41 protein-coding genes and 2 pseudogenes are annotated in these 50,665 nt (G+C 64.7%); 17 read left to right on the top strand and 26 right to left on the bottom strand.

Annotation, left to right across the window (positions count from 1 at the left end; all coding sequences use genetic code 11):
• Positions 1-984: 984 nt before the first annotated feature.
• Both scpB and P9273_RS30405 read right to left on the bottom strand, forming a co-directional pair.
• The gene (scpB, locus tag P9273_RS30400) at positions 985-1,647 is read right to left on the bottom strand and encodes an SMC-Scp complex subunit ScpB (RefSeq protein ID WP_063169436.1); all 663 of its coding nucleotides are present in this window, start codon (positions 1,645-1,647) and stop codon (positions 985-987) included.
• Between the two features lie 2 nt (positions 1,648-1,649).
• Positions 1,650-2,606 carry a DUF1403 family protein gene (locus tag P9273_RS30405; protein WP_063169437.1) on the bottom strand — a complete coding sequence of 319 codons (957 nt, stop codon included), beginning with the start codon at positions 2,604-2,606 and terminating at the stop codon, positions 1,650-1,652.
• Between the two features lie 962 nt (positions 2,607-3,568).
• Here P9273_RS30405 and P9273_RS30410 point away from each other — a divergent pair.
• On the top strand, positions 3,569-3,970 hold the full coding sequence (locus P9273_RS30410) for a hypothetical protein (protein ID WP_278052188.1): 402 nt from the start codon (positions 3,569-3,571) through the stop codon (positions 3,968-3,970).
• A gap of 181 nt (positions 3,971-4,151) precedes the next feature.
• Here P9273_RS30410 and P9273_RS30415 read toward each other — a convergent pair whose 3' ends face one another.
• Positions 4,152-4,907, bottom strand: coding sequence for an MBL fold metallo-hydrolase (locus P9273_RS30415; RefSeq protein WP_278052189.1), 756 nt, complete (start codon positions 4,905-4,907; stop codon positions 4,152-4,154).
• Between the two features lie 146 nt (positions 4,908-5,053).
• Between P9273_RS30415 and P9273_RS30420 the strand changes: the two genes are divergently transcribed.
• Positions 5,054-5,626, top strand: coding sequence for a TetR/AcrR family transcriptional regulator (locus P9273_RS30420; RefSeq protein WP_278052190.1), 573 nt, complete (start codon positions 5,054-5,056; stop codon positions 5,624-5,626).
• A 40-nt stretch (positions 5,627-5,666) separates the two neighbouring features.
• On the opposite strand, the gene recQ is transcribed toward P9273_RS30420, so the two are convergent.
• A complete protein-coding gene (gene recQ / locus P9273_RS30425; protein WP_278052192.1) occupies positions 5,667-7,502 on the bottom strand; it encodes a DNA helicase RecQ in 1,836 nt (611 codons plus the stop codon).
• A complete protein-coding gene (locus P9273_RS30430) occupies positions 7,502-9,145 on the bottom strand; it encodes a sulfotransferase (protein WP_278052194.1) in 1,644 nt (547 codons plus the stop codon). The genes recQ and P9273_RS30430 overlap by 1 nt, the downstream gene beginning before the upstream one ends.
• Before the next feature lie 442 nt (positions 9,146-9,587).
• Between P9273_RS30430 and P9273_RS30435 the strand changes: the two genes are divergently transcribed.
• The gene (locus P9273_RS30435; RefSeq protein ID WP_278052195.1) at positions 9,588-10,214 is read left to right on the top strand and encodes a LysE family translocator; all 627 of its coding nucleotides are present in this window, start codon (positions 9,588-9,590) and stop codon (positions 10,212-10,214) included.
• 145 nt (positions 10,215-10,359) lie between these two features.
• Here the strand turns inward: P9273_RS30435 and P9273_RS30440 are convergent.
• The 3 genes and pseudogenes from P9273_RS30440 to uxaC form a co-directional block, all read right to left on the bottom strand.
• A pseudogene (locus tag P9273_RS30440) lies at positions 10,360-10,691 on the bottom strand (cupin domain-containing protein).
• A 70-nt stretch (positions 10,692-10,761) separates the two neighbouring features.
• Entirely contained in the window at positions 10,762-11,529 is a 768-nt protein-coding gene (gene kduD, locus P9273_RS30445; protein ID WP_278052230.1) for a 2-dehydro-3-deoxy-D-gluconate 5-dehydrogenase KduD, read from the bottom strand.
• Positions 11,530-11,590: 61 nt separating this feature from the next.
• A complete protein-coding gene (uxaC, locus tag P9273_RS30450; protein WP_278052196.1) occupies positions 11,591-13,000 on the bottom strand; it encodes a glucuronate isomerase in 1,410 nt (469 codons plus the stop codon).
• A 181-nt stretch (positions 13,001-13,181) separates the two neighbouring features.
• Here uxaC and P9273_RS30455 point away from each other — a divergent pair, with 181 nt between their 5' ends.
• Positions 13,182-14,669, top strand: a complete 1,488-nt coding sequence (locus tag P9273_RS30455) for a mannitol dehydrogenase family protein (protein WP_278052197.1) — start codon at positions 13,182-13,184, stop codon at positions 14,667-14,669.
• A 382-nt stretch (positions 14,670-15,051) separates the two neighbouring features.
• On the opposite strand, the gene lepB is transcribed toward P9273_RS30455, so the two are convergent.
• The 9 genes and pseudogenes from lepB to P9273_RS30500 all read right to left on the bottom strand — a co-directional run bounded on the left by lepB (position 15,052) and on the right by P9273_RS30500 (position 24,431).
• The gene (gene lepB, locus P9273_RS30460) at positions 15,052-15,828 is read right to left on the bottom strand and encodes a signal peptidase I (RefSeq protein ID WP_278052199.1); all 777 of its coding nucleotides are present in this window, start codon (positions 15,826-15,828) and stop codon (positions 15,052-15,054) included.
• A 286-nt stretch (positions 15,829-16,114) separates the two neighbouring features.
• Positions 16,115-16,522 (bottom strand): F0F1 ATP synthase subunit epsilon, encoded by a 408-nt coding sequence (locus P9273_RS30465; RefSeq protein WP_041004489.1) that lies wholly within the window; start codon positions 16,520-16,522, stop codon positions 16,115-16,117.
• Between the two features lie 90 nt (positions 16,523-16,612).
• Positions 16,613-18,190: a F0F1 ATP synthase subunit beta gene (atpD, locus tag P9273_RS30470; RefSeq protein WP_278052201.1), complete on the bottom strand. Its 1,578-nt coding sequence runs from the start codon at positions 18,188-18,190 to the stop codon at positions 16,613-16,615.
• A gap of 69 nt (positions 18,191-18,259) precedes the next feature.
• The gene (locus P9273_RS30475) at positions 18,260-19,141 is read right to left on the bottom strand and encodes a F0F1 ATP synthase subunit gamma (RefSeq protein WP_278052202.1); all 882 of its coding nucleotides are present in this window, start codon (positions 19,139-19,141) and stop codon (positions 18,260-18,262) included.
• Positions 19,142-19,170: 29 nt separating this feature from the next.
• Positions 19,171-20,700 carry a F0F1 ATP synthase subunit alpha gene (atpA, locus tag P9273_RS30480; RefSeq protein ID WP_278052203.1) on the bottom strand — a complete coding sequence of 510 codons (1,530 nt, stop codon included), beginning with the start codon at positions 20,698-20,700 and terminating at the stop codon, positions 19,171-19,173.
• Positions 20,700-21,260: a F0F1 ATP synthase subunit delta gene (locus P9273_RS30485; RefSeq protein ID WP_278052204.1), complete on the bottom strand. Its 561-nt coding sequence runs from the start codon at positions 21,258-21,260 to the stop codon at positions 20,700-20,702. The genes atpA and P9273_RS30485 overlap by 1 nt, the downstream gene beginning before the upstream one ends.
• A gap of 236 nt (positions 21,261-21,496) precedes the next feature.
• The gene (locus tag P9273_RS30490; RefSeq protein ID WP_041004478.1) at positions 21,497-21,892 is read right to left on the bottom strand and encodes an AGROH133_08824 family phage infection protein; all 396 of its coding nucleotides are present in this window, start codon (positions 21,890-21,892) and stop codon (positions 21,497-21,499) included.
• Between the two features lie 95 nt (positions 21,893-21,987).
• Positions 21,988-22,179, bottom strand: a pseudogene (locus tag P9273_RS32470) (aspartate/glutamate racemase); the annotation flags it as partial.
• Positions 22,180-22,247: 68 nt separating this feature from the next.
• The gene (locus tag P9273_RS30500) at positions 22,248-24,431 is read right to left on the bottom strand and encodes a primosomal protein N' (protein WP_278052205.1); all 2,184 of its coding nucleotides are present in this window, start codon (positions 24,429-24,431) and stop codon (positions 22,248-22,250) included.
• Between the two features lie 90 nt (positions 24,432-24,521).
• Between P9273_RS30500 and fsa the strand changes: the two genes are divergently transcribed.
• Positions 24,522-25,178 carry a fructose-6-phosphate aldolase gene (fsa, locus tag P9273_RS30505; RefSeq protein ID WP_041004472.1) on the top strand — a complete coding sequence of 219 codons (657 nt, stop codon included), beginning with the start codon at positions 24,522-24,524 and terminating at the stop codon, positions 25,176-25,178.
• A gap of 207 nt (positions 25,179-25,385) precedes the next feature.
• Here the strand turns inward: fsa and lptE are convergent, their stop codons facing one another.
• A complete protein-coding gene (lptE, locus tag P9273_RS30510; protein ID WP_278052206.1) occupies positions 25,386-25,967 on the bottom strand; it encodes an LPS assembly lipoprotein LptE in 582 nt (193 codons plus the stop codon).
• The gene (leuS, locus tag P9273_RS30515; RefSeq protein WP_278052207.1) at positions 25,954-28,581 is read right to left on the bottom strand and encodes a leucine--tRNA ligase; all 2,628 of its coding nucleotides are present in this window, start codon (positions 28,579-28,581) and stop codon (positions 25,954-25,956) included. Before leuS ends, lptE begins: the two co-directional genes overlap by 14 nt.
• A gap of 146 nt (positions 28,582-28,727) precedes the next feature.
• Here leuS and P9273_RS30520 point away from each other — a divergent pair, with 146 nt between their 5' ends.
• Both P9273_RS30520 and P9273_RS30525 read left to right on the top strand, forming a co-directional pair.
• Positions 28,728-29,390 (top strand): YggS family pyridoxal phosphate-dependent enzyme, encoded by a 663-nt coding sequence (locus P9273_RS30520; RefSeq protein ID WP_278052209.1) that lies wholly within the window; start codon positions 28,728-28,730, stop codon positions 29,388-29,390.
• A gap of 133 nt (positions 29,391-29,523) precedes the next feature.
• Positions 29,524-30,573 (top strand): aldo/keto reductase, encoded by a 1,050-nt coding sequence (locus P9273_RS30525; protein ID WP_278052210.1) that lies wholly within the window; start codon positions 29,524-29,526, stop codon positions 30,571-30,573.
• 63 nt (positions 30,574-30,636) lie between these two features.
• Here P9273_RS30525 and P9273_RS30530 read toward each other — a convergent pair whose 3' ends face one another.
• Positions 30,637-31,542, bottom strand: coding sequence for a LysR family transcriptional regulator (locus P9273_RS30530; protein ID WP_278052211.1), 906 nt, complete (start codon positions 31,540-31,542; stop codon positions 30,637-30,639).
• Here P9273_RS30530 and P9273_RS30535 point away from each other — a divergent pair.
• Genes P9273_RS30535 through P9273_RS30545 form a run of 3 tightly spaced genes read left to right on the top strand, consistent with a single transcriptional unit; the run spans position 31,424 to position 33,982 of the window.
• Complete coding sequence (locus P9273_RS30535) at positions 31,424-31,705, top strand: hypothetical protein (protein ID WP_278052232.1); 282 nt, start codon at positions 31,424-31,426, stop codon at positions 31,703-31,705. The genes P9273_RS30530 and P9273_RS30535 overlap by 119 nt on opposite strands.
• A 17-nt stretch (positions 31,706-31,722) precedes the next feature.
• Positions 31,723-32,910 (top strand): MFS transporter, encoded by a 1,188-nt coding sequence (locus P9273_RS30540; RefSeq protein WP_278052212.1) that lies wholly within the window; start codon positions 31,723-31,725, stop codon positions 32,908-32,910.
• A gap of 37 nt (positions 32,911-32,947) precedes the next feature.
• Positions 32,948-33,982, top strand: a complete 1,035-nt coding sequence (locus P9273_RS30545; RefSeq protein WP_278052214.1) for an aldo/keto reductase — start codon at positions 32,948-32,950, stop codon at positions 33,980-33,982.
• A gap of 35 nt (positions 33,983-34,017) precedes the next feature.
• On the opposite strand, the gene P9273_RS30550 is transcribed toward P9273_RS30545, so the two are convergent.
• On the bottom strand, positions 34,018-34,290 hold the full coding sequence (locus P9273_RS30550; protein WP_041004455.1) for an usg protein: 273 nt from the start codon (positions 34,288-34,290) through the stop codon (positions 34,018-34,020).
• A gap of 303 nt (positions 34,291-34,593) precedes the next feature.
• Between P9273_RS30550 and acs the strand changes: the two genes are divergently transcribed.
• Together acs and P9273_RS30560 are read left to right on the top strand one after the other, a co-directional pair.
• Positions 34,594-36,549, top strand: coding sequence for an acetate--CoA ligase (gene acs, locus P9273_RS30555; protein ID WP_278052215.1), 1,956 nt, complete (start codon positions 34,594-34,596; stop codon positions 36,547-36,549).
• Positions 36,549-37,295 (top strand): MOSC domain-containing protein, encoded by a 747-nt coding sequence (locus P9273_RS30560; RefSeq protein ID WP_278052217.1) that lies wholly within the window; start codon positions 36,549-36,551, stop codon positions 37,293-37,295. The genes acs and P9273_RS30560 overlap by 1 nt, the downstream gene beginning before the upstream one ends.
• 12 nt (positions 37,296-37,307) lie before the next feature.
• Here P9273_RS30560 and P9273_RS30565 read toward each other — a convergent pair whose 3' ends face one another.
• From P9273_RS30565 to P9273_RS30575, 3 genes are all read right to left on the bottom strand, one after another.
• Complete coding sequence (locus P9273_RS30565) at positions 37,308-38,576, bottom strand: SAM-dependent methyltransferase (protein WP_278052218.1); 1,269 nt, start codon at positions 38,574-38,576, stop codon at positions 37,308-37,310.
• A gap of 405 nt (positions 38,577-38,981) precedes the next feature.
• Positions 38,982-40,397: a pilus assembly protein gene (locus P9273_RS30570; RefSeq protein ID WP_278052220.1), complete on the bottom strand. Its 1,416-nt coding sequence runs from the start codon at positions 40,395-40,397 to the stop codon at positions 38,982-38,984.
• 372 nt (positions 40,398-40,769) lie between these two features.
• The gene (locus tag P9273_RS30575) at positions 40,770-41,639 is read right to left on the bottom strand and encodes a transglutaminase-like domain-containing protein (RefSeq protein WP_278052222.1); all 870 of its coding nucleotides are present in this window, start codon (positions 41,637-41,639) and stop codon (positions 40,770-40,772) included.
• Positions 41,640-41,810: 171 nt separating this feature from the next.
• Between P9273_RS30575 and P9273_RS30580 the strand changes: the two genes are divergently transcribed.
• Positions 41,811-42,476, top strand: coding sequence for an HAD-IA family hydrolase (locus tag P9273_RS30580; protein ID WP_278052223.1), 666 nt, complete (start codon positions 41,811-41,813; stop codon positions 42,474-42,476).
• On the opposite strand, the gene P9273_RS30585 is transcribed toward P9273_RS30580, so the two are convergent.
• Positions 42,473-42,694: a DUF1674 domain-containing protein gene (locus P9273_RS30585; RefSeq protein WP_278052224.1), complete on the bottom strand. Its 222-nt coding sequence runs from the start codon at positions 42,692-42,694 to the stop codon at positions 42,473-42,475. The genes P9273_RS30580 and P9273_RS30585 overlap by 4 nt on opposite strands.
• 90 nt (positions 42,695-42,784) lie before the next feature.
• On the opposite strand from P9273_RS30585, the gene htpX reads away from it, so the two are divergent.
• The 4 genes from htpX (at position 42,785) to purH (ending at position 48,778) form a co-directional block, all read left to right on the top strand.
• A complete protein-coding gene (gene htpX, locus P9273_RS30590) occupies positions 42,785-43,810 on the top strand; it encodes a zinc metalloprotease HtpX (RefSeq protein ID WP_278052225.1) in 1,026 nt (341 codons plus the stop codon).
• Positions 43,807-45,180, top strand: a complete 1,374-nt coding sequence (locus P9273_RS30595; RefSeq protein ID WP_442920272.1) for an RsmB/NOP family class I SAM-dependent RNA methyltransferase — start codon at positions 43,807-43,809, stop codon at positions 45,178-45,180. Before htpX ends, P9273_RS30595 begins: the two co-directional genes overlap by 4 nt.
• Positions 45,181-45,306: 126 nt before the next feature.
• Positions 45,307-47,097 carry a heparinase II/III family protein gene (locus tag P9273_RS30600; protein WP_442920273.1) on the top strand — a complete coding sequence of 597 codons (1,791 nt, stop codon included), beginning with the start codon at positions 45,307-45,309 and terminating at the stop codon, positions 47,095-47,097.
• A gap of 64 nt (positions 47,098-47,161) precedes the next feature.
• A complete protein-coding gene (gene purH / locus P9273_RS30605) occupies positions 47,162-48,778 on the top strand; it encodes a bifunctional phosphoribosylaminoimidazolecarboxamide formyltransferase/IMP cyclohydrolase (RefSeq protein WP_278052227.1) in 1,617 nt (538 codons plus the stop codon).
• A 151-nt stretch (positions 48,779-48,929) separates the two neighbouring features.
• On the opposite strand, the gene P9273_RS30610 is transcribed toward purH, so the two are convergent.
• A complete protein-coding gene (locus P9273_RS30610) occupies positions 48,930-50,342 on the bottom strand; it encodes an MFS transporter (protein ID WP_442920274.1) in 1,413 nt (470 codons plus the stop codon).
• Between the last annotated feature and the right edge of the window lie 323 nt (positions 50,343-50,665).

The following is a 50,665-nucleotide window of genomic DNA, read 5'->3' on the forward strand; positions in this document are numbered from 1 at the left end:
GATGGATGCTGAAGCGTGGTAACTCCAGTCTCCTCGGTCCGGTCCGAATGGACAACCTCTCGAAAGCTCACACCTAGAACTCCTCTTGAAAGCGTATCTAGCTTCAAAGGGCGTGTCGAAACGCGGTCTCCGGCTCGGCTTCGGTCACAAGATCGAGGACATTTACGAAGCCGCAGTGGCCCTAGGAATGCCGCCGATTGGGAACGTGAAGATGATTGCCAACAACCTTGACCTGATGAATTCTCAGCAAGATTTTAGGTACCCGTCGGGGTACAAGCTGAATGTCCCGCCGCCGAGCTTCTGCCGAGAAACGTATAACGCTCTCCACACAGCGATCGAGCCGAGGATCCCCACCGAGGTACTGAAAGCCAACCTCAAATTTCATTGGGATTTTCGGGGGAAGACTGTCATTTGGAAGGACGAATAGCCCGAGGATGATCTTCCCCATCTACGTTGGCGTTCTTATGGCGCTGCTGTCAGCATCCGCCATTGGCGGTGGCGGCAAGGCGATCTTGTTGGGATGGCCGCCTCGCTGACAATGGCCGGGATGGGCACTCGCCGGCTGGCTAGGTTCTTAGCAGGCCATAGCCGGCTGTCTGGTGGAGATCGTCTTTCAGGGCTTTGATCGTCTGTGAAAGGTCGCGAACCTTGTCCATCAGCGTCTGAATGGTCGCCCCGATGGGCTGGATCTTAACGCCTCAATCGTCGCGAGAAGCTCAAGGTAGACGTGGTTCAATTGAACTTTCTCCCTTCGAGAGCTCTCAATGGTGATCGACATGTGCGACCAGGCTCGATCAATTGCCTGTTCGCTTATCCTTCATCGACAAGCGGACGCGTGCCGCCACCTCCCTTCCGTCACGCGAAGGACCCAGCCGGCGAGACCAGACGGCGTGCGTGGCGCAATCTTCTATGTGACGAGCGGCGAGATCGCGTGTGTCCCGCCGTGATGGGATCATCTATTCGTCGAGCGCGGCGCTGGCGCCATCATCGTCGATATCTGCAAACCCTGGGATGATCCAGCAGCTTCTCCTTCGACAGCAGCCCGGCGTCCTCGAGCGCCTCGAAATCCGGCAGCTGGCGCAGCGTGTCGAGCCCGAACTGCGACAGAAAAGTTTTGGTCGTCACATAGGTGTAGGGCGCGCCCGGCTGCGGGCTGCGCGGCCCCGAGGCGACCAGCTGCTCAGCGCGCAGCACGCCGATCAGGTCACGTGACACCTCCTTGCCGAAAAAGCTCGACAGCTCGCCACGGGTGATCGGCTGGAAATAGGCAATGCACATCAAGACAAGCGCCTCCGCCTGCGACAGTTCTTTTGCTCCCTCGCCCGCTGCCGTGCCGAAGGCTGCGTGAATGGCGTCGCCAAAAACCTTTTTGGTCCGGTGCTGCCAGCCGCCGGCGACCGCGACCAGCTCGTAAGGGCGGCCGGCGAGTTCGGCGCGAATGTCGTCGATGATCAGCTCGATATTGCAGTTTTTTCCCACCACCCGCGCGAGGACACTACGTGTCACCGGTTCATTTGCCGCAAAGATCACCGCTTCGACGCGGGCCATCCATTCGCACCAGCGCAGCTCCGGCGGCAGATGTTCCAGTTCGGTGTCGAGCAGCGCCGGCTGATCGTTTGGCTTGCGGCGGGCGGACGCTTCGCTCATCGCTACAGCCCGAACAGCCGGAATGTGGGGCGGCCGGAGAGCTCGCGCACGACCTCCAGTTGCTGCAGCCGTTCGAACAGCCGTCGCGATGCAAAGCGCGACAGATTGTCCGTCGTCAGCGATCCGGACACGGCGTCTTCACTGAGCAGCAGAAAGATTACGTCGCCGGCGCCTTTGGCGCGCAGTTTCGGCGCCACCGCCAGGAGTTTTTCGGCCCGGCGCGACAGCTCGGCGGCCAACCGACAAGCGTCCGCGGCGGCCGCGACGAGCGCGATGCAAACCGCCCGCTCAAAATTCTTGTCCCCGGGCCGGATGCGCCGGCCACCGCCGGCCTCGGTGCGGAAAGATGGTCCAAAACCCTGCGCCATTAGGAGCGGCAGGGGCTGCGGCCAGCCCAGGCGTTGCGCCAGTACCAGGTCGGCGAGCCACCAGCCAAAGACTTCGGCATCGGGACGCATGGCGACGACCTCAGCGGCGATCGCCGCGGCGTCGAATGGCGCCGACCGCTGGGATACCCCGAGTTTTTCGATCTGCGTGCAAAGGTCGGCGAGCGCGGCGCCGTCCCAATGGAGGCCAAGCTGGTCGAGTATCTTCCCGAGCCGGCCGGGCGTAGCGGCGGGCGGCTGCCTGGCCAACTGCCGCCAGGCGCCAAAGACGGCGCCTGCGGGACCGGGGTCAGCACGTAGGGGACGCAAATGCCAGGCATCGCGCAAGGCGGCCGCATCCTCGGCGCGGCCGGCGAGCCGCATGCTGGAGGCGGCGCAGCGAACCGCCAGCCGCTGCCGCCAAGCGCCGGCCCAGGCTGCCTGCGCGCGGGCGAGCGTGTCGAGGGCACCCAGGGCGGCGCCGGCCCGGAAGGCGGCGTCGCCGTCACTCGGCGCGCCGGCGCTTGTGATCGCCCACGCGGGAACGGAGGGCGGCGCAGAGGAGCTGGCGGTCGCGGGATCGAGGCGAATCATAATTTGGAGAGTAAAGTGCCGGTGCGCTTTTCGCCATGATTTTCGTGCCAAAACGCACAGCCTGTCGGATCAGCACAACGACTGATAGTGTTGCATTATCAATCTCTTCACGAGTTCGTCCCTGCTAAGCCATTTGGCCAACAAGTAAGTCTCGACAGGGCACCTTTTTGCGCAGCCGGACGAAACTCCGTTCGGAAATGTGCCGGCTCGCGGCGTAGGAGCCTGCTCAGGTTCAGATGTCATGAAGGCATCTAACGCCCGATCTGCCGCGCAACTTCGGTCCCATATTCATTGCCGACGGGGTATCTGAGGGCGACGTTTTTTGCGGGTTTTTCCTGGTCGGCTTTGGAGGTGATGCTGGCGCCGATTGTCACAGGCTACTTCACTATCTGTTCCTTGACCGATGAGATCTTTTGCGCTGCGGCGCTCCCGTCTTTGCTGTGGGTCACCTTCTGACCCAAGCCCCAACGTACACACGCGGGAGTGTCCTACAAGCCATCGGTTTCGACAGATCGGATGGATTGGGCAGGCGAGCCCAAAAGCTGCGAGCTTAGAGCGGTTATAAATCGTAGTTGTAGCTGTGTAACAAACTGTGTAACAAAAAGCGCGAAAAGACTAGTATTTTCAGTATCATAGAGGTGAAAGGGAATCCCTCCCTCTCCGCCATCCTGCTTCGCGCTGCGCGCTTCGCAGGACAAGTCCGACGAATTCCTTTCAGCGCGAACGAACCAGGATGCCCTCCGAAGCTTCAGCGAAGGAGGGCGGCTCGGAGCTTCTCTACATCCCCTCAGCGCACCGCATCGGCGTCGCGAATAAAATCTCCAGCCTTCCCGTGACAAACATCCGGTCAATAATAAAATGATCTCGGGAGATCATCCTGCGGAGGATCGTTCGACATGCGCTCTGGGCGAAATCCAACGGCGTCCGGCCGCTCTTTGCACTGGCTGTTGACCGGGCAAGCCATGGCGGTTGCCCTTGCACTTGCGTTCTCCTTTTCGCCTTCGCACGCGCAGCCGCAGCACCGTTTGCCGAGCGGCTATAAATGGGGTCGCTGCCTGCTGGTCGTTCACGGCGAGACCCGCATCTCCGGAAAATGCTCCTATCAAATCGAGAAGGGCGGCGATTTCAACATCCAGGGGCCCAAACAGGTCTTTGCCGGCATCGACTATCCCGACACGCATAGCGGGGCCGGTGAAATGTCGAAGGATTACTGGGCCGTTGTCTACAAAGACGGAGATTCTTGGGCAGGCTATGCGAACCGGGATATTCGCGACACGCACGGCGAGGCAGGCGACTGGGGAGAGCTTCGCCGTGAAGGTGCCTGCTATGTCGGGAAGGACGTCAAGGTCTGCCTTTGGCGTTAGCCGACTCAAGCCGATTGCGGGGTTGAGTTCAAGCTGGTCGCCGCCCGATCCATCGGGCGGCTCCATCCCGCTTCGCGAAGCAGGATGCGACATGCGAAGCCGGCATTAGGGCAGGCGCGCCCCTGCCGGCCGCAGACGCCGGTGACCCGGCAGTCGGTCTTCGTGCCCTCCACGGGCGCGCTCATGCTGCCAGCCTCTGCATGGCTTCGGCCATCTGAGCCGAGACACGGCGGTCGTAGTCCTCGGCAAGCGCCCGCAGGGCCGCTGCCCCGTCGCCGGAAAATGATGGACCATGCATGAGCGCCAGAGTGCGCGGCGCGAGCTTGGCAAGCTCGCGGATCGTCGTGCCCATGCCGGGATTGAGTGCCGCGTATTTGAACAGATCCTCGGCGGCGATCGCCGGGCCGACAACATCGCCGTCGGTCAGCGCGCGGTCGTTGCCGAGTTGGGTGAACAGATCGCCGCAGAGCAGCGTGCCGGTCGATTCCTCGTACATGACGCCGGCATCCCAGCCATGCGGCGTGTGCGGTGTATCGATGAAGCGCACGCGCTTGCCGCCGCCGATGTCTATCACCTCGCCATCCTTCAGCACCCGCGGCGCACGATCCGCGAAATCGTTGAGCGACACGTAGACGCCTGTCTGTCCGTGCGCGGCCGTCGCCTGTGGCGCAACGGCGAGCCACTCGTTCATGGCGCCGCATTCGTCGGCCTCGAAATGGCCAAATCCAATCCAGCGCAGGCGTTCCGGCTCGATGATGCGGGCAAGCGCGTCGCGGTTGAGCGCGAACATTTTCCGCAGACCGGTGTGGAACATCAGAGGCTCATCGCCGAGGACGAGGAACTGGTTGAAAGTGAAGCCGGCGGGCGGCGCAATATCAGGCACATAGGTCGAGAGGCGGTAGATGCCGTCGGCGATTTCGTCGATCTTCGTTTCCATGGGTTCTCCTGCAGAAATAGAGGTTGCATTTCCTTCCTCCGGTCGATCCCGGGCTGGACTTCGACCTAAATCGAAGTACATATGTGTGTAGTGAAATATGAGAGCCCTGTCAACAATGGATGCACAGATATGTGCACTGAAATGAAATGACCCGCAAATATACCCTCAAGCGCCGCGCCGAGCAGCAGACGGAAACCCGGCGCCGCATCGTCCAGGCTGCCATCGACCTGCACGGCAGCATCGGCCCGGCGGCGACGTCCTTCAGTATGGTTGCCGAACGCGCGGGCGTTCAGCGTCACACGCTCTACGCTCACTTTCCCGATGAGCGGAGCCTGCTGCAGGCCTGCTCGAGCACGCACATGGAGAGCGATCCGCTGCCGGGCGTGGACCCGTGGCGTGCGGTGGCCGACTCAGGCGAACGGATACGGATCGCGCTGCTGGCGATCTACGAATGGTACGGGCGCAATGAAGGCGTGGTGGCCAGCGTGTTGCGCGACGCCGAGCATCACCCGCCAACCCGGGAGACTGTCGAGACGAGCATCGGCCCGTATTTCGCGACCTGCCAGGAGGTGCTCGGCGAAGGCCTTGGCGGCAGCCAGCAAGCGATGCTGCGGGTGGCGCTGAGCTTCTTCACCTGGCGCACGCTGGTGCGCGAGACCGGCCTGCAGCCCATTGAAGCCGTAAATGCCATGGTTCGGGCCATCCAGGGCGCGGGTTGAGCGGCAGACTCCGGCGGCAGTAGCTGAGATATGCGTACTGTCAGCTTCCTGACGGGTGCGCCGCGATCGCGTTCAGGAAGATCTCCCCGAACTCCTTGAGCTTGGCTGCGCCCACGCCGTTCACTTCGGCGAAATCATCGAGGTCGCGCGGGCGGCGCTCGGCCATGTCGATCAGGGTACGGTCGGAAAACACCACATAGGCCGGCACCTGGCGTTCCTTGGCGAGCCGCAGCCTCAGCGTTTTAAGCATCGCCAGAAGCGACGCATCGACGCCTTCACCATCCGCAGCGAAGCCTTGCGCGGCCCGCTTCCTGCCGCGCGCGAGACGATCCCGGCCCTCGACACGGTACTCGAACGCAACCTCGCCACGCCCGAGCGCGCGGCCGCTTTCCGAAATGGCGAGACCGCCATGGCCGTCGGGATCTGGCACCAGGAAACCGCTCGCGACCATCTGCCGGATCAGCGACAGCCACACCGGCTTCCTGTGCATGATGCCGGTCCTGAAGCTTTCGAGCTTCTGATGGCCTCTCGCCAGCACCTTTTCGGTCCCGTGGCCGAGCAGGATGTCGATGACATGGGCGGCGCCGAAGCGCTCGCCGCTCTGCGCGACGGCCGCGAGGATGATGCGCGCCTCGGCGCTGCCGTCGGCGCGCGGCGCCTGGCTGAGGCAATTGTCGCAGTTGCCGCAGCCTTGCGCCTCCTCGCCGAAATAGCCGAGCAGCACCTGGCGCCGGCACTGCGCCGTCTCGCAATAGCCGATCAGTGTGTCGAGCCGGCGATGCGCCCGTCTTTTGTGCTCGGGCGAGGTATCCTCCTCGTCGATGAACATCCGGCGAGTGCGTATGTCGCCGGCGCCGTAGAGCATATGCGCTTCCGCCGCCCGTCCGTCGCGCCCGGCGCGGCCGATCTCCTGGTAATAGGCCTCCAGGCTGCCCGGCAGGTCGGTGTGGAAGACATAGGCGACGTCGGGCTTGTCGATCCCCATGCCGAAGGCGATGGTTGCCACCATGACGACGCCGGACAGGCTCATGAACGTATTCTGGTTGGCCTCCCGCGCCTCTTTGCTCATGCCGGCATGATAGGCGAGCGCCCGCACGCCGCTCTTCTCGAGGAAGGCCGCCATCTCCTCCGTCTTGCGCCGCGACAGGCAATAGATGATGCCGCTCTTGCCCTGGTGACGCTCGATGAAGCGCAGCAGCTGGCGCTTGCTGTCCTGCTTGGCTTCTATCGCCAGCCTGATATTGGGCCGGTCGAAGCCCAGCACCAGGGTTTCGGCCCGCCCGGCAAACAGCCGCGCTTCGATGTCGGCGCGGGTGGCCTCGTCCGCCGTCGCCGTCAGCGCGATGATCGGCACTTGCGGAAACAGCCCGCGCAGCCGCGACAGGTCCTCATATTCGCGCCGAAAGGCCGGGCCCCATTGCGAGATGCAATGCGCCTCGTCGATGGCGATCAGGCCGACATCGAGCCGCGACAGCGCCTCGAGCATCCGCTCCGTCATCAGCCGTTCCGGCGCAAGATAGAGCAGCCGCGTCTGCCCGGACGCCACACGGCGCCAGGCCGCCACGTTGGCCTCGCGGTCGAGCGAGGAATTGATGGTGTCGGCGGGCACGCCGGCAAGGCGCAAGGCGGCGACCTGATCCTGCATCAGCGCCACCAGCGGCGACACCACGATGGTGAGCCCGCCTTTGACCAGCGCCGGAACCTGATAGCAGAGCGATTTGCCGGCGCCTGTCGGCATGACCGCCAGCACATGCCGCCCGGCGAGCAATGCCTCGATCACGGTCGCTTGTCCGGGGCGGAAATCCTCGAAGCCGAACACGTCCTTCAGGACGCGCCGCTTGTGATCCTCGGCCCGGATGCTCGCCGCCTGTGGCATCACCGCGCTGCCGTGGTCAACATGTGGCCCGGCATATCGTAGCCGAATTCGCGGCAGAAGCTTTCCACGCGGGCGAGGAACGCCGCAGGCAGGCCATGCAGATAGGTCCGGAATTCTTCATTGCGCTCCCATTTTCTCAGCGACGTCGCCCGTATCGGATTATCCGCATCCCGGCTGTACAGGGTGACCGGTGAAAGATCGAACGATCGAGCGATCCTGCCCTGGACGATATCCGGTTCGGCGATCAGCTCTTCATAGCGCAAATAGAAAACGGCTCTTTCGGGCTGAGCCTGTCTAAGGCGCATCAATCCGTCGTACTCCGCCTCCCAGCGTTCGGTCGTTACATGAAAACGCCGCTCGTTCACCGTCTCCGGATGCGAGCTGGTGAGCACATCGAAAGGATGCCTCACGCAATAGATCAACCCGACCGAGGCAGGCAGATGCTCGATGTCCTTGTGGCTTTCATGAGTGCGTTTGACGACCAGATTGAATTGGGGGCGATCCAGTTCGAGCAGCGCCTGATAGGGCGCTTCGTCCGCATGGACATAGGTATCGTCGAAACACGCCATCAAACGACGGCTGAGCGTGGTTCCGCTGCGAGCACAGCCTGCGATGAAAATTCGTTTGCGAAAGGTCATCGCCGAGGGCAGCCGACGTGCGGCCTTGCGCAGGCGCCAAAAAAATCGCCTTGCGCCGCGGCGCAGAATGGTGACCGGCGTTAGCGCTGCTCTGGCAGGGACGTCTTTCGACGTAATCTCGGCCAAGGCGATGCCGCTCTCTCCGGCGACGGAGTAGAGAAGCCAGGTGCGGCCATTCTCCTCGAAAATCGCAGGATCGCGCAACGCGTTTTCCTTGCCTTCGGCCGCACCGCCCCGGCTGGGACGGACCGGCAAACCCGCTCCTTCGAAGTCCGTCTGCGGCCGCAGCAGTTCCGTTTCGCCCCGCACCGTCCAGTTTCGCCAGTCCTCGGCGAGATCGATCGCGCCGTGAAGGATCCGTTCCGGCGCGTCGCCCCTGCGCGTGTAATAGACCCGCAGCCAGCGGCCGGATTTCTGCAGTGCAAGATGCCGTAGGGTCGGGCGGCGCTTTATGGGAGGCAGGATAACCGGGCCTTGTTCGAAATCGGAGATGCCGGTCCCGGAACGGAAGACGGTGACGGTTCCCGTCCCCAGAAAACCGTACCACCACTGGTCGTGGTGGAAGAAGCGCGCATAAGAAGGCCCAAGCGGCTCGGGAAGTGGATTGAAATGAAGGCCGTCAGCGGATGTCGCGGCAAAGGTCATCTGGCCTTCCCCGCTTTCCGCCGGTCCATGAAAATACATGACGAGGCGACGGTTCCGCTGATCGACATGAACATCGGGAGACGCGATGTGCTCCTTGATGAACGGACATTGATCGAGGGACAGCGCGCCGCCGGGATGGATGTGCCACGGACCTTCGATCGAATCCGCGTAGGCGAGGCGAATATAGGAGCCGCCATGGTCGGCGAAGTAGAGATGGTAAGCGCCCAGCCGTCCCGACGCCCAGTCGGGCATGCGGATCAGCGACGGCCCGTTGATGTTGATTTCGTCGCTGCCCGGCAACATGTCCGGCGTCACGATAAGTCCATGCCGCGTTGCGGTGAGGATGGGCTGCGAGATCATGCGTCGGGCTGCCTCCGGCCGGCAGCTCCCATCCGACGACAACTCCGCCTGTCATGGGGCCTGCACGTTCCAGCCTGGTTTCGCCGGGTCTCCCGCGTCGCTTGCTCTTCCAAGCCAGCCCCCTTCAAGAATTGATGCGGCCTGCGCCGCGCGCGGCAGGCGCCTTGGCCCGATTGCCGGTTCTGGCATCGTTCGGTCTTGTCGTTTCGATACAACGACATGCGTCGAAACGGAAGGTCTAAGCCAATGCCGATCGATCCCGAACAGACACCGCGCAGGCGAAGTGATGACGCTTGTGAAATCGTCGCAGCCTGGCAGGCCGTCGCGTCATTCCGCTTCGAGTCGCGACGACGCCGACACCCGCCGCCGGTGAGAGTTCCACCGGCGCATTGTGCGGTGCTATAAGGCCGCTGCCGGCAGCGACTGCAAAAGGAACCTTCGCATGATCGATCCCGCCACGCTCATCACTTACGTCGCGGTGGTGTTCGGCTTCGTCTTCATTCCGGGGCCGGCGACCCTGCTCACCGTTGCGCAGGCGACGAGCTCGGGCACGAAGGTCGGCATCGCCACCGGCGCCGGTGTCGCCGCGGGCGATGTGATCCACACCATCATGGCCATCGTCGGCATCTCGGCCATCATCGCCGCTTCGGCGATGCTGTTCAGCATCGTCAAATATATCGGCGCGGCCTATCTCGTCTATCTCGGCATCCGCGCCATTCTCGAAAAGGCGCCGGCCGGCCTGGCGGGCAGGACGCTGCCTATTTCCGCGGGCAAAGCCTTCCGGCAGGCTATCTTGACCGAGGTGCTCAACCCGAAGACGGCTTTGTTCTTCCTGGCCTTTCTGCCGCAATTCGTGCATCCGCAAGGCGGTTTCGTGGTGCTGCAGCTGATGCTGCTCGGCATCATCTTCGTCCTGCTCGGGCTCTTCAGCACCGTCGTCTTCGCCGTCAGCGCGGGCGGCCTGGGTTCCTTCCTGCGCCGCTATCCGGCGGTGCTGAAATGGCAGGGCAAGGTGGTCGGCGGCATCTATTGCGCGCTCGGCATACGCCTGGCGCTGCAGCAGCGCTGAAACGCGCGCTTCGAGGCCGTTAAACCTATCTTCACCATGCTCCGGCACCTTTGCCCTCCTGCGGCATTGTTTGAGTACCGCGGCGGCGCCGTGAGCGCCCAGGCAACAAGCCCGCGCCTGACGGCGCGGGCTTTCCTTTCGATACTCAGCCCAGGAAATCGGCCCGATAGGCGCGAAGCTGTCGACCAGCCGCCCGGCCTCCAGCGCCTTGACGCCATGCACGAGATTGGACGGCACGATGAAGCTGCCGCCTGTTTCGAGGATCTCCGACCGGCCGTCGATGGTGACCTCGAAGCGCCCTTCGGCGACGTAGCTTGCCTGGACATGCGGATGCAAATGCAGCGCGCCGACGCCGCCCTTGTCGAAGGCGAACTCGACCATCATCAATTCATCGGTGTGCACCAGAACGCGCCGCCTGTTGCCGTCCGGCGTCGGCTCCCAGGCTTTTTCGCCCGCATGGGAAAAGATCTCGGTCATCGCTCAGCTTCCGTTCGGCTTGTAAAACAATTCCAGGAAAGGCGCGGCGCGGTTTTCCTGCGGGAAGCCATCACCGCGCCAGCCAGCCGCCATCGATCGGCACCATCGCGCCGTGCATATAGTCCGACGCCCGCGCCAGCAGGAAGACGGCCGCGTCGCCTATATCGTCGGGCCGGCCCCAGCGGGCCGCGGGGATGCGCCCGAGGATCGCGGCGCTGCGGTCCGGATCGGCGCGCAGCGCCTCGGTGTTGTTGGTCTCGATATAGCCCGGCGCGATGCCGTTGACGTTGATGCCTTTCGCCGCCCATTCGCAGGCGAGCAGCCTTGTGAGACCGAGCACGCCGTGTTTCGAGGCCGTATAGGAGGCGACGCGGATGCCGCCCTGGAAACTCAGCACCGAGGCGATGTTGACGATCTTGCCGCGCCGTCCGGGCTCCGCCAGCACGCGCCGGGCGAAACCCTGGCAAAGGCGAAACACCGTCTTCAAATTGACGTCCATCACCTCGTCCCAATCGGCTTCGCTCAGCTCGACCGCGTCGGCGCGCCGGATGATGCCGGCATTGTTGACGAGGCCGTCGAGCGGGCCGCTCTCGCCCCAGACCCGGTCGAGCATGGCGGCGGCCTCGGCCGGGTCGCCGAGGTCGGCCTTCACCGCCTCGAAGCTGCCGCCCGCGGCCGCGACTTTCCCGGCGGTGTCATCCATCGCCGAACGGCCGATGCCGACGACCAAGCCGCCGGCGCGTGCGATCGAGACGGCTATGCCTTGCCCGATACCCGTGTTGGCGCCGGTGACCAGGATGCGCTTGCCCGTGAGGCTGAAAGGGGAAAGATCGCTCAAGCTGGTCATGCCTTTCGCTTGCCGCCGATCGAAGGATCGGTCGTTCCGTGGCGGCGCGTCTTCACAGGTGGTAGGCCTTCTTGGCAAGTGTATAAGCCAACTCCCCGGCCAGCTCATGCGCCTCGTCCTCGCGCAGTCGATGCTCGGCGACGAGCCGCGCCAGGAAGGCGCAGTCGACGCGGCGGGCGATATCGTGGCGCGCCGGGATCGACGGGAAGGCGCGCGTGTCGTCGTTAAAGCCGACGGTGTTGTAGAAGCCGGCCGTCTCGGTGGTCATCTCACGGAAGCGGCGCATGCCCTCCGGGCTGTCGTGGAACCACCAGGCCGGTCCGAGCTTCAGCGCCGGATAGACGCCGGCGAGCGGCGCCAGCTCGCGCGCATAGCTGGTCTCGTCCAGCGTGAACAGGATGATCGTGAGGTCGCGCTCCAGCCCAACGCAGTCGAGCAGCGGCTTCAGCGCCGTCACATAATCGGTGCGGGTCGGGATATCGAAGCCCTTGTCGCGGCCGAACTTCTGGAAAACGGAAGGCGAATGATTGCGCCATGATCCAGGATGGATCTGCATCACAAGGCCATCGTCACGGCTCATCTTGGCCATTTCGGTCAGCATCTGGGCGCGGAACAGTTTTCGCTCGCGGCCGTCTTCCGAGCCGCGGCGGATACGGTTGAACAGCTCCTCAGCCGCCGCATCGGAGAGATTGGCGGTCTCGGCGGTTGGATGGCCGTGATCGGACGAAGTGGCGCCGAATTCCTTGAAATAGGCGCGCCGCTTTCGGTGCGCCTCGAGATAACCGGCCCAGCTACCGGTGTCGCTTCCGGTGATTTCGCCGAGCCGATCGAGATTGGAAGCAAACCCCTCGAAATCGGGATCGACGACGGCATCCGGCCGGTAGGCGGTGACGACGCGGCCGCTCCAGCCGCTGTCGCGGATCGTCCGGTGCCATTTAAGGTCGTCGAGCGCGCCTTCGGTCGTCGCGATCACCTCGATGTTGAAGCGCTCGAACAGCGCGCGCGGAAGATAGTCGTCACGCTGCAGCAGCGCCGCGATCGTATCGTAGGTGCGGTCGGCGCTGGCCGTGGTGAGCGGCTCCTCGATGCCGAACAGATGCTCGAGCACATGGTCGAGCCAGAGCCGCGTCGGCGTGCCGCGGAAGAGATGATAATGCTCGGCGAAGCGCCGCCAGATCGCACGGCCGTCGGCCTCGACCGGCGAACCGTCGAGCGTCGGCACGCCGAGTTCCTCCAGCCGCACGCCCTGGCTGAACAGCATCCGGAAAATGTAATGGTCCGGCACGATGAGCAGTTGCGCAGGGTCCGGAAACGGCTCGTTGAGCGCATACCAGCGGGGGTCGGTATGGCCGTGCGGGCTGACGATGGGCAGGTCCTTCACGCCGGCGTAAAGGGCGCGGGCGAGCGAAAGCAGGCGCCCCTCGGCGGCGAACAGCAGATTCGGATCGGTCAATGCGGCCACGTCGATCCCTCCTCCAGCGATCCACCGGTAGGGTCCGGGGGAAATGCTGTCAACACACGAAAAGCTGCGCCCTTACGCCTGCGGCGGCCATTGTCGGCGGACGCGGCGGGTGCTACGCCGCCACCCATCTTTGCCGTCATCCCGGCGGCCTGGCCGCAAGCGATTGGAGACTTCACATCCGATGAAGACGCGCCTGTCGAACCTGACGATTGCGAATGTGCCGGCCGCCATCCCGCGCTATGACCGCCGCGCCGTCACGCCCGGCATCGTCCACCTTGGCGTCGGCGCCTTCCACCGCGCCCACCAGGCCGCCTATGTCGATGCCTGCCTGGCGGACGGCGAAAGCGATTGGGGCATCATCGGGATCTCGCTGCGCAGCCCCGACACGCGCGATGCGCTCAAGCCGCAGGATGGGCTCTACACGCTGGCGATCCGGGACAGCGCCGGCGAACAGCTGCAGGTGATCGGTTCGATCCAGTCCTTGCTCGTCGCTCCGGAGGACCCCGGCGCGGTGCTCGCCGCGCTGACCGACCCGCGCATCCGCATCGTCACGCTCACCATCACCGAAAAGGCCTATCTCAGGGCAGCCGACGGCTCGCTCGACGGCGCGCACCCCGATATTGTCCACGACCTCGCCAACCCCGGATCGCCGAAGACGGCGCATGGCTTTCTCGCCGAAGCGCTGGCGCGCCGCGCCATTGCCGGCACGCCCCCTTTCACCGTGCTCTGCTGCGACAACCTGCCGGCCAACGGCGCCACGCTGCACCGGCTGCTGATCGAATTCGCGAAGCTGCGCGATGCCGATCTCGCGCGCCATGTCGCCGACGAAGTCGCCTTCCCGTCTTCCATGGTCGACCGCATCGTGCCGGCGACCACGGACGCCGACCGGGCGCGCATCGCCGACGAGCTCGGCATCGAGGACGCCTGGCCGGTGATGACCGAGCCGTTCCGCCAATGGGTGATCGAGAATCGCTTTCCGGCGGGCCGGCCGGCCTGGGAGAAATTCGGCGTCACCATGGTCGAGGATGTCGGCCCCTTCGAGGACATGAAGCTCAGGCTGCTCAACGGCGCGCATTCCGGCATCGCCTATCTCGGCCTGCTCAGCGGCCACGCCACCGTCGACCGCGCCTTTGCCGATCCGTCGATCCGGCAATTCGTGGACCGGCTTTGGGCCGAAGCCATTCCAACCCTGCCGCAGGATGCCGGGCTCGACCCGATCCCCTACACGGCCGAGCTCGCCCAACGCTTTTCCAACACCGCGCTCGCCCACCGCACCGCGCAGATCGCCAATGACGGCAGCCAGAAGCTGCCGCAGCGCATCGTCGCTTCCGCGCTTGCCCGGCTGGAGGCGGGCCTGCTGCCGGAACATCTGTCGCTGGTTGTCGCCGCCTGGATCGCCGCCTGCGCCGCGCGCGGCGGCAGCTTGCCCGAGGGCCACTTCACCGATCCGCTCGATGCCGCCCTTAACGACCTCTTCGGCCGCAACCTGCCGACGGCGACAATGGCCGAGGCCGTGTTCGATCTCGCCGGTTTTGCCAACGGCCACGCGGAGCGCCGGAAGTTGATCGAGTTTGTCGCCACGCATCTGGTCCATTTCAAGCAGGGCGGTCCGAAGCTGGCCTTTGCTGCCCTCGGCATCGGCAACGAGCCGCCCAGGCTGGCCGAGTAGTTAGTTCCCCGACACAGGGATTTTGAAAGGTTGCCGTTTGCCTTGGCAGACCCATGCCTTGGCGATTGGCCGAGACGCCTATCGCGGTCGTCATCCACGGGCGGAGCAAGGAGCGTAGCGACGCGCGCAGACCCGAGGATCCATGCCGTGACTTGGAAGCGCAGCGGCAGTCCAGAATTCTGCACCGTCGCACACTTCGGTCTCGGTAACGGAATGGATTCCAGGGTCTTCGCGCGTCGCTTCGCTCCTTGCTCCGCCCTGGAATGACGAGGTGCAGGAGCCTCCAGCTCATCGCCAGCGTTGCGCTGACTACCCCAGCGGATGTTGATAGCCTTGCCCGACAACCCTGCGATGTTTCAAAATCACTGTGTTGAGGAACTACTCACCCGATCCGTTCACGGCCTGCCGCGCGGCATAGTCGGACCCGTTTGAATCCAGAACAGGCGCACCGCCTTGCCGACGATATTGCCATACGGCACCGTGCCCATGGCAAAGCGGCTGTCAGCCGAATTGTCGCGGTTGTCGCCCAGCATGAATATTCACCCGGCGGCACGACGATTTCCGGGGTGTCGTCGCCGGCCGAGCTCACATCATTGTCGATCACCAGGTAGGAAATGCCCTCCGGCAGCGTTTCCCGTTGCAGCCGTGCCGAGCGTATGTCCTGGGTGACATAGTCTCCGAAGTCTTCGATCTCGACGGGAACCCGGTTGATGTAGAGCCGCTCGTCGATCACCTGGATGCGGTCGCCCGGCATGCCGACGATACGCTTCACATAGTCCGTTTCGGGATCGCTGCGCGGCCTGAACACCACCACGTCGCCGCGTTTCGGTGGGCTGCCGAGGACCCGCCCTTCGACCCGGCAGCAGCCCGAAAGGGACACTGTAGCGGCCATAGCCATAGGCATATTTGGAAGCGAAGAATAGTTGCCCAGTTGGAGCGTCGGCTCCATGCTGGCGGACGGCATCGAGAAGGGCTGGAACAGGAAAGTGCGGATCGCGAGCGCTGCGCCATAGGACGTGAGAAGGACTAGGATCAGCACCCAGAACCCGTGCGCATACCATTTGTCGGGCCGGAAACGCCGCGCGAACGGAACGACGATCGCCGCCGACAGGACCGCCAGACCGAGCCCTGAAAGATCCGCGACCCAGGCGAGGTTCAAGCCAGGAAGGGACCGGAAAACCTATATAGCAGATGGTCAGCGCAGCAAGGCTGACGACGATCAGCCAGACCACCGCAACACGGCCGGCGCCGATCCACAGGAAGCAGCCGAACGGTCCGCCGAACAGCGACAAGAGCGCTGTCGACCATCTCGATCGCGAGCCTTGTTCGTTCGACATCCGGCGGCCTTCTCACAAGCAGCGCGGACTGTCTCGCAAACGGAAAATGGGGGCAAACAAAAAAGCGGGGCAAACCCCGCTTTCCAAATCGCTTCTCGGCAGCCGCGCTCAGGCCGGCAGCAGCGCGCCTTCCAGCGTGGTGAGCTGGGCGAGGAACTGCTCGGCGCGGCTGCGCGCCACATCGTCCTTGGCGTCGGCGGCGTCTTCCTTGGCGTCCTGGATACGACGCGCGAGGTCCGCGCGGTCGATGTCGTTCACATGTACGGCCGATTCGGCAAGCAGCGTGCAGCCGGACGGCAGGATGTCGGCGAACCCACCGAACACGACATAGCGGTCTTCCTTGCCGCCCGCGGCCTTTACCGTGACGACACCGGGCTTGATGGTGGTCATGACCGGCGCGTGCTCGGCCATCACCGTCATCTCGCCTTCGGCGCCCGGGATGACGACGGACTCGACCTGCTCGGAAACGAGCAGCCGCTCCGGCGAGACCAGTTCGAACTTGAAAGCTTCAGCCATGCCAATTTAGCGAATAGCGAGTAGCGAGTAGAGGAAACTCGGCCGGCCCACTGATCCCTATTCGCTACTCCCTATTCGCTATTCGCTTCTTTACGCTGCTTCAGCCGCGAGGCGCTGCGCCTTCTCGACTGCTTCCTCGATGCCGCCGACCATATAGAAGGCAGCTTCCGGCAGGTGGTCATAGTCGCCGGCGCAGAGGCCCTTGAAGCCCTTGATGGTGTCGGCGAGGTCGACCAGCTTGCCCGGCGAGCCCGTGAACACTTCGGCGACGAAGAACGGCTGCGACAGGAAGCGCTCGATCTTGCGGGCGCGGGCCACCGTCTGCTTGTCCTCTTCCGACAGCTCGTCCATGCCAAGGATGGCGATGATGTCCTGCAGCGACTTGTAGCGCTGCAGGATCGACTGCACCTGGCGGGCGACCTGGTAGTGCTCCTCGCCGACGACCATCGGGTCGAGCATGCGCGAGGTGGAGTCCAGCGGATCGACGGCCGGATAAATGCCCTTTTCCGAGATCGCGCGGTTGAGCACGGTCGTGGCGTCGAGGTGGGCGAAGGAGGTCGCCGGCGCCGGGTCGGTCAAGTCGTCGGCCGGAACATAGATGGCCTGCACCGAGGTGATCGAGCCCTTGGTCGTCGTCGTGATGCGTTCCTGCAGCGCGCCCATGTCGGTGGCCAGCGTCGGCTGGTAACCCACGGCGGAAGGAATGCGGCCGAGCAGCGCCGACACTTCCGAGCCCGCCTGCGTGAAGCGGAAGATGTTGTCGACGAAGAACAGCACGTCCTGGCCCTGGTCGCGGAAATATTCGGCGACGGTGAGGCCGGTCAGGCCGACGCGGGCGCGCGCGCCCGGCGGCTCGTTCATCTGGCCGTACACGAGTGCTGCCTTCGAGCCTTGGCCGCCGCCCTTCTTGTTGACGCCCGATTCGATGAACTCGTGATAGAGGTCGTTGCCTTCGCGGGTGCGCTCGCCGACGCCGGCGAACACCGAGAAGCCGCCATGGGCCTTGGCGACGTTGTTGATCAGCTCCTGGATCAGCACGGTCTTGCCGACGCCGGCGCCGCCGAACAGGCCGATCTTGCCGCCGCGGGCATAAGGCGCGAGGAGGTCGAGAACCTTGATGCCGGTAACCAGGATCTGCGCTTCCGTCGACTGGTCGACATAGGCCGGAGCCGGCTGGTGGATGGCACGCAGCTCGACGGCGTCGACCGGGCCGGCCTCGTCGACCGGCTCGCCGATGACGTTGATGATACGGCCGAGCATGCCCGGGCCAACCGGAACCGAGATCGGCCCGCCGGTGTCATAAACGTCCTGGCCGCGGACCAGGCCTTCGGTCGAGTCCATGGCGATGCAGCGCACGGTGTTCTCGCCGAGATGCTGGGCGACCTCGAGCACTAGGCGGTTGCCGACATTGTTGGTTTCCAGCGCGTTCAGAATGGCCGGCAGGTGATCTTCGAACTGCACGTCGACGACGGCGCCGATGACCTGGCGGACCTTGCCGGCGGCGCCGACACGCTTGGCCGCAACGCTGGCCGCGGAAGCCGCGGTCTGGGCCGGAGCGGCCGCCTTCTTCGCCGGAGCGGCGGCCTTCGCGGCTGCTGCCGGGGCCTTTGCCGCCTTCGGGGCCGATGCCTCCTTGGCCGCGGTCTTCGGGGTAGCTGCTTTCGCCATCGTCTTTGCCCTTTTCGTCTATCCGTTGTTCACGCTGCCGGCGAGGTCCCGGACCCCGCCCGCGCGTGTCTAGAGCGCCTCGGCGCCCGAAATGATTTCGATCAGTTCCTTGGTGATCTGCGCCTGCCGCTGGCGGTTGTAGGTGATCGACAGCCTGTTGATCATGTCGCCGGCGTTGCGCGTGGCATTGTCCATCGCGCTCATCTTGGCGCCCATCTCGCCCGCCGCGTTTTCCAACAGCGCGCGGAAGATCTGCACGGCGATGTTGCGCGGGATGAGGTCGGAGAGGATCTCGCCCGGCTCCGGCTCGTATTCATAGACGGCCCCGCCGCTGCCGGCATCGGCCGTGGCCGAAGCCTGCGCCGCCGGGATGATCTGCTGCGCCGTCGGGATCTGGCTGATCACCGACTTGAACTGCGAATAGAACAGCGTGCAGATATCGAAGCCGCCCTCGTTGAAGAGGTGGATGACCTTGCGCGCGATCGCGTCGGCATTGACGAAGCCGAGCGTCTTGACTTCGCGCAGGTCGACGCGCTCGAGGATCAGCGAGCCGTACTCGCGGCGCAGGATATCGTAACCCTTCTTGCCGACGCAGATGATCTTCACCTGCTTGCCATCGGCGAGCAGCCTGCGGATGTGGTCGCGGGCGAGGCGCGCGATCTGCGAGTTGAAGCCGCCGCACAGGCCGCGCTCGGCGGTGCAGACGATAAGCAGATGCACGTCGTCGCGGCCGGTGCCCGTCATCAGCGCCGGGGCATCGCCGCCGCCGCCGATCGCCTGGGTGATGTTGGCCAGAACCGCGCCCATGCGCTCGGAATAGGGTCTGGCTGCTTCCGCCGCTTCCTGCGCGCGACGCAGCTTCGCCGCGGCGACCATCTGCATCGCCTTGGTGATCTTCTGCGTCGCCTTGACCGAGGCGATACGGTTACGAAGGTCTTTTAACGAAGCCATGCTTCAAACCTGATCCCGTCCAGCTTCGTTCAAGCGAAGGTCTTGGCAAAGGCGTCGATCTCGGCCTTGAGCTTGGTGCGCAGGTCGTCCGACAGCGCTTTCTCCTTGCGGATGCCGTCGAGCACGTCCTTGCCGGCCGAGCGCATGTGGCTGAGCAGGCCCTGCTCGAACTTGCCGACCTGGTTGAGGGCCAGCTTGTCGAGGTAGCCGTTGACGCCGGCGAAGATCACCGCGACCTGCTCTTCGGTCTTGAGCGGCGAGAACTGCGGCTGCTTAAGGAGCTCCGTCAGGCGCGAACCGCGGTTCAGCAGGCGCTGCGTGGCGGCGTCGAGATCCGAGCCGAACTGCGCGAAGGCCGCCATTTCGCGATACTGCGCGAGCTCGCCCTTGATCGAGCCCGCAACCTGCTTCATCGCCTTGATCTGCGCCGACGAGCCGACGCGCGACACCGACAGGCCGACATTCACCGCCGGGCGGATGCCCTGGAAGAACAGGTTGGTCTCGAGGAAGATCTGGCCGTCGGTGATCGAGATCACGTTGGTCGGGATGTAGGCCGACACGTCGTTGGCCTGCGTCTCGATGACCGGCAGCGCGGTGAGCGAGCCGGCGCCGTTGTCGTCATTGAGCTTGGCGGCGCGCTCGAGCAGGCGCGAATGCAGGTAGAAGACGTCGCCCGGATAGGCTTCGCGGCCCGGCGGGCGGCGCAGCAGGAGCGACATCTGGCGATAGGCGACGGCCTGCTTCGACAGGTCGTCATAGCTGATGAGGGCATGCATGCCGTTGTCGCGGAAATACTCGCCCATGGTGCAGCCGGCGAACGGCGCCAGGAACTGCATCGGCGCCGGATCGGACGCGGTGGCGGCGATGATGATGGAGTAGTCGAGCGCGCCGCGCTCTTCCAGCACCTTCACGAACTGCGCGACGGTCGAGCGCTTCTGGCCGACGGCGACGTAGACGCAGTAGAGCTTCTCCTTCTCCGGACCGTTGTCGTGCACCGACTTCTGGTTCAGCATCGTGTCGAGGATGATGGCGGTCTTGCCGGTCTGACGGTCGCCGATGACCAGCTCGCGCTGACCGCGGCCGACCGGGATCAGCGCGTCGATGGCCTTGAGGCCCGTCGACATCGGCTCATGCACCGACTTGCGCGGAATGATGCCGGGCGCCTTGACGTCGACGCGGCGGCGTTCGGTGGCCTTGATCGGGCCCTTGCCGTCGATCGGGTTGCCGAGCGCGTCGACGACGCGGCCGAGCAGGCCCGGGCCGACCGGAACGTCGACGATGGCGCCGGTGCGCTTGACGGTGTCGCCTTCCTTGATGTCGCGATCGTTGCCGAAGATGACGACGCCGACATTGTCGGCTTCGAGATTCAGCGCCATGCCGCGGATGCCGCCCGGGAACTCGACCATCTCGCCGGCCTGGACATTGTCCAAGCCGTAGACGCGGGCGATGCCGTCACCGACGGACAGAACCTGGCCGACTTCGGAGACCTCGGCCTCCTTGCCGAAATTCTTGATCTGGTCTTTCAGAATTGCGGAAATTTCCGCGGCGCGGATGTCCATCAGCCGACCTCTTTCAGTGCAAGCTTGAGCGAATTGAGTTTGGTTTTGAGCGACGTATCGATCTGGCGCGAGCCCATCTTGACGATCAGGCCGCCGAGCAGCGACGGATCGACAGTCATGGCGATGGCCACATCCTTGCCGGCGATGCTCTTCAGCGTCGCCTTGAGTTCAGTCTGCTGCGCATCCGTCAGCGCATGCGCCGAAGTGACCTCGGCGGATGCCTCGCCGCGATGGTCGGCGGCGATCTGGCGGAACGCCTTGATCATGCCGGGCACCGCGAACAGACGGCGGTTCTTGGCGACGACGCGCAGGAAATTCCCGACCAGGCCGGTGATCTTGGCCTTGTCGACGATGGCGGCGATAGCCTTGGCCTGGTCCTCGCTGGAAAACACCGGGCTGTTGATCAGCCGCGTAAGATCCTCGCTGCTATTGAGCAGCGCCTCGAAGCCGGCGAGGTCGGCCTCGACCTTGGCGACCGAATTGTCCTGCAGCGCGAGCTCGAACAGCGAGCCGGCATAACGTTCTGCGACAGCTGAGATTGGCGATGACGATTGGGCCACGGACCGTCTTTTCTCTTGTCTGACAGGCCGCAGATTGTTGGCGCGAGCGAAAACTCTGGCTAAATCTTTGACCTTACTGCGATTTTTCCAAGCTCGGAGGTGCGGCTTCCGCTATCCCCGGTCGAAAGTCGATTGCCGTCTAGCACAGGCTTTTTAAGACCGCAATGCATCGTCCGGCATGGTTTTCAGGCACTTTTGTCGCATCAGGCGGCGAAGGCCAAGCTCAAGCGCCGAATTCACGGCACAAAGCCGAAGGCAAAGGCCAGCGGCAGCGCCGCCAATGCCAATTCAACCACGATCGAAACCCAGTTGAAAGGGGTGTTGGCGCGGTCCGACATCATCGACAAAAGCCGGCCGAAGGCGGTGAACAGCCAGGAAAAGCCCAGCGCCATGTAGAGCAGCGGCTGCGCCAGAAGGATGCAGCACAGGCTGACGCCGAGATAGAAGCCCGACATGCGGCCGCGTCCCTCGGCGATCGCCGCCGCCTTCTCCGGCTTTGGCTGCAGGCGCAGCACGCGAAAGGCAAGCCCTGGCGCCAGGAACAGGAACAGGCCGAGGGCCAGGGTCACGACGGCGCTCGACCAGGCCAGCCATTCGCCCTGGCTCGCCGGCCACGGAAACGCGAAGTCCATAAATCCCCCTCATATTTCTTGCTCTGAGACACCGGCATTCTAGCGAGGGAATGAAACCGCGCCAGAGGATGGCGGCCACATTAGAAGTGGCGCAATCAGGCGAGCGCGAAATCGACCGCGGCCTCGGCGTGGATGCGCGTCGTGTCGAACACCGGAATGTCGAAATCGCCCTGGCCGATCAGGATGGTGATCTCGGTGCAGCCCATGATGACGCCATCTACCCGGTCGGTGCGACACATCCGCTCGATCTCGTCGAGATAGGCGTGTTGACGGCTAATGTCCGTCATTTGCGATTCTCGATGTACCTCACCTGAACCCCTTCACCAAAAATGGCTGAGGGAGTAATTCCGCGAACTCACAAAAAACTCTGCGGGTCGATGTCGACCTGCACCCTGACCGAGCCGCGCAGCTTCGGCCCGTTCTCCAGCATGGCCCGAATAAAGCCCTGCATGTCGGCGCGCCGCTCGCCCTGGATCAGCAGGCGGAAGCGGTGACGCCCGCCAATCAGCGACAGCGGCGCCTCGGCCGGCCCGAGCACGAAGAGGTCGGAAGCCTGCGGCGCCGCGCGCCTTAGCCCTCGCGCATGGCTCTCGGCCTCGCCTCGTGTCGCAGCGCTTACGATGATGCCGGCGAGCCGGCCGAACGGTGGCAGCGCCGCCCGCTCGCGCTCGGCGATCTCGCGTTCATAAAAGGCTTCCGAATCACCCGAGACGATCGCCCGCATTACCGGATGGTCCGGCTGGTAGGTCTGCAAAAGGCCGAGGCTCTTCTTGCCGGTGCGGCCGGCGCGGCCCGTCACCTGGCTAAGCAGCTGGAACGTGCGCTCGGCGGCGCGCGGATCGCCATTGGCCAACCCAAGGTCCGCATCGACCACGCCGACCAGCGTCATGCCGGGAAAATTGTGGCCCTTGGCGACGAGCTGGGTGCCGATGACGATATCGGCCTCGCCATTGGCGACGGCTTCCAACTCGAGCCTGAGCCGGCGCACGCCGCCCAGAAGGTCGGACGACAGCACGATGGTGCGCGCATCGGGGAAATGCGCCACCACTTCCTCGGCGATGCGCTCGACGCCTGGGCCGCAGGCCACCAGATGGTCGAGCGTGCCGCATTCTGGGCAGGCCTCGGGCCGCCGCTCATTATGGCCGCAATGATGGCAGACGAGCTGGCCGCGAAAGCGATGCTCGACCAGCCAGGCCGAACAGACCGGACAGCCGAAGCGGTGGCCGCAGACCCGGCAGAGCGTCAGCGGCGCATAGCCGCGCCGGTTGAGGAAGAGCAGGGACTGCTCTTTTTTCTCCAGCGTGCGCTGCATCTGTTCCAAAAGCACCGGCGACAGGAAGCCACCGCGCGCCGGCGGCGAACGCCGCATGTCGATCGACTTCAGGTCAGGCAGAGCGGCTTCCGCGAAACGCGACGACAGCACGGCCCTGTGGTAGCGGCCCTGGCCGGCATTAACCCGGCTTTCCACCGAGGGCGTCGCCGAGGCGAGCACGACCGGGAAGCCGCCGATATGGCCGCGCACCACCGCCATGTCGCGCGCATTGTAGAAGACGCGGTCTTCCTGCTTGTAGGCCGGGTCGTGTTCCTCGTCGACGACGATCAGGCCGAGTTCCTTGAACGGCAGGAACAACGCCGAGCGCGCGCCGGCGACGACGCGCACGCCGCCCTCGGCCACCTGCCGCCAGACGCGCTCGCGCATCCGGGGCGGCAGGTCGGAATGCCACTCCGCCGGCTTGGCGCCGAAGCGGTCCTGGAAACGTTCGAGGAAGGCATGGGTCAGCGCGATTTCCGGCAACAGGATCAGCACCTGCCTGCCCTTGTCGAGCGCTGCCGCCACCGCCTCGAAATAGACTTCCGTCTTGCCGGAGCCGGTGACGCCGTCGAGCAGCGTGACGTTGAAGGCATCGGCGGCGACAGCGGCGCGCAGCTTCTGCGCCGCCGCTTTCTGGTCCGGCATCAATTCCGGCACGGCGTGAGAGGGGTCTGGCGCCGCCACCACCGGCCGCGGCGGAATCATCACCGTCTCGAACACGCCCTGTGCCCGCAATCCGTCGATCACGGTCGAGGAGACGCCCGCCGCATGCGCCAGGCCCGAGCGCGTCCAGGCCAGGCCGCCCTCCGCGGTTTCGAGCACCCGCCGCCGCGCATCGGTCAGCCGGTCGGGTTCGGCAAGCGTACGCTGAAGCCCTTCGATCCACGGCTCGGGGTCGAACGCCTCGGGGGCTCGGAGCAGCATCCGCGCGACCATGCCAGGCGCCGACAGCGTGTATTGCGCGATCCAGTCGACGAAGCGGCGCATCGCCTTGTCGATCGGCGGACAGTCGAACACCTCCTCGATCGGCCGCAATTTCTTCGCATCGACCGCCTCGACGGCGCCGTCCCAGACGATGCCGGCCACCTGGCGCGGCCCGAGCGGCACGCGCACGATCGAACCCGGCACCACGCGCATGCCGGGCGGCACGGCATAGGTGTAGGGCCGTTCGGCGGGCATCGGCACCAGGACGGGCGCGGCCGCGACAAAGGGCGAATCTTCGATCATCGGGCGTGACCTTGCCCCGACTTTGCTCTAGATCAAAGAGGACCCTCGCATGTGCCTGGCCGACGCCGGGCGATCCCCAAGGAGACAGCCATGAAGTTTTTTGTCGATACCGCTGACATCAAGGAAATTAAGGAGCTGCACGAGCTGGGGCTGCTCGATGGTGTCACCACCAACCCGTCGCTGATCCTGAAATCGGGCGGCAAGATCTCCGAAGTCACCAAGCAGATCTGCGACATTGTCGAAGGCCCGGTCTCGGCCGAGGTCGTCGCGACCGAGTACAAGGACATGATGGCCGAGGCCGAGGTGCTGGCCAAGATCGCGCCGAATGTCGCCATCAAGGTGCCGTTGACGCTGGACGGCCTCAAGGCCTGCAAGACGATCCGCACCGAGATGAACCGCATGGTCAATGTGACGCTCTGCTTCTCGGCCAACCAGGCGCTGCTTGCCGCCAAGGCCGGCGCCTCCTTCATCTCGCCCTTCGTCGGCCGCATCGACGACACCGGCTCGGACGGCATGGAGCTGATCTCCGAAATCCGCACCATCTACGACAATTACGATTTCAAGACCGAGATCCTGACCGCTTCGGTGCGCACGGTGAACCACGTCAAGCAGGCCGCGCTGATCGGCGCCGATATCGTCACCGCGCCGCCGGCGACGTTGAAAGCGCTGGTCAACCACCCGCTAACCGACAAGGGCCTCGCCGCCTTCCTCGCCGACTGGGCCAAGACCGGCCAGAAGATCGGCTGAGGCTGCCTCTCGTCAGAGAACAAAAGGCCGGGTGACCGGCCTTTTCTGTGGATGGAAGCTCTGCGCGAGGCGTGCCGAGATTCAGGTCAGGCCGAGCTGAGAACGGTGGTTTCCGAGAACCGGAGCGGAGCGTACAGAAGTACGTGAGCACCGGAAGCGGAGGAAACCATCGTTCGCAGGCCGGCCTCACCGAAATATCGGCACGCCTCAGGCCTTCTTGCCATGCTTGGCTAGATCCTGCGCGATGGAAAGCCGCAGAAGGTCGGCCAGTTCGCGCGCGGCGCGGTTCTCGGCGTCGATCTGTGCCCGATAGGCCGCGAACTCCTGGCGCGGCCGGTCGAAGGACGAGGGGATCGAGCGCTTGCCGACGGCAATCACCGTGTTGGTCGCGGTGTCCCGGAGCACATAGTTGGCGGTCAGCGTGACCGTGCCGGCCGTCGGCTCGTCTTCCTGGGTCTGCACCTGCACGATGGCCGCCGATTCGACGAGCTCGGTGACGCCGAGATCGAGCGTGTAGGCCGGCGAGGCCGGCTCGCCCGAGCCTTGTCCGAAGGCGAAGATCAGATTGTTGCGCACCTGCTGCGCGTAGCGGGTGCTGACCGGCTTGATCGCGATCGAGGCGAGCTCGGCGGAGGCACTGAGCTGCGATCCGGGCGACAGCGGCTGGCTGGAATAGAGCGGCCTGACCGTGCAGGCCGAAACCAGCGCAAGCGCGGCGGCCATGCCGCAGACCGCCAGGCGGCCGCGCAGGCGGGACGCTTCTGACTTCACCGGATCAGGCAACGACATTGACGATCCTCTGCGGGACGATGATCACCTTGCGCGGAGCCTTACCTTCCAGTGCTTTTTGCACGAAGTCGAGAGCCAGCACCGCTTTTTCGACGGCACCTTGATCCGCGTCGCGGGCAATTGTCAAATCCCCGCGCTTCTTGCCGTTGACCTGCACCGGCAGCACGATCTCGTTATCGACGACCAGCACCGGATCGTAGACCGGCCACGGCCGTTCGGCGATCATCTCCGTGCCGCCCAGTGCCTCCCAGCATTCCTCCGCCAGATGCGGCATGACCGGCGCGATGATGTGCACCAGGATCTCCACCGCCTCGCGGCAGGCGCCCTTCAGCGCGGCGTCGGCCTTGCCTTCGGACACTTCGTTGAGCGGCGTCGCCAGCGCATTGGCGAGCTCGTAAATGCGGGCGATCGCGCGGTTGAAGCCGAGCTTCTCGATGTCCTCGCCGACCGCCTTCAGGATCTTGTGCGCGGCCTTAGACACCGCGCCCGCCTCGCCATCCTTCGCCGCGGCGGGTTTCACGCCGGGCAGCTCATCGGCCGCGATCTGCACCAGGCGCCAGATGCGCTGCACGAAACGATGCGCCCCGGCCGCCCCTTCGTCGGTCCATTCGACGTCGCGCTCCGGCGGCGAATCCGACAGCATGAACCAGCGCGCCGTGTCGGCGCCGTAGCCGTCGGTGATCTCTTCCGGGCTCACCGTGTTCTTCTTCGACTTCGACATCTTCTCAAGCGCGCCGATCGTGGCCTCCTCGCCGGTCGCGATCTCGACGGCGCGTCGCTTGCCGCCGGCGTCCTCGATCCTGACCTCGCTCGGCGACAGCCAACGCCCGTTGTTGGACGGGCCGCCGACACGATAGGTCTCGTGCACCACCATGCCTTGCGTGAACAGGCCCTTGAACGGCTCGGCCAGATTGAGGTGACCGGTCTCGCGCATGGCGCGGGTGAAGAAGCGCGAATAGAGCAGATGCAGGATCGCGTGCTCGATGCCGCCGATATACTGGTCGACTGCCAGCCATTCGTCGGCGGCTTTCGGCTCGGTCGGCTCGTTGGCCCAGGGCGCAGTGAAGCGCGCGAAATACCAGGACGAATCGACGAACGTGTCCATCGTGTCGGTCTCGCGCCGCGCATCGCGGCCGCATTGCGGGCATTTCACATGCCGCCAGGTCGGATGACGGTCGAGCGGGTTGCCCGGACGATCGAACTCGATGTCGTCGGGCAGCTTCACCGGCAGGTCGGCCTTCGGCACCGGCACGACGCCGCAGGCCTCGCAATGGATCATCGGGATCGGGCAGCCCCAGTAGCGCTGGCGCGAAATGCCCCAGTCGCGCAGGCGGAAATTCACCTTGCGCTCCGCCATCGGCCGGCCGCAGATCGTCTTTGCCTCGAGCAGCTTCGCCACTTCATCGAAGGCCTTTTCGGGCTTCATGCCGTCGAGGAAGCGCGAATTGATCATCACGCCGTCGCCGTCATAGGCCTCCTCGATTATCTGGAAGGTCTTCGCGTCGGCGTCCTCCGGCATCACCACCGGGATCACCGGCAGGCCGTATTTGTTGGCGAAATCGAGGTCGCGCTGATCGCCCGACGGGCAGCCGAAAATGGCGCCGGTGCCGTATTCCATCAGCACGAAATTGGCGACATAGACCGGCAGCGTCCAGTTCTCGTCGAAGGGATGAACGACGCGGATGCCGGTGTCGAAGCCCTTCTTTTCGGCCGTCTCGAGCGCCGCCACCGAGGTGCCCATGTGACGGACCTCCTCGATGAATTTCGCCAGCTCGACATTGCTCTCGGCGGCCTTTTTCGCGAGCGGATGGTCGGCGGCGACCGCCATGAAGGAGGCGCCGAAGATGGTGTCGGGCCGGGTCGTGTAGACTTCCAGCTCTTGGCTGTCGCCGACCGGCTTTGCCAGCGGCCAGCGGATCAGCAGGCCTTCCGAGCGGCCGATCCAGTTGTGCTGCATCAGCTTGACCTTTTCCGGCCACTCCTCGAGCAGGTTGAGCGAGTCCAGGAGGTCCTGTGCGAAGTCGGTGATCTTGAAGAACCACTGCGTCAGCTCGCGCTGCTCGACCAGCGCGCCCGAACGCCAGCCGCGGCCGTCGATGACCTGCTCGTTGGCAAGCACCGTCATGTCCTCCGGGTCCCAGTTGACCTTGGAGGATTTGCGCGTCACCAGCCCCTTCTCGACGAAGTCGAGGAACAGCATCTGCTGGCGGTGATAGTAGTCGACGTCGCAGGTCGCGAACTCGCGCGCCCAGTCGAGCGACAGGCCCATCATCTTGAGCTGCTCTCGCATGACCGCGATGTTTTCGTAGGTCCAGTCCTTGGGATGGACCTTGTTTTGCATGGCGGCGTTTTCGGCCGGCATGCCGAACGCGTCCCAACCCATCGGGTGCAGCACGTTGAAGCCCTTGGCCCGCTTGTAGCGCGCCACGACGTCGCCCATCGTGTAGTTGCGGGTGTGACCGATATGGATCTTGCCCGACGGATAGGGGAACATCTCGAGCACGTAGTATTTCGGCTTCGGGTCGTCGTTGCGGGCCTCGAACAGCTTCTTGTCGGCCCAGGCCTTCTGCCATTTGGGCTCTGAGGTGCGCGGATTGTAACGTTCGGTTGCCATCGGATGTTTTTCACTTAAAAGCAGGCACAGGGCGCCAGACACGGCGAGCGGCCGGGGAATGTCGTCGCGGTGTTCACCATGGATTGCCGGACCCGTCAACTGTGGCGAGCCGGCGCCGGCGTTAAAACTATAGGCAGGATGGTGGCATGACGAGCACCGTAGAGCAGCTTCACGCGGTCAAGGCGAAGATCGCGGGCGCCGAGCGAGAGGCTAAGCGCGAGCCCGGCGCCGTCACGCTGGTGGCGGTCTCGAAGACCTTCGCGTCCGAGGATATCCGCCCGGTCATCGAGGCCGGCCAGCGCGTTTTCGGCGAGAACCGCGTGCAGGAAGCCCAGGGCAAATGGCCGGCGCTGAGGCAGGCATTTCCTGATATCGAGCTGCATCTGATCGGCCCGCTGCAGTCCAACAAAGCGAAGGAAGCCGTCGCGCTCTTCGATGTCATCGAGACCGTCGACCGCGAGAAGATCGCCGCTGAGCTTTCAAAAGAAATGGCCCGGCAGGGCCGGGCGCCAAAACTCTATGTCCAGGTCAACACCGGCTCCGAGCCGCAGAAGGCCGGCATCGAGCCGCGTGAGGCGATCGCCTTCGTAAAACGCTGCCGCGAGGTGCATGGCCTCGCCATCGAAGGCCTGATGTGCATCCCACCGGCCGACGAGAATCCCGGCCCGCATTTCGCGCTGCTGGACAAGATCGCCCGCGAAGCGGGTGTCGCGAGGCTCTCGATGGGCATGTCGGGCGATTATGAAACCGCGATCGCCTTCGGCGCGACCAGCGTCAGGGTGGGCTCGGCGATCTTCGGAAGCCGCTAAGCGCCTCGACCGCTCGTAACGATCTCGTTACCGACCGGCCAATCGAACGATAACACCGGCGCCAGCACTTGAAACGAAACGGGCCGTTCCTATTTGCCTGTCGTCATCAATCACTTTCTCGGGGAATCCCACCATGCGCTACAATCAGCTTGGCAACACCGGCCTGTTTGTCTCCGAACTCTGTCTCGGCACCATGACCTTCGGCGCCGCGGGCGAGAATGCCCAATGGGGCCTGATCGCCAGCCTGGACCAGAAGGGCGTCAACGAGATCGTCGCCCGCTCGATCGCGGCCGGCGTCAATTTCTTCGACACGGCCGACGTCTATTCCTTCGGCCAGTCCGAGCAATTGCTGGGACAGTCGCTCAAGGATCTCGGCGTGAAACGTTCCGACGTCATCATCGCCACCAAGGTGCATGGCGCCATGGGTAACGGGCCGAACGAACGCGGCTCCTCGCGCGGCCACATCATGGATTCTGTCGACGGCAGCCTGAAGCGGCTTCAGCTCGACCATATCGACCTCTACCAGCTGCACGGCACCGACACGGTGACCCCGATCGACGAGACGCTGCGGGCGCTCGACGATCTCGTGGCCAGCGGCAAGGTGCGTTACGTCGGCGTCTCCAACTGGCAGGCTTGGCGCATCGCCAAGGCGCTGGGTCTTGCCGAGCGCAAGGGCTTTGCCCGCTTCGAGACGATCCAGTCCTATTACTCGATCGCCGGCCGCGATCTCGAGCGCGAGATCGTGCCTTTGATCAACGAGGAAAAGCTCGGCCTCATGGTCTGGTCGCCGATGGCCGGCGGGCTGCTCTCCGGCAAATACGGTCCCGGCGCGCCGGGCAATGGCGAGGGCCGCCGCGCTTCCTTCAACTTCCCGCCGGTCAATGAGGACCGCGCCTGGGCGGCGGTTGCCGTCATGCGCGAGCTCGCGAAGAAGCACGACGTCAGCGTCGCCACGGTGGCGCTGGGCTATGTTCTGGCAAAACCTTTCGTGATGAGCGTCATCATCGGCGCCAGCCGCATGGACCAGCTCGAGCAGAACCTGGCCGCGACGGGCTTGAAGCTCGACGCGGACGACCTCGCCAGGCTGGATGAGGTGAGCGCGCTGCCTGCCGAATATCCCGGCTGGATGCTGGAGCGGCAAGGCGCCGGCCGGCGTCCGGCGCCATTCGTGCCGAAGGCATAGTCCATCTTCCGGGTAAGTCGATTTCGGGAGCCGCGTGTCCGATGGACGCGCGGCTTTTCCATTTCAGATGCGCACTGTCTCTGCGAGAAAATCGAGAAAGGCGCGCACCCGGGCCGGCAGATGCTTGCCCTGGCCGACATAGACGGCATGCGTAAGCTCCACGTCGCCGGGGTTGAACTCCTCCAGCAGCGGCACCAGCCGCCCAGTGGCGATATCGGGCTCGACATGCCAGCGCGCCAGCCGCGCAATGCCCGCGCCGGCGAGCGTCGTCAGCCGCATCGCTTCGCCGTCGCTGACCGTCGAATTGCCGGCGATCGGAACCATGAGGGGCACGCCTTTCGCGTCCACGAACGGCAGACCGTCGATATGCCGCACGAAGCCGAAGGCGAGCAGGTTGTGGCGGGCCAGATCGGCCGGGGTCCGCGGCGTGCCGCGCGATTCGAGGTAAGCGGGCGCTGCGACGACAACCATCCGGCTCTGGCCGAGCTTGCGCGCCACCAAACGCGACTCGCTGAGCGGGCCGGCGCGGATGGCGACGTCGGCGCGCTCCTCCATCAGGTCGATGACGCTGTCGGTCAGCACTGCCTCGACCGAGATTTCCGGGTAGCGTTCGAGGAAGCGCGGCAACAGCGGCATCAGCCGGTGCTGGCCGAACGGCACATAGGAGTTGACCCTCAGCCTGCCGCGCGGCGCCGCGCCCGCCGCCGCTTCCCGTTCGGCCGCGTCGAGATCGGCAAGGATGCGTAGGCCGCTATCGTAAAAGGCGCTTCCCTCGGGCGTCAGCTGCAGCCGCCGTGTCGAGCGGCTTATCAGCCGCGCGCCAAGCCGCGCCTCGAGCCGCGCGATCAGCTTGCTCACCGCCGATGGCGTCATCCGTAATGCCCGCGCAGCGGCCGAGAAGCTGCCCGCCTCGACGACGCGAACAAACACTTCGATTTCGCCGGAACGGTTGATGTCGGCCCTTGCCATTCGTGAATCTATTTCACAGAAAATGTGCCTGATGCAAGGCTGGTTCACAGCTTGGCAGATCACGATCTTCTCCGTGCATGATCCCGGAAAGTGGAAACCGGTTTTCGGGAAAGATCATGCGCCAGCAAAGATCCGGGGCGCGGGATTGGCGTCCCGTTCCTGATCAACCGGACCGCAGCCATGCCTCTCGCTCTTTATGCCCTCACCGCCGGCGCCTTCGGCATCGGCGTCACCGAATTCGTCATCATGGGCCTGCTGCTCGACGTCAGCGCCGATCTCGGCGTCTCGATCTCGGCGGCGGGCCTGCTCATTTCCGGCTACGCGCTGGGCGTCGTCGTCGGCGCGCCGCTGCTTGGCGCGCTGACCGGCCGTCTGCCGCGCAAGACCCTGCTGCTTGCCCTGATGGTGGTCTTCACCATCGGCAACCTCGCCTGCGCGCTGGCGCCCGACTACTGGACGCTGATGGCGGCACGCGTGCTCACCGCCTTCGCCCATGCTTCCTTCTTCGGCGTCGGCTCCGTCGTCGCCACCAGCCTTGTCGCGCCCAACCGGAAGGCCTCGGCCATCGCGCTGATGTTCACCGGCCTCACCGTCGCCAACATCCTCGGCGTGCCCTTCGGCACCTGGCTCGGCCAGGCCTATGGCTGGCGCTCCACCTTCCTCGCCGTCACGCTGGTCGGCGTCGTAGCCTTCGCCGTCATCGCGCTGCTGGTGCCGCGCGACGAGCCCGCCGCGACGGACGTTGAGGAGAGCTCCGAAGGCACGCTTGCCGTGCTCGGCCGCCGGCCCGTGCTGCTTGGCCTTCTGACCACTGTGCTGAGCTGGGTCGGCGTCTTCGCCGCCTTCACCTATCTGGCGCCGATCCTCACCCGCGTCACCGGTTTTTCGGAGGGAGCCGTGTCGCCGATCCTGCTTGTCTTCGGCGGCGGGCTGGTGGCGGGCAATCTGCTCGGCGGACGCCTCGCCGACCGGCATCTGGTGCCGACGGTCGTCGGCACGCTGGTCGCACTGTCGGCGGTGCTGTTCGTCATGACCGCCGCGATCCACCAGCCGATCGCGGCGGTCGCCGCCGTCGGCTTGCTGGGTGCCGCCGCCTTCGCCACCGTCGCGCCGCTTCAGATGTGGGTGCTGGAGAAGGCCAAGGGCGCCGGCCAGGGCTTGGCATCCTCCTTCAACATCGCCGCCTTCAATCTCGGCAACGCCATCGGCGCCTGGCTAGGCGGCTTCGTCATCGACCACGGTCCCGGTCTCGGCGCCGTCCCCCTCGTCGCCGGCCTCGTGCCGCTCGCCGCGCTCGGCGTCGTGCTCATGGCGCTGCGCCTCGAACGCGGCGGCGCGATCGGTAAGCCGGTCACCGCGCAGTGCTGAGCGCTGATCCTTTCGACATCCAATCAGGAGAAAAAAGATGGATTATCGACCTCTCGGCGCCTCCGGCCTGAAAGTGCCGGCCCTTTCCTTCGGCGCCGGAACTTTTGGTGGCTCCGGCCCGCTCTTCGGCCATTGGGGCAACAGCGACGCGAAGGAGGCGCGCCGGCTGGTCGACATCTGCTTGGAGGCAGGCGTCAACCTCTTCGACACGGCCGATGTCTATTCCAACGGCGCGTCGGAGGAGGTGCTTGGCGAGGCGATCAAGGGCCGCCGCGACGCGGTGCTGATCTCGACCAAGACATCCCTGCCGATGGGCGACGGCCCAGGCGACTGGGGCTCGTCGCGGTCGCGCCTGATCCGCTCCGTCGATGCGGCGCTGAAGCGCCTCGGCATGGACTACATCGACCTTTTGCAGCTTCATGCTTTCGACGCCTCGACGCCGGTCCAGGAGGTGCTGTCGGCGCTGGATGACCTCGTGCGCTCCGGCAAGCTACGCTATGTCGGCGTCTCCAATTTCTCCGGCTGGCAGGTGATGAAGTCGCTCGGCCTTGCCGACAGGCACGGCTACCCGCGCTACGTTGCGCATCAGGTCTATTACTCGCTGGTCGGGCGCGACTATGAATGGGAGCTGATGCCGCTCGGTCTCGACCAGGGCGTCGGCGCGCTGGTGTGGAGCCCGCTCGGCTGGGGCCGGCTCACCGGCAAGATCCGCCGCGGCCAGCCCTTGCCGGAAAAGAGCCGACTGCACGACACCGCCGCTTTCGGCCCGCCGGTCGAGGACGAGCATCTCTTCAAGGTGGTCGATGCGCTGGAAGCGGTCGCCGCCGAGACCGGCAAGACCGTGCCGCAGATCGCCATCAACTGGCTCTTGCGGCGCCCGACCGTATCGTCGGTGATCATCGGCGCGCGCAACGAGGAGCAGTTGCGGCAGAACCTCGGCGCCGTTGGCTGGACGCTGACGCCGGAGCAGATGAAGAGGCTGGATGAGGCAAGCGCGGTGAACGCGCCGTATCCCTATTTCCCCTATCGGCGCCAAGAGGGCTTTGCCCGGCTCAACCCGCCGGCGGCCTGACCCTTGGCGATTGCACTGGATGGCGGCGAGGCCGTTCAGTGCAATCGAAACTCCCCGTCCACCTTCCGCCACTCGTTCGGCGCGATCAGCTTCTGGTGCGTGTAGGTCACCGAATGCAGCGGGCCGTCGAGCTTGGTCTTCCAGAATTCGATGAAGCGGATCAGCACCGGGAATTCCGGCGCTATGTCATAGTCCTGCCAGACATAGCTTTGCAGCAAATGCGGGTGGTCGGGGTAGTGATAAAGGATCTTGGCGGTGGTCAGCCCGTATCCCCTGAGCATCAGATCCATTTCGGAATTGTCGCGCATTGCGTTGCCTTGGTTGATTCTCCTTCCTCCCAACGCTGAATTGTGCGCACGGTTGCTTAATTGTCTATGGATTTTTGCGAGGTTCTTCAAAATTTTTGTCGTTAAAACAGGAGGTTAGCAGCCGATTCGCGAGAGTGCTAATAGCTGGTTGAATTGCCCCTGCGTCATCCCGCCGCGCGAATCCAACGTCTAATATTGCCGTCACGGCGGAACTGTTAATAATGGCCGCGAATTCGCGGCCGCTTCGCCGCGATGCCGTCGGCATTTCAAGCTGGCGGAATGGTCCCGGAGGAAAGCTGAAAAATGTCCGATGTGCATGTTCACCGCGTCCAACCGGCGTGGAAGAAGAACGCGTTGATCGACAACGACACCTATCTCAAATGGTATGCCGACAGCGTGAAGAACCCGGACAAGTTCTGGGGCAAGCATGGCAAGCGCATCGACTGGTTCAAGCCTTTCACCAAGGTCAAGAACACCTCCTTCGACGGCAAGGTCTCGATCAAGTGGTTCGAGGACGGCCAGACCAACGTCTCCTACAATTGCATCGATCGGCACCTGAAGAAGCGCGGCGACCAGACCGCGATCATCTGGGAGGGCGACAACCCTTACGACGATCGCAAGATCACCTATAATGAGCTTTATGCGCATGTGTGCCGCTTCGCCAATGTGCTGAAGAAGCACGGCGTCAAGAAGGGCGACCGCGTCACCATCTACATGCCGATGATCCCCGAAGCGGCCTATGCGATGCTTGCCTGCACTCGGCTAGGCGCGATCCATTCGGTGGTCTTCGGCGGCTTCTCGCCGGACGCGCTCGCCGGCCGCATCGACGATTGCAAATCGACCATCGTGATCACCGCCGACGAGGGCCTGCGCGGCGGCAAGCCGATCCCGCTCAAGGACAACACCGACAAGGCGATCGAGATCGCCGCCAGGGCCGGCACCAAGGTCGAGAAGGTCGTGGTGGTCCGCCGCACCGGCGGCAAGACCGGTTGGGCGCCGGGGCGCGACGTCTGGTATCACGAGGAGGCCGCGACCGTTAAGGCCGACTGCAAGCCGGAGAAGATGAAGGCGGAAGACCCGCTGTTCATCCTTTACACCTCCGGCTCGACCGGCAAGCCGAAGGGCGTGCTGCACACCACCGGCGGCTATCTCGTCTATGTCTCGATGACGCACCAATATGTCTTCGACTACCATGACGGCGACATCTACTGGTGCACCGCCGATGTCGGCTGGGTGACGGGCCACAGCTACATCGTCTACGGGCCTCTGGCCAACGGCGCCACGACGCTGATGTTCGAAGGCGTGCCGAACTATCCGTCGCAGTCGCGCTTCTGGGAAGTGATCGACAAGCACAAGGTCAACATCTTCTACACCGCGCCGACGGCGCTGCGCGCGCTGATGGGCGCCGGTGACGCCCATGTGAAGAAAACCTCGCGCAAGTCGCTGCGCGTGCTGGGCACGGTCGGCGAGCCGATCAACCCGGAGGCCTGGGAGTGGTATTTCAACGTCGTCGGCAACGCCAAGGTGCCGATCGTCGACACCTGGTGGCAGACCGAGACCGGCGGCATCATGATCACGCCGCTGCCGGGCGCCACCGACCTCAAGGCGGGTTCGGCCACGCGGCCCTTCTTCGGCGTCAAGCCGCAACTGGTCGACGGCGAAGGCAAGGTGCTGGAAGGCGCCACCGACGGCAATCTCTGCATCAGCGATTCCTGGCCCGGCCAGATGCGCACCGTCTATGGCGACCACGACCGTTTCGTGCAGACCTATTTCTCGACCTACAAGGGCAAGTACTTCACCGGCGACGGCTGCCGCCGCGACGCCGACGGCTATTACTGGATCACCGGCCGCGTCGACGACGTCATCAACGTTTCCGGCCACCGCATGGGAACGGCCGAGGTGGAATCGGCGCTGGTCAGCCACGACCAGGTGTCGGAGGCCGCCGTTGTCGGCTACCCGCATGACATCAAGGGCCAGGGCATCTACTGCTATGTCACCCTGATGGCCGGCACCCAATCGAGCGAGGATTTGCGCAAGGAGCTGATCGCCCATGTGCGCAAGGAGATCGGCGCCATCGCCACGCCCGACAAGATCCAGTTCGCGCCGGGCCTGCCGAAAACCCGTTCGGGCAAGATCATGCGGCGCATCCTGCGCAAGATCGCCGAGGACGATTTCGGCGCGCTCGGCGACACCTCGACCCTGGCCGATCCGGCCGTGGTCGACGACCTCGTCGCCAACCGGCAGAACAAGAAGAGCTGATGGCGGGCGAGCTCGGCACCGTCAGCCAGCTCTGGCGCTATCCGGCGAGCTCGCTCGCCGGCGAGCGGCTTGATGCCATCTCCGTCGGGCTGAAGACCGTCGACGGCGACCGGCTGTTCGGACTGGTCGATGCGTCCGACGGCGAGATCGCCAGGCCCGACCGCGAAACCAAATGGCACAAGGTGCCGCTGATCCGCACCCGGCTGAGCGAGGACCGGCGGCTGGAAGTGGCCCTGCCCGGCGGCGGCTGGCTGCCGGCGCCCGGCCCGGAAAGCGACCGCGCGGTATCGGCCTTTCTCGGCTTCGACGCCTCGATCCGGCCGTTCGGCGCGGAGAACGCCGCCCCTGACTATGCCGGCCCGCGGACCGAGGCCCGCTATGCCAAGGCGCCGATCCATCTGCTCACCACCGCCTCGCTGGCCAGGCTGAAGGCGCTTCACCCGGAGGGCACGCCCGATCCGCGCCGCTTCCGGCCCAACATCGTCGTCGACATGGAACCGGTCGAAGGCGCCTTTCCGGAGACGGAATGGATCGGCAGGAAGCTCGCGGTCGGCGATCTGCTGCTCACCGTGTCCGAACCCTGCCGCCGCTGCGGCTTCACCATCATCGCCCAGGACGGCTTCGACACCGACCCCGGCATCCTGCGCAACCTGGTGCGCCACAACGCCCACAATCTCGGCGTCTATTGCACGGTCGATCGGCCCGCGCGGATCGAGATCGGCGCGCCGGTGCGCTTTATGGACTGAAGCGGGCAGGGTCTACCGGTACAAATCCGCCCGTGTCGGCGGCAGACCGCTCGGGCCGCGGGCGCGCTTGGTGGCCACTGTCTGAAAGATCTGCGCCGAGCCACGCTCGAAGGTGATCGAGCAACCCGTGAGATAGAGCAGCCACAGCCGCGCCTTGGGCTCGCCCACCTCGGCGACCGCCTCGTCGAAGCGCGCATGCAGGCGCTCGGCCCACAGCCGGCAGGTTCGCGCATAATGCTCGCGCAGGTTCTCCACGTCATAGACGAGGAAGCCGTGCGCCTCGAGATTGCCGAGCGTCATGCCGATCGTGTCGAGCTCGCCGCCGGGGAAGATGTATTTGATCAGCGCCTTGTATTCCGGCCCCTTGCGCAGCGTCTTCCTGATGTCGCCCTTGCTGCGCCTGGTGATGGCGTGGTGCAGATAGATCCCGCCGGGCTTCAGCAAACGGTGCACGGCCGAGAAGTAGGCCGCGTGGTTGGCAAGGCCCAGATGCTCGAACATGCCGATCGACGAGATCTTGTCGAAAGCGCCGGAGAGTTCGGCATAGGATTTCAGCTCGATGGTGATGCGGCCCTCCAGCCCCTCGGCGCGGATGCGCTCGCGGGCAAGGTCGGTTTGGGCTTGCGACAGCGAGACGCCGTGACCGACGACGCCGTAATGTTTCGCCGCATGGATGAGCATCGCGCCCCAGCCGCAGCCGATGTCGAGCAACCTTTCGCCGGGCTTCAGCCTGAGCTTGCGGCAGATATGGTCGAGCTTGTCGACCTGCGCCTGGTCGATCCCATTGGCGAAATCCTGGAAATAGCCGCAGCTATAGACCATGCGCTCGTCGAGGAAGAGCCGGTAGAAATCATTCGAAATGTCGTAATGGTGCTGGATCGCCTCCCTGTTCGATCCGCTGACGAAAGGCTTGCGGCCGGAAAGATCGCTGCGCGCCGTCATCTGCTTGCGCGAAAACAGCACCATTGGCAGGTCGCGCAGTATTGCCAGCTTGGGGAGGGATTTGAGCCTCGTCTTGAGCTTGCCTTGTGAAGGCAGAGCATAGAAATCGAACAGCGTGCCGTCTTCGATATCGACCGTCTTGGAAATCCACATCTCCACCAGCGTCGAGAAGGTCGGCCGGCGGAGCAGTTGCCAGACGATATCCTGGTCGTTGATGGCAAGCACCGGACCGCTGGCGGGTCCGATCCGCTCGCCGGTCCACAGCCTGACCGCGAAACCCGGCTTCAGCGTTTCGACGACCTTGCGTACGATCCGCGCGGCTCTGTCGGCGGCATCCATTCCCACCTCCCGCTATGTCGCATCCCCCCGAAGCCGCACTGTCGTCCACCGGCCTGTGGACCGCAATCCCGATCTGTTGCGCAAAAGCACCGCAAGCGCAGGTTTCCTGGCTCGAGGCATGAGCATTCCGTTGCGTCATCTTGTCTTTTGCGGCGACGCACCCCATCATCTGGGTGTGTTCAACGAACTGAAAGGAGGTGATCCGATGTCGAGTGATTTCGTTTTCCATAACGTGAGCTCTGCGGATTGCACTTCCGGGAAGCAGTCTTCCCGTTAAGGCGCGAGACGCGCGGCAGGTAGCCCGGAGGGGCCGCCGCCAGGAGCCGCGTCATGGACGGAAACACGGAAGGCCGCCGGCTTCGTCAAGAAGCGGCGGCCTTTTCCGTTTTGGGTCGGCACTGCAGATCAGCGGCTGATTGTGAGCTTCTCGATGTTGCGGCTGATTTCACCGAAGGCATGTGACAATTCGGCGCCGTTGGCGGCCTCGTAATAATGCTTGAGCGGCGAGGTGTCGTCAGTCGCGCAGTCCTTCAACACGGACTTGGCCTGATCGCGTTCTGTCGCGGTCATCGCCGGATCGCTGAGATCGAAGCCGATGGTGAAGATCTCGATGCCGTCGCGCTTCATGTTATCGCAGATGTTTTCGGCATTGGCGCGCGACTTCTGACCTTGATCCTGTGGCCGTGACGCGCCGCGTTCGCCGGCAAAGGCTGTGTTGAACTGGCCATCCGTCATCAGAATGGCGATCTTGGCCACCCTGTTCCGATCGAAGTTGGCGGGGCCGGCGCCCAAACGGGCGCTCGAGATTGCCGAGCGCCAGGCTGACGAGAGCATGTAGTAGCCCCATTGCACGGCAATACCGCCTGCGGTCACGCCTGCGGCCTGAAAATGATCGATCGCCGTGAGCAGCTTGTCCTCGTCGGCAGTCAGCGGAACCAGGGCAGCCGTAGGGCATACCCTCATGCGGTAGTCGCGGTTGACCTTGGCCAGATATATTTTGCCCCGATTATCCCGGCGTTGCGTGTAAGGCCCGTCCGACGAATAGTCGGCGTAGCCATCCTTGTCCTTGCGCTCGGTTGCGCAATTGTCGGACACCGTTGCGGAAATCGACATGGCGGCATCGATCGGCGGCGGCACTTTCGGCCCCGTCTCGGTCTCGACAAAAACGGTGTCAGCGAGGCCGCCGGTGTTGACGGCTTCGGCGTAGGGGATGATCGACACGCGAATGCGCGGATTGCTTGGATCCCGATTCTGATCCAGGAGATCCTTTACCGTCTGTGACGCTGCGATCTTTAGGTCGCCGATCTTGTTGGTCTTGGCGCGCCTGTCGGGCGCCATCGAACCGGTGACGTCGAGCATCATCGCCACCTCGACCGTCTTGTCCGAATAAAGCGCGGTGGTTGAGGCGGTCACGCGGCGCATGTTGTCGGTGCTGAACAGCGGGAAGAAGAGACCGACATCGACATGCGCGTCCGCCTGTACGGTGTTGGCTGTCCTGTTGACCGTAAGCTTGTCCAGCACGACCTGATCGGTCCGCAGGATGCCGGCCGCGCTGTTGGCGTCGAGGAATGCCTGCACCGTCTTGTTGGCGTCGGCTTCGGTGATGACGCCGAGGGTGAGATCGCGGGCCGTCGAGGTCACAGCGGCGTCGACGACGCCCTGCAAGCTCGACCTCGCATTGTAGAGCTGCGAGATATTGACCGCGAATCCCACCCCCAGCGCGAGGACCGATGCGGCAGCTCCGAACAGAACCGCGAAATTGCCTCCGCGATTGCGGGCAAAGCCGTCCACCCCACGAACGACACCTCTGAACTGCCGCATCCCTTCCGCCTCCACTGTCTGCGGCGCTGCGCCGCTCGGCCAGGGCATTGCAGGAATTCGGCCAGACCCGGCGGACAGCCGCCGAAAGACGCTCAACAGGCAGTTAATCCATTGTTTTAGCTGGCTTTCGGTAAATTTATGGGTGAACGGGAAGTAAACGAAAATGCGCTGGCGAGGTGACCTTCACGAAGCGCTTACCATGATCTCGAAAGCTGTCGCGGCCGTTCTCTCTTCGGCACAATCGACCTGTGCCGAAGCGGGTCAGCGTCCGCCATAAGCTGCGATGAAACAGCTGCAGCATAGGGTCTTTTGAGCGCAGCAAGCGCAGGAGGCGGTCCTTCGCAGGCCGGCCTTACCTGATATCAAACCAACCTAAGCCAGCATCTGCGCGCTGGCCGTCCGATTGACGCCATGGTGCGGAGGATTGAAGCGGTTGCCCTCCTGCTTGTAGGTCCAGACCTTGAACAGCGTAAGCCGGTGCGGGCCGAAACTGTGCAGCAGCGGCACGTCCGTGGCGTCGCGGCCGCGCGCAATGACGACGCGGCCGATGCGCGGCCGGTTGTGGCGCGGATCGAACGTGTACCATTTGCCGTCGAGGAAGACTTCCATCCAGGCCGAGAAGTCCATCGGCGCCGGGTCGGCGGGCACGCCGATATCGCCGAGATAGCCGTTCACGTAGCGCGCCGGGATGTTCATGCATCGGCAAAGCGCGATGGCCAGATGCGCGAAATCGCGGCACACCCCGACACGCTCCTCATGCGCCTGCGCCGCCGTGCGCGTGGCGCGCGCATAGCCGTAGCCGAAGGAGAGCCGGCTGTTGACGTAATCGACGATCGCCTGGACGCGCGCCCAGCCGGGCGGCAGCTGGCCGAAAAGCTGCCAGGCGGTGTTGCTGAGATGGTCGGTCTCGCAATAGCGGCTGCCGAGCAGATAGACCAGCACATCGTCCGGCAATTCCGCCACCGGCGTTTCGCGCGCCAGCGTGTTGACTTCGTCGGTCTCGCCGCTGTCCTCGACTGCCGCGTCGTAGAGGATGCGGAAGTTGCCTGCCGGCGCCGTGAAACGACGGCAGACATTGCCGTGGCCGTCGCGATAGGTCCGGGTCGGCACCGAGGGCGAGGTCAGAACCCGCGTCTGCCGCTTGATATCGGCATGGCGATCGGGATGGATGTCGAGAAGCGAGATGATCGGCGTCACCGCCGCGCATTCAATGGCGATTTCATAGCCGAGCCGGATCAGCATCGCGTTCCCCCTTGGTGATTTTGGAAGACTGCCTGTTCAACGCCGGGAACCGGAGCTTGTTCCGGCGCCCTAAGTCGAAATGGCAGTGTCTCGCCTTCCCAGGCGGTGTTGCCCGGTCTAAACTGGGTTTTGCGTTTCGCCCTCCCCGAAAACGATTCTCCAGGACATCCGATGTTTGCAGGCTCAAAGTTCGCCGCCTTCCTGTTCGACATGGACGGCACGGTGCTCAACTCGATCGCCGCGGCGGAACGGGTGTGGACGGCGTGGGCAAACCGGCATGGCCTCGATGTCGCGGCCTTCCTGCCGACGATCCATGGCAGGCGCGCGCGAGAGACGATCTCCGCGCTGAAACTCCCCGGCGTCGATCCGGTGGCGGAGGCGGATCTGCTGCTCAAGGCCGAAGCCGACGATCTCGAAGGCATCGTACCGATTCCCGGCGCCGTCGCATTCCTGGAATCGCTGCCGCCGGAGCGCTGGGCGATCGTCACCTCGGCGCCGCGCGAACTGGCGCTGCTGCGCATCAAGGCGGCCGGCATTCCGGTTCCCGCCATGATGGTCACGGCCGAAGATGTCACCCATGGCAAGCCGGCGCCGGACTGCTTCCTGCTGGCGGCAAAGCGTCTCGGCGTCGAGGCGCGCGACTGCCTGGTCTTCGAGGACGCGCCGGCGGGCATCGCCGCGGGCGAGGCTTCCGGCGCGTCGGTGATGGTGATCAGCGCCACGCATGTCCATCCGCTCGTCACGCCGCACCCGATGATCCGTTCCTATGACGAAATCGGCATCGCGCTGGACGACAGTGGCTGGATTGCGCTCGCGCCCGAGCGTGCCGTTGCTTAAAAGTCGCTGGTCAGGCCCTTGACCTCCCAGTCGCCGTAGCGGCCGGGTTCCTTGCCGCCGCGGCCGCCGATCTCCTTCGGCAGACGGGCTTCGGCCTCGCGGTACGACCGGCGCCGCGCTTCGGCTTCGGCCAGCGCGCGCTGCGCTTCCGGCCTCAGTGACTTCTGCTGCTTCTCGGCCTCGCTGCTCGCTTCGGTTTTGCTTGGTTCTTCGGTCATGCGATAAGTCCTTGCCGATTGAAACACGGGCCGGTGTTTCCCATCATATAGCCATGACGCAATCAGGATCGACCCCCAACGGATGAAACGATGAACACGCTTCGCACCGCAATGCTTCTTGCCGCGATGACGGCGCTGTTCATGGGCGTCGGCTATCTGATCGGCGGCTCGGGCGGCATGGTCATCGCGCTTTTGATCGCCGCCGGCACCAATCTGTTCAGCTATTGGAACGCCGACAAGATGGTGCTGTCGATGAACCGCGCCATCGAGGTCGACGAGAAGAACGCGCCCGAATATTACGCGATCGTCCAGGCACTGGCCAAGCAGGCCGGCCTGCCGATGCCGAAGACCTATCTGATCGACAACCCGCAGCCCAACGCCTTCGCCACCGGCCGCAATCCGGAGAACGCCGCAGTGGCCGCGTCCACCGGCCTGCTCGAGCGGCTCTCCCATGAAGAGGTCGCGGCGGTGATGGCGCATGAGCTTGCCCATGTGCAGCATCGCGACACGCTGACCATGACGATCGTGGCGACGCTTGCCGGCGCCATCTCGATGCTCGGCAATTTCGCCTTCTTCCTCGGCGGCAGCCGGGAGAACAACAATCCGTTCGGTTTTGTCGGCGTGCTGGTGGCTATGCTGGTCGCGCCCTTCGCCGCCATGATCGTGCAGATGGCGGTGAGCCGCACGCGCGAATATGAGGCCGACCGGCGCGGCGCGGAGATCTGCGGCCACCCGCTATGGCTGGCCTCGGCGCTTAACAAGATCGCGCGCGGCGCCGAACAGATTCCCAATGAGGATGCCGAGCGCAATCCGGCGATGGCGCATCTTTTCATCATCAACCCCCTGCATGGCGAGCGCATGGACAATCTGTTCTCGACGCATCCGAGCACCGAGAACCGCATCGCGGCACTGCAGGAGATGGCGCGCGCGATGGGGAGCACCGCGCCGGCCAATCGGCGTGAGGCTTCTCCGCCACCCGTCGAGCCAGAGGAGCTTCCGGCCGGTCCATGGGGCAAGCGGCCAGAGCCCGCGCCGCCTCCGCAGCCCAAACCCAACCCCTGGGGCCGTAACCCGACCGGACCGCGCAATGCGGGGCGCAGGGGCCCCTGGTCGTGACGCCGCCGAGGCGCGGGCATTCAGCCAATCCGCGACACAAGGCCGGTGACGAGATAGCCGGCCTTGCCGCGCGCAAGGCGGCGGCGCGGCTGCTTGCTGCCGTCATCGATGCCCGCACGCCGCTCGACGGGTTGACCGATAACGAGCACGGCCACCCGCAATACAAGGCGCTGGACGGCCGCGACCGCGCGCTGGTGCGCGCCATCCTGGTGACCGCGCTGCGCCACCGCATGACCATTGCCGGGCTGCTGGCGAAGCGGCTGGAAAAGCCGCTGCCGGCCAACGCTACGGCGCTCTCGCATATCCTCAACGTCGCCGCCGCGCAGATCCTGTTTCTCGATGTTCCGGACAGCGCCGCCGTCGACCTTGCCGTCACCCACGCCAAATCCGACCCGCGCACCACGCGCTTCTCCGGCCTCGTGAACGGCGTGCTGCGTTCGCTGGCCCGTGCCAAGGACGCCGAGCTTGCCCCGGCGCTTGCCGCGACCGGCGAGGCGCCGCAATGGTTCGCCGAACGGCTGACCGCCGCTTATGGAGCCGACAAGGCGCGCGCCATTCTTGCCGCGCATCGCCATGAGGCGCCGGTCGATTTCAGTGTCAAGACCGATCCGGCGCTCTGGGCCGAGCGCCTGGGCGGCATCGTGCTGCCGACCGGCACGGTGCGTGTCGAGAAGCTTTCGGCAAACGTCGCCGATCTGCCCGGTTTCGCCGACGGCGCCTGGTGGGTGCAGGACGCAGCCGCAAGCTTGCCGGCGCGCCTGTTCGGCGACATCCGTGGCCAGCGCGCCGCGGACCTCTGCGCCGCGCCCGGCGGCAAGACGGCGCAGCTTATCCTGGCCGGCGCCAGCGTGACGGCCGTCGACACCTCGAAGAACCGGCTGGCGCGGCTCAAGCAGAATCTCGACCGCCTCGGCTTGGCGGCCGATCTCGTCCAGACCGACCTGCTCGATTACCGGCCGGAGCAATTGTTCGACGCCGTGCTGCTCGACGCGCCCTGCTCCTCGACCGGCACGGTGCGCCGCCACCCCGACGTGCCCTGGACCAAGACCGTGGCGGATGTCGAAAAGCTCGCCGATCTCCAGCGCAAACTCCTCGCTCACGCCGTTGCGCTCGTCAAACCCGGCGGCCGGATCGTCTTTTCCAACTGCTCGCTCGATCCGCTGGAAGGCGAGGAACTCTACCGGTCCTTCCTCGCCGAAACACCGGCGGCGATCGACGATCCCGTTGGTCCCGGCGAGTTCACCGGCATCGATCCTTTCCTGACGCCGGAGGGGACGCTGCGCACCACGCCGGCCGACCTGGCACTGGGACCGCCTGGAATTTCAGGCCTGGACGGCTTCTTCGCCGCGCGGATGAAGCGGACGGCTTGACGCATTATCTCATAAAATTTGCTGACTTTTTTAGGGATGGCACCGGCAAGACGGCGTGAAGTGGTTCACTTCGGCGAAATCTGCCTTCGCATAAGTTCTTGAATCACATAAGCTTGTGCTTGGGATATGGGGACACCAGGAGGGCTATTGGCACTTGTTGCCGGCAGCACGACGCGTCTTTGGACGCTTGTCGCGAGGGAGTTCTGGCGCAAAACGCGCCGGCGCCTCCGCGCCGGGCCGGTTTATCGCTGGCGCTATTCCGGGCGCACGCCCGAACGTGTCCTGATCGCCCCACCTGACCTCCGGCTCGCCGATCCGCAGATCGCGCTGGAGATCTATTACGGCCGCTACCCGCTGTCCGGCCACCTGGTCGAGACCGGCGGCAAGTCGCCTTTCCAGCTCGATGTGCCCAATCGCGGCTGGCAGAAATCGCTGCACGGTTTTCGCTGGCTGCGCCATATGCGCGCCACCGGCACCGAGCTTGCCGCCGCCAATGCCAGAGCGCTCGTGACCGACTGGATCGCCATGCACGGCAACCAGATTTCGGGCATCGCCTGGGAGCCGGGAACGACCGCCAAGCGCGTCATCGCCTGGCTGCAGCATTCCTCGGTGGTGCTGCAAGGCGCCGAATTTCCCTTCTATCGCGCCTTCCTCAAATCGCTCGCCGTGCAGATCCGCTACCTGCGCTCGATGGCGCGGGAGATGCCGGATGGCGAGGACAGGCTGCGCGCCCGCATAGCGCTCGCCTTCGCAGCGCTGTCGCTGCCGGCGCCGGCCTCGGCGCTGCGCACTGCCACGCGCAATCTGGCCGAGGAACTCGACCGCCAGATCCTGCCCGACGGCGGCCACATCTCGCGCAACCCGATGGCGGTGCTGGAGCTGCTGGCAGATCTCCTGCCGCTGCGCCAGACCTATGCCAACCAGGCCGAGGCGCCGCCCGCGGCGCTGATCGGCGCCATCGACCGCATGCTGCCGGCGCTGCGTTTCTTCCGCCACCAGGACGGCAGCCTCGCCCGCTTCAACGGCATGGGCGCCACCATCCACGACCGCATCGCCACCATCATGCGCCATGACGACACGGTCGGCGCGCCGCTGCTGCACGCGCCGCATTCCGGCTATGAGCGCCTGTCGATGGGCGGCGTGACGGTGATCGCCGACACCGGCCTGCCGCCGCCCATCGACGTCTCGAACACGGCACACGCCGGTTGCCTCGCTTTCGAGCTTTCGTCCGGACGCCAGCACTTCATCGTCAATGCCGGCATCGACACTTTCGGCGCGCCGGAATTCCGGCCGCTGGCCCGCGCCACCGCCGCGCATTCCACCGCCACCGTCAACGACACCTCGTCGGCGCGTTTCAGCCACTCGCTGCGCGTCAGCGACCTTTTGGGTTCGCCGCTGATCGGCGGCCCGCAGCACGTGCCCTGCAAGCGACTCGACCAGAAGGGCATGCATGGCTTCGTCGCCCGACACGACGGCTATGTCCAGCAATTCGGCCTCCTGCATGAGCGCGAGCTGAAGCTCGGCACGAACGGCAACGTGCTTGCCGGCCGCGACCGTTTCCTGCGCCCTGGCGGCGGAGCAATCCGCAACAATGGCCGCGACTTCGTCACGGTGCGCTTCCACATCCACCCCGATATCAGCCTGCTGCAGGACGACCACGACCGCCTGACGCTTGCCGCCGCGCAAGGCGACTGCTGGGTTTTCACTTGCGCCGAAGTGGCGCCGGAGGTCGAGGAATCGATCTATTTCGCCGGTCTGGGCGGTCCGCGCCGCAGCCGGCAGATCGTGCTCGCCTTCAAGGCTTCCGAAATTGCCGAGATCCACTGGCAGCTGACCCGCACCGTTGTCGCCGGCCATCCCGAGAACAACCGAGGTCCGGACAAATCCGGCTGCGCGCCTGATCCAAGACTCATTTGATTTCCGGAGCTCATATGCTAGGGCCGGCCAACGTCCCTTCCAACAGCTCTGAAAGGCCGCCTGCATGGCCGTGCCCACAAAAAACATTCCGGCGCCGGATCTCGTTCCGGTGCGCCGCGCGCTGCTCTCCGTCTTCGACAAGACCGGCCTGATCGATTTCGCCAAAGCGCTCGCCGCTGCCGGCGTCGAGTTGGTGTCGACAGGCGGCACGGCAAAGGCCATCGCCGAGGCAGGCCTTGCGGTGCGCGACGTTTCCGACCTCACCGGCTTTCCCGAGATCATGGACGGGCGGGTGAAGACCTTGCATCCGTCGGTGCATGGCGGACTGCTCGGCATCCGCGACGATGCCGATCATGCCAAGGCCATGCACGACCATCACATCGAACCGATCGATCTCGTCGTCTGCAATCTCTACCCGTTCGAGGAGGTCCGCCGCTCCGGCGCGGGCTATGCCTCGATCGTCGAGAACATCGATATCGGCGGTCCGGCCATGATCCGCGCCTCGGCCAAGAACCACGCCTATGTCGCCATCGTCACCGACCCGGCCGACTATGCCTCCGTCGTCAACGCGCTGGAGATGAATCTCGGCTCGCTGTCGCTCGACTTCCGCAAGATGCTGGCCGCCAAGGCCTTTGCCCGCACCGCAACTTACGACGCGGCGATCTCCGGCTGGTTCGCCGAGGCGCTGGAGGTCGAGCACCCGACATGGCGCGCTTTCGGCGGCCGTCTCGACCAGGTGATGCGTTATGGCGAGAACCCGCATCAGAATGCAGCGTTCTACCTCTCGGGCGACAGGCGGCCGGGCGTGGCGACGGCAAAGCAATTGCAAGGCAAGCAGCTCTCCTACAACAACATCAACGACACCGACGCCGCTTTCGAGTTGGTCGGCGAGTTCGACCCCGCCCGATCGGCGGCGATCGCCATCATCAAGCACGCCAACCCTTGCGGCGTCGCCGAAGGCTCGTCGCTGAAGGCGGCCTACGCCAAGGCGCTGGCCTGCGATCCGGTCTCGGCCTTCGGCGGCATCGTCGCCATGAACCGCATCCTGGACGCAAACGCGGCGGAAGAGATCGTCAAGACCTTCACCGAGGTCATCATCGCGCCCGACGCGACCGACGAAGCAGCCGCGATCGTCGCGGCGAAGAAGAATTTGCGCCTGCTGGTGACCGGCGGCCTGCCCGATCCGCGCGCCGCCGGCATAATGGTGAAATCCGTCGCCGGCGGGCTGCTTGTGCAAAGCCGCGACAACGCCGTGGTCGACGATCTCGAGCTGAAGGTGGTGACGAAGCGCGCGCCGACGCCGGCCGAACTGGCCGACCTCAAATTCGCCTTCCGCGTCGCCAAGCACGTGAAGTCCAATGCCATCGTCTATGCCAGGGACGGGGCGACGGTCGGCATCGGCGCCGGCCAGATGAGCCGCGTCGATTCTTCGCGCATCGCCGCCCGCAAGGCGCTCGACGCAGCCGAAGCCGGCGGCCTCGCCGAACCGCTGACCAAGGGTTCGGTCGTGGCCTCCGACGCCTTCTTCCCCTTCGCCGACGGGTTATTGTCGGCGATCGAGGCCGGCGCCACGGCCGTCATCCAGCCCGGCGGCTCGATGCGCGACGAGGATGTCATCGCCGCTGCCGACGAGCATGGCATCGCCATGGTGTTCACCGGCGTAAGGCATTTCAGGCATTGATGCTCGGCGGGGAGATGCTTCAAGAATTCGCGCCGCTGAGTCGATTGGTGCGGTTTTCGAGAACCGGAGCGGAGCGGACATTCAGGTCCGTGAGCACCGGAAGCGCAGAAAACCGCAGCAAGCAGCCAGCGGAGTAGAATTATCGAAGCATCTACTTCGGCTTGTCCGCCGGATAGGGCGTCCCCGCCAGGATCGCCATGCCGAGGCCGAGGAACAGGATGATCGCCGCCATGCCGAGCCGCGGCGAATCGCTCATGGTGGTGATGGTCGCCACCAGAAACGGCGCCAGGAAGCTGGTCGCCCGGCCGGCCAGCGCGTAGATGCCGAAATAGCGGCCCGACTCGGCGGCGGTGACACTGCGCGCCATATAGGAGCGCGACGAGGCCTGCACCGGGCCGAAGGCAAGGCCGATCAGCAGCCCATAGAGGATATAGGCTTTTTCGGCCGCGGTGCCGAACAGGCCGCCGGAATCGGCGGTCGACAGCGGAATCAGGCCGAGCAGCGTGAAACCCGGGCCGGTCGAAACGACGCCGATAGTGGCGACCGACAGCATCACCAGCGCGATCATCACCACCGCCTTGGAGCCAAGCGCCGTATCCAGCCGCGCCGCGATCCAGCAGCCGAAGATGGCGACGATGTTGAGGATGATGCCGAACAGGCCGATCTCGGTGATCGACCAATGGAACATGCCGGCCGCGAACGTGCCGCCGAGCGCGAGCAGCGCATTGACGCCGTCCTGATAGATCATGCGGGCCAGGAGGAAGCGCAGGATGCCGCTGCGCTGGCGCACTTCGGCAAGCGTCGACTTCAGTTCGGACAGGCCCTCGCGCACCGCCGGCCCGATCGGGATCCCCTTGGTGGCGTCGGGGGTGAAGAAGAACATCGGCAGAATGAACAGGAAATACCAGCCGGCCGACATCGGCCCGGTGAAACGCGCATCCTCGCCGAGTTTCGGATCGAGCCCGAACAACGGATCGAGGCCGATGATCGTCTTGCCGGTTTCGAGATTGCCGGCCAGGAACAGCACCACGAAGATCAGCGCTACCATTCCGCCAAGATAGCCGAGCCCCCAGGCGACGTTGGAGATCCGGCCGATCTCTTCCTTCGGCACCAGGCGTGGCATCATGGAATCGTTGAACACCGTCGAGAATTCGGCCGCAACCGAAGCCAGCGAGAACAACAGCACGACCAGGAACAGGTTCGAGCCCGGCGCCGCGAACCACAAAAGCGCAAGGCTGATGATCTTGATCGCGGCGAAGAAGGCGATCCACGGCTTGCGCGGCCCGGTCTGGTCGGCGATCGAGCCAAGCACCGGGGAGAGCACCGCGATGACCAGGCCGGCCGCGGCGATGCCGTAACCCCAGGCCGCCTGTCCGGCGGTCGGGTCGCTCGCCATGCGCGAGACGAAATAGGGCCCGAAGATGAAGGTGGTGACGACGGTGAAGAAAGGCTGCGCCGCCCAGTCGAAGAACATCCAGCCCCAGATGCCGCGCCCCGATGCCCGCTGCACTGTCTCTACTGCCGCCATGCTTTCTCCCTTGGCATCGCTCGCGTCGGGCGCCATGTCTGCATGTTTTCAGGCAGCGATGCAAATGAACAAGCTTGGCGCCAATTCCTCGCCCCACGAAGTGGGCTAGGGGATGCACACATCTTCTGTGACTGGCGTGACTGATCAGGCCTCGACTTGGTTGCCACGTGGTTCCCCCAATCCGTCGCCGCTTCGCAGCGCCACCTTTCCCCTTCCGGAGGGAAAGGAAGGGAGCGTTGCTGGGCGAGCGTTGACGGCAAAAAAGCGTGGCGCCTTTCCTCTCCCCGTCGATCGGGGGAGAGCGACTGTCTGGGCTGTCAAGTTGCATTTGCGAACTCGGTTCTCGCGTCGCGTGCTTT

Origin of the sequence: Mesorhizobium sp. WSM4935, from assembly GCF_029625735.1 — a bacterium.
Taxonomy (GTDB): domain Bacteria; phylum Pseudomonadota; class Alphaproteobacteria; order Rhizobiales; family Rhizobiaceae; genus Mesorhizobium.

Bases quoted from the DNA above. Each gene is read 5' to 3' on its own strand.
- scpB (WP_063169436.1), bottom strand. From the start codon at position 1,647: ATGAGCGAAGCGTCCGCCCGCCGCAAGCCAAACGATCAGCCGGCGCTG.
- P9273_RS30405 (WP_063169437.1), bottom strand. From the start codon at position 2,606: ATGATTCGCCTCGATCCCGCGACCGCCAGCTCCTCTGCGCCGCCCTCC.
- P9273_RS30410 (WP_278052188.1), top strand. From the start codon at position 3,569: ATGGCGGTTGCCCTTGCACTTGCGTTCTCCTTTTCGCCTTCGCACGCG.
- P9273_RS30415 (WP_278052189.1), bottom strand. From the start codon at position 4,907: ATGGAAACGAAGATCGACGAAATCGCCGACGGCATCTACCGCCTCTCG.
- P9273_RS30420 (WP_278052190.1), top strand. From the start codon at position 5,054: ATGACCCGCAAATATACCCTCAAGCGCCGCGCCGAGCAGCAGACGGAA.
- recQ (WP_278052192.1), bottom strand. From the start codon at position 7,502: ATGCCACAGGCGGCGAGCATCCGGGCCGAGGATCACAAGCGGCGCGTC.
- P9273_RS30430 (WP_278052194.1), bottom strand. From the start codon at position 9,145: ATGATCTCGCAGCCCATCCTCACCGCAACGCGGCATGGACTTATCGTG.
- P9273_RS30435 (WP_278052195.1), top strand. From the start codon at position 9,588: ATGATCGATCCCGCCACGCTCATCACTTACGTCGCGGTGGTGTTCGGC.
- P9273_RS30455 (WP_278052197.1), top strand. From the start codon at position 13,182: ATGAAGACGCGCCTGTCGAACCTGACGATTGCGAATGTGCCGGCCGCC.
- P9273_RS30465 (WP_041004489.1), bottom strand. From the start codon at position 16,522: ATGGCTGAAGCTTTCAAGTTCGAACTGGTCTCGCCGGAGCGGCTGCTC.
- atpD (WP_278052201.1), bottom strand. From the start codon at position 18,190: ATGGCGAAAGCAGCTACCCCGAAGACCGCGGCCAAGGAGGCATCGGCC.
- P9273_RS30475 (WP_278052202.1), bottom strand. From the start codon at position 19,141: ATGGCTTCGTTAAAAGACCTTCGTAACCGTATCGCCTCGGTCAAGGCG.
- atpA (WP_278052203.1), bottom strand. From the start codon at position 20,700: ATGGACATCCGCGCCGCGGAAATTTCCGCAATTCTGAAAGACCAGATC.
- P9273_RS30490 (WP_041004478.1), bottom strand. From the start codon at position 21,892: ATGGACTTCGCGTTTCCGTGGCCGGCGAGCCAGGGCGAATGGCTGGCC.
- P9273_RS30500 (WP_278052205.1), bottom strand. From the start codon at position 24,431: ATGATCGAAGATTCGCCCTTTGTCGCGGCCGCGCCCGTCCTGGTGCCG.
- fsa (WP_041004472.1), top strand. From the start codon at position 24,522: ATGAAGTTTTTTGTCGATACCGCTGACATCAAGGAAATTAAGGAGCTG.
- lptE (WP_278052206.1), bottom strand. From the start codon at position 25,967: ATGTCGTTGCCTGATCCGGTGAAGTCAGAAGCGTCCCGCCTGCGCGGC.
- leuS (WP_278052207.1), bottom strand. From the start codon at position 28,581: ATGGCAACCGAACGTTACAATCCGCGCACCTCAGAGCCCAAATGGCAG.
- P9273_RS30520 (WP_278052209.1), top strand. From the start codon at position 28,728: ATGACGAGCACCGTAGAGCAGCTTCACGCGGTCAAGGCGAAGATCGCG.
- P9273_RS30525 (WP_278052210.1), top strand. From the start codon at position 29,524: ATGCGCTACAATCAGCTTGGCAACACCGGCCTGTTTGTCTCCGAACTC.
- P9273_RS30530 (WP_278052211.1), bottom strand. From the start codon at position 31,542: ATGGCAAGGGCCGACATCAACCGTTCCGGCGAAATCGAAGTGTTTGTT.
- P9273_RS30540 (WP_278052212.1), top strand. From the start codon at position 31,723: ATGCCTCTCGCTCTTTATGCCCTCACCGCCGGCGCCTTCGGCATCGGC.
- P9273_RS30545 (WP_278052214.1), top strand. From the start codon at position 32,948: ATGGATTATCGACCTCTCGGCGCCTCCGGCCTGAAAGTGCCGGCCCTT.
- P9273_RS30550 (WP_041004455.1), bottom strand. From the start codon at position 34,290: ATGCGCGACAATTCCGAAATGGATCTGATGCTCAGGGGATACGGGCTG.
- acs (WP_278052215.1), top strand. From the start codon at position 34,594: ATGTCCGATGTGCATGTTCACCGCGTCCAACCGGCGTGGAAGAAGAAC.
- P9273_RS30560 (WP_278052217.1), top strand. From the start codon at position 36,549: ATGGCGGGCGAGCTCGGCACCGTCAGCCAGCTCTGGCGCTATCCGGCG.
- P9273_RS30565 (WP_278052218.1), bottom strand. From the start codon at position 38,576: ATGGATGCCGCCGACAGAGCCGCGCGGATCGTACGCAAGGTCGTCGAA.
- P9273_RS30570 (WP_278052220.1), bottom strand. From the start codon at position 40,397: ATGCGGCAGTTCAGAGGTGTCGTTCGTGGGGTGGACGGCTTTGCCCGC.
- P9273_RS30575 (WP_278052222.1), bottom strand. From the start codon at position 41,639: ATGCTGATCCGGCTCGGCTATGAAATCGCCATTGAATGCGCGGCGGTG.
- P9273_RS30580 (WP_278052223.1), top strand. From the start codon at position 41,811: ATGTTTGCAGGCTCAAAGTTCGCCGCCTTCCTGTTCGACATGGACGGC.
- P9273_RS30585 (WP_278052224.1), bottom strand. From the start codon at position 42,694: ATGACCGAAGAACCAAGCAAAACCGAAGCGAGCAGCGAGGCCGAGAAG.
- htpX (WP_278052225.1), top strand. From the start codon at position 42,785: ATGAACACGCTTCGCACCGCAATGCTTCTTGCCGCGATGACGGCGCTG.
- P9273_RS30600 (WP_442920273.1), top strand. From the start codon at position 45,307: ATGGGGACACCAGGAGGGCTATTGGCACTTGTTGCCGGCAGCACGACG.
- purH (WP_278052227.1), top strand. From the start codon at position 47,162: ATGGCCGTGCCCACAAAAAACATTCCGGCGCCGGATCTCGTTCCGGTG.
- P9273_RS30610 (WP_442920274.1), bottom strand. From the start codon at position 50,342: ATGGCGCCCGACGCGAGCGATGCCAAGGGAGAAAGCATGGCGGCAGTA.